This is a genomic window from Bradyrhizobium sp. 1(2017) (assembly GCF_011602485.2).
Lineage (GTDB): Bacteria > Pseudomonadota > Alphaproteobacteria > Rhizobiales > Xanthobacteraceae > Bradyrhizobium.
Genome location: NZ_CP050022.2, coordinates 5,782,331 through 5,834,636 on the forward strand (window position 1 = coordinate 5,782,331; position 52,306 = coordinate 5,834,636).

The window sequence follows — 52,306 nt, forward strand, 5'->3', positions numbered from 1 at the left end:
GGTCGAGCGCGAGGCTGCCGTCCTCGCGATGGACAGGAACGAGGCTCTTCTTGAAGTAACCGTTCGCCATCGCATGCGCGGCGCGCTTCTGGCTCTCCAGGCCGAGCGCGTCGACGTCCTGACGCGTGATGCCTTCCAGCGTCGCGATCGCGTCGGCACAAACGCCCTGATGCGACTGCGGATGCTTTGCCCGCAGACGCAGGTTTCCGCTGTCCATCATCATCGGACCGCCGCCGCGGCGTCCCTCCATCGACATCATCTCGCAGCCGCCGGCAATGACGAGATCTTCGGCCCCTGCCATGATCGAGCTTGCGGCCATGTTGACGCTGGTGATGCCCGAGCCGCAGAAGCGGTCGAGCGTCACGGCGCTGGCGCGCACGTCGTAACCGGCATCGAGTGCCGACATGCGCCCGAGATCGCCGCCTTGCGTCGCGACCTGCGCGCTGCAGCCCCAGACGATGTCGTCGACGTCGGCGGTGTTGATGCCGGTGCGGTCGGCGAGCGCGCGCAGCACGGTTGCACCGAGCTGCTGCGGATGAATGCCCGAGAGTGCCCCCTTGCCGGCCTTGCCGACGCCGCGCGGGGTCCGGCAGGCATCGATGATCAGCGCGTCAGCCATTGGCGTTGTCCTCTTGTTCGTGGTGTTGAGGAGCGTTTTGAATCAGGGGAAGGGCTGAGTCAACGTGCGGCATTTCACGCGCCGCACCGAATTTTCCGCTGCGCGTAAAATCAGGCCGCTTCATGCATCCGCCGTCGCTGGAGCTCAGCGGAACAAGGGGAAGAAGGGGAAGAAGGAGATGATCATACCCCCGCCGCGTTGTTTGCGATCACGTTGCGATAGAAACTGGCGCTGAGCTTCGGGGTGCGGACCTGGGTGTCGAAATTGACGTGATAGAGCCCGAAGCGCTTGTTCAGCCCGTACACCCACTCGAAATTGTCCATCAGGCTCCAGAGGAAATAGCCGCGCACCGGCACGCCTTCGGCGGTGGCGCGCTGGAGCTGGGCGAGATAGTTGCGCAGGTACATGATGCGGTCGGTGTCGTAGATCTTGCCGTCGGGCGTGACGACGTCGTCACCGGAGGCGCCGTTCTCGCTGATATAGATCGCATCCGTCTTCCAGATCTTGGCCGCAAGCTTCGGCACCCAGTAGATCGTCTCGGGGCCGACCCGCAGCCAGTCAGAGTTCATGTGCGGGAACGATTTCGGAATCGGCAGCGGCATGAAGCCCGCGCCCTGGTCCGAGGCCACCACGTAGTTCTGCGGCGCGTAGACGTTGAGCCCCAGGAAATCGACCGGCGAGGAGATGATCTTCAGCTCCGCGTCGGTGTATTTCGGCGCATTGGGCCCGGCGAATTTCAGGAAGGCGTCGGTGTACTGGCCCGTCATGATGACATTGAGATAGCCGGCGTTCATCTCGCGTAGCGCGATCTCCGCGGCGCGGACGTTCTCCGGCGTGTCGATCGCGGGCGCGCAGGCATCGATGTTCTCGGCCGGTCCTACCCTGGTGCCCTGGCGGCCACGGGCGCGCACCGCCTGCACCGCAATCCCGTGCGCGAGCGCGCTGTTGTGCCTGATCTGGTTGACCTCGGCTTGCGGCAGCGTCACGCCCGGCGCGTCGATGCCGATGCCGTAACCGAAATAGACGAAGCGGCCGCTCTCGTTCAGCGTGAACACGTTCTTGACGCGGTCGGTCATATGCTCCGCGATATAGGCCGCATAATCGCCAAAGATCTTGCAGGTCTCGGTCGAGCGCCAGCCGCCAAAACGGTCCTGCAGCGATTGCGGCAGGTCCCAGTGATAGAGTGTCAGCCACGGCTCGATGCCGTTCTTGAGAAGCTCGTCGACCAGGCGGTTGTAGAAGTCGAGCCCTTTCGGATTGGGCTTGCCGTCGCCATCCGGAAACACCCGCGGCCACGCCACCGAGAAGCGATAGGCCTTGCAGCCGAGCGCCTTGATCAGCGCGATATCCTCCTTGTAGCGGTGATAGTGCTCGTTGGCACGATCGCCTGTGGTTCCGTCCTCGATCTTGCCGGGGATGCGCACGAACTTGTCCCAGATCGAGGCCCCTCGCCCGTCTTCGTTGACCGCACCCTCGACCTGATAGGACGAGGTCGCCGTGCCCCAGACAAAGCCCGCCGGAAATCCGCTTCCGCCGCGCGGCGGCGCCGGCTTGACCTCAGCGGCCCCGAGCGGACTTGCAATCCCGGCTGCGGACACTCCCGCCAACGCGGCAAACTGGCGACGCGAGACTTTGTCCGACATTGATGCTGCTCCACTTCTCTTGGTTTCGAGGCACGACCGACAGTTCCAGGGTTCAGAAAGGGCGGTTTTAGGGCCGGCCTGCTCCGATTGAACCGACCACGACCTGCATCAGCCACGCGACGCCGGCGTCTCTCATCGCGGCCTTGGTTGCGATCGCCCGGATCGTATCCGGTTTGCGCTTGAAAGGCAGCTCGACGAACACCAGCCCGAAACGGTCGGCATGGTGCTCTGCCAATTTGCGCGGCAACGCTGCGATCAGATCAGACCCTGAAAGCTGGACAAGCGCCATCATGAAATTCGGCACGGTCAAGGCGATGCGGCGCGCGAGGCCGCGCTTGGCCAACATCTCATCGACGAAACCGCGCGCCTCACCGCTGAGCGACACCAGCAGATGTTGTGATTGCGAGAACAGGACGCGGGACGGCGCTTTTGCCAAGGGATGTCCCTTGCGCATGGCCAGCACGAAATCTTCGTCGTAGAGCCTGCGTGCCTCGAATCGCGGCGATGCCGCGGGCAGCGGCAGCATTGCGACGTCGAGCTCGCGCCGTTCGAGCATGTCGAGACTTTGGTGCCACGGCTCGCCGATCGCGCCGCCGCGCGGTGCAGGCATCAGGTGGATCAGGGCGATGTCGATATGCGGTGCGGCCGTCGCGATCGATCGTAACAGCTGAACGGATGACGAGACCAGGACGGCATCGGGGGCGCCAATCGTGAACCGGCGGCTGCTTGTCGCAGGGTCGAACGGTGCGGCCGAGCCGATCAGCTGTTCGATGCGCGCGATCACCTCGGCCACCGGCTCCCCAAGCTCCAGGGCCCGGGCGGTTGGAACGACGCCCTTCGGCGTCCGCAGAAACAGCGGGTCGTTCAGCAAGAGACGGAGCCGGCCCAGCGCATGGCTGACCGCCGACGGCGTCAGGCTCAGCCGCGCGGCGGCGCGCGCGACATGACGTTCTTCCAGAACCACGCGGAAGAGCACGAGGAGATTCAGATCGATCCTGGATAGATCAATTTGGTTCAGCATATTGCTGAAATCATATCGCTGGATTCATCAAGATCAAGGCCCCATGGATGGGCCCGTTCGTCATTCGATCAGGAGCCGTGAAATGACCGAGAAGCCGTCCGAGGTGAACAAGTGGTCGGACTCGCAGGGGAAGATGTCGCGGCGCTCGATGATGGCCGCTGCGGCTGCAATGTCCATTCAGCTTTCGGCAGAGGCGGCCGCCGGGCACGACGCGATAGCCGGCCTCATCGAACGCGCCCGCGACAAGAATGCCGCCTTCATGCGCGGCGACATGGATCGCTGGCTCCAGCTTGTCCGCATCGCGCCGGATTTCACGTTGATGCAGCCGTTCGGCGGGCCCGCCAGTCGCGGATTCGACGCCAGCCCGAAGCGCCTCGCCGACCTGTCGCGATACTTCAGGGAAGGCGAGACCGAGCTCGAGGTTTCGCAAACCTATGCGTCGGACGCGCTCATCGTGCTCGTCATGGTCGAACGCCAGCGGGCTGAAGTTGGCGGATTGGCGGCTCAGGACTGGTCGCTGCGCGTGACCGAGGTCTACCGCAAGGATGGCACGGATTGGCAGCTCGTGCACCGTCATGCGGATCCACTGGTGCGACGCATCACCTTGCAACAAGCGGCGATGCTCGCCGGGGGCTGGCTGGAGGAAAAATGATACCCCTCGCCTCGCTGGCGCAGCCGGCCGGCCCGGAGTGTCACCTGCGACGAGAAATTCTCAGCGCGAGCGCTTCGGCAACTTCGGAAGCTTGTCGGGATTGAAGGCCGGCATCTTCCCGGCTGTATCAGATGCCGGCGGGGGCTGCTCCGTCAGGATGAGCGTGCCCTGAAGAACCATTCCCGGCACTTGCACGGCCGTCGCGGTGTAGGTCGCGATCCTGCCGGGGCAGTTTCCTTCGATACTCAGCGTGAGTTCTTCGTCGTTGCCGAAGACCGTTGCGCGTCCGTCGGTATGGCGCTTCGTCGAGACAATGGCGGTGAAACGATCCCCATCGACCTGGCAGGCGCCGTGATACGTCATCAGGCTGTCGCGGCCCCAGATCTGTCCATCCGCGACATGGACGATGCCGGTCCCCTGGTCGAGCGGGGTCTTGTACCATGCCGCGTAGGTGCCGTCCTTCAGCATGGGTCATCTCCGTTGGTGATCCCAAGCGGGTAATCCGCATCATTAGCGCTAAGAAAGCGTTAATTGCGCGGCCCGTGCCATTCCGGTCTGTCTCTGCGCAGCTCGGCTTCGAGCTCCTCGATGATGCTGTGAAGCAGACACGCCGCGAGCGGGTCCGTCACTTCCCGCTCCAGCTGCCTGTAACGCGCGATCTGGAACTCCTGCTCTCTCAACTGGTGCTCTGTCATCGGACGGGCCCTCCGACACATCGACGCAGAAGCAGCCAAGTCGTTTCGTTAAAATTTTCGGATCATTTGCGATGGTTTCCGATCGGTTAAAGGCAATGCCAAGCAGCCATCGCAAACGCGGCCACCGCCCAGTCACACGATCGAAGCCGTTGAGATGTGCGGTGATGGCAGCGAGGCTACGCCCGTGCTCAGCCAATAGCGACCGTGGAATGCGCCGGCGACAGGCTTTGCCGCGACATCTTCGTTCGCTGCCGTGTGACGATAGTGCTGGCTATCGCCAAGCGAAGGGCGCATGGTCGCGGCAGCAGCATCGGTTGGGCTTCCAGTTGCGAAAGGCAGCGTGCATGACCATCCGCTCGCGGCGAGAAGCCGTCCACTCCAAGCATTCGTTCCGCATCCGCGGCATCGAGGCTGCCTGCGGCGCCACTGAGATGCTGTCGATCGACTCGATCGATCTTGCGAACGCGCAAGCCGCTGACGCGAGCATCGGCCATGACTGACCAGCCGGTCGACCTCGACAAGCATCGCGGTATGGCCGCGCAGAAGGCCACCGACCTGCGCCGCGCATTGGCTGACGTCGAAGCCAACCTCCGCGAACTGCGCGAGCGCGAAGCCGATCTCGAAAATCGCATGATGACGGTGCCTGCCGCGTCCTGGCCGGAGGCGGCAGTGAAAGCACGCCATCTCCTCAACCTCTATGCTGCGGGTCTGCCCGCCGAGGATACGCGCCATCGCGCGCTGGTGGCAGCCCTGTTCGACGATTTCGCCCGGCTGTCGGGGGAGAGCTGAGGCGAACGACGGCCGCCTGCATCGCGACACCTGCCATGCTCGGCGCGACCGGGAAGCGCGCGGCCCGTCGCGCGCGATGATTGAACGCACGACCGTGCCGGGTCGCAACCACGTAACGGAGCAAGCCATGACATTGACCAGCGGCCGCTTTATCAGCCACGAATACGACCGGATGATCGTCCGGTTCTCGATGCATGACGGTGCCAGGGAGGTTCCTTGCGCGATTTCCACCTCCGCGATGGACTATATCGAGCGCGGGCCTCAAGTCAGAGCCGACCAACGGGAAGCCCAGTTCACCCGCCTGCGGGATCGCATCGAAGCTCGAGCGGCCAGCAAATATCGGGCGGCGGAGTTCGAAGGCACGCCACCGGGCATCGTGCTGCGGGGCATCGATTTCCGACAATAGCTCGACGGCATCCTCGCCAAGGAGGACGCTCTCTATTCCGCCCGTGCCTTGATCTCCGGCAAGGGTGATTTGCGCTCGAGCGGCTTCTTCTTCGGCGGCGCGGGCAGCAATCCCTCACGGATTGCCTGCTTCCGGGCGAGCTTGCGGGCTCGGCGAATGGCCTCGGACTTCTCGCGGGTCTTTCTCTCGGACGGCTTTTCGTAGGAACGCCTCTGCTTCATCTCGCGGAAGACGCCCTCGCGTTGCATCTTCTTCTTGAGAACACGAAGTGCCTGATCAACGTTATTGTCTCTGACGAGTACGTGCAATTGAGTCTCCTTGCCGATGGCTGCGAATGCGGCACGTCCTGTGGCAGCCAATTCCGCAGGAGCTTCATTCCGACTTTTGAGGATAGTGGCGGCGACCTTGGCCGCGGCTGCGCACAAGCCGATCTGCTCGTCACGAGCGATGCAGCTTGGTGGCATGAACGTGATCCTCTCGTGCAGCGCTGTCAATCGATAACGTGTTTCCTACAAGGGCACGCGAAGCGATTTAATCGGAACACCGGGACTGGTCTTCGCGGAAGCAAATTGGCTTGCCTCCTTGCAAAATCGCGTATGTGGTGTATATTGAAGTCGTTCGATTAGCCGCTGTGCCTTGTTGAATGCGCCCGCGGGCTCCTTTTCCAAAGACATCGACGAAGTTGAAGATGACCGCGTGATTGTCGCGCGGGTAGCGATTGCGCGCTTTGGAGAAGCAGATGACGACAGGTACTGTGAAGTGGTTCAACGGCCAAAAGGGCTTCGGTTTCATTCAGCCGAGCGACGGTAGCAATGATGTTTTCGTTCACATCAGCGCCGTCGAACGTGCCGGTCTCGCCGGTCTCGCAGAAGGCCAAAAGGTCAACTTCGAGGTCAAGACCGACAAGATGCGAGGCAAGGTCAGCGCCGAGAACCTCTCGCTGGCTTGATATCGTGGTGCCGTTTCACGGATGTACTGAAACGGCCCCCTGCCCGCTCGATCTTCGGATTGAGCGGGTTTTGTCGGTTTCCAAGCCGGGTGAGCAATGAACGCCAAGAAATCGGCAGAGCTGTCACCCGAAGGCGTCGCGCGCTCCGATCGCAAGCGTCTGGCCGCTGAAGAGGGAGCGCGAGCGTTGGCGGATGTCGAAAGACAGGGCGTCGAGGTCCGCAAGAACATGGCGCGGCTCCGTGAGGTGCGCGAGGCCAAGGAAGCCGCCGATGAAGCGATGCGAATAGCTTTGCCACCGCCGACGCCCAAGAAGCGTTCCAAGAAGCCGGTGCGATAGTCAGCAATTCGAAGGGCCGATCACATGCCGGAGAGAGCAGATCGTGCCTAGAAGCAAGCCTGACCACGGAACCATCACTTTCTTTCTCGCGTCCGGCGCAAACCGGCAGATGTGCCGGCTCGCGACGACATTCAACACGCAGAAGCAGGCCTTCAGCTATTTCCAGAAACACCGGACGGAGTTCGAGCGCATCGCGCGGGCGCGCCTTGCTTCGGGAGAACTCGAAGACGGAATTGTGGTGCTTTCGATGCTCTAGCCGGAGCCGATCCGGAAGAGCGCCACGATTGGCTCTGCGTTAGGACGTGACACCGGTTTGAGTTGAGATGATGCTCACATCATAAACCGGCTGCGATGACGCTGTGCGCCTATCTCATCAATCGCCCGGCCGCGCTCTTTCACCCACGAAAGTTACGCTGAAGTCAGGGCCGACCGCATCCCGAACCTGAATGGTCAATCCGTCGCTACTCGTGAAGGGATCAAGCTCTCTGGTGATGTCGGCAAGAGACAGTGCCGCCTCGACCTCCGCGGCCCTTTGACCGGTCAAACTCAGACCCTCTTCGTCGACCACGAGCGACTCGCCGTCCCAGATATCAAAGTAGAAGTGCGGCACCTAAGGTGCTCTAGCGGGCTGGCCACGGCGCTTGGCTTCCCTGGCCAACCTTTCGGCTTTCAGACGCTCCCGATTTGCGTGAAAAGTCAGTTGCGCTTGCTCATAGTCGGTCGGTGGCTTTTTCGCGATCGGCTTGAACAAGTCGTGGGCCTCTTTGACGGCCCGCGCGTGTGATCGCTGTCTCATGGCTTGATCCCTCTTTTTTCTCTGGTGACGTGTCTGGTGTTCATCTTGCTCGCGCTGCCCACTTGTTCCCCGGATCCGCTCGTTGTGCTGGGTCTATCTTTGCGCAAGCGGTTGAACTCCGCGGGTCCGTTGAGCAGATCCTGCTTGCGCGAGACCCGGGCCTCTTCCGTCGTGGCCTTGTCGCCCATACCATCGATCGCATCGCCAGCCATCTTGCGCGCGCGCAGTTTCTGCTGATCACGACGGTCGTTCGACGTGAGGCCCAGCTCGACGAGGCGACCAACCGCCTCGGACAAGGAAGAGCCGTTGTTCTGATGAGCCATCCACGCCCTGATGGCCTTCAGCAGAGACGCTGAAGGCCGAAAGCTCACAGCTGGAGCGAGGGTAAAACGTTTCCTCATTGGGCTCACCCGGTTTGCTGCCACCGCAGCGCGCCCATCGGCAGTAGGTGAAGGACCAACGGGCAACCATCCGAACCGTTCCTACCGGTAAGGCTTGGAAGGCCATGGCCATTCTGGAAGCGGCGCACCCGGAGCCGCATCATCGAAAACACGCTCGAAGGGATGCGGAAAGCACTGCCTGTGCCTCCTGAGGAAAACAGGCGCCATTGGAAGCTTGCTCTTCGGGTCAGGGCTTCGAGGGCTTTTGATCCCAGGGACGCTTGCCGTCCGCGTCACGATCCCAAGGTCGCGTTGTAGGTGCGCTTTTTTCGGCTTCGACGGCTTTTGCGCGGTCAGCCTTAACCTGTTCACGATCAGTCAGAGGCGGCTTTTGCGGGGAACCGACTTGAGCCAGCGCTGGAACTGTGGTGACCAGCGCGACCATGAGGATTTTCTTCATCCCCGAGTCTAGCACTGACATCCGACCGCGTCCGAATTAGTTTGCCCGCTCTGGGCTTCTGGCGGTTTTAGCTTGCCTGTCCAATTGCCCAATCGGCCGGACAGTCCGTATAGGCGGGACGGCCTCCTCGCGGACGGTGCAAGCGTCATTGGGCCGATGCGCCAAGCTGCTGAGAGACAACAGCTTGGCCCCTTCCGCGCGAAGCGGTGTCCGCGCCGCCCTAGAACGTCACCCGCATGCCCGCATAGAACGCCCTTGGCCTCGCGGGGCTGAGCGAGCGCGGATCAATGAAATCTGCGCCGCCATTGGTGAAGTTGGGCAAGGCATCGCGGTCGAAGAACTGCCCGTAGGTCACGTAGCGTTTGTCGAACAGATTGTCGACGCGGCCGTAGAGCTGGATGTTTTTCGCAACCTGATAGGAGGTGTAGAGATTGAAGACCGTATAGGATGGCAGCTTCGCGAACTGGTTCGACTCGTCGCCGACTATAAATTGGTTGGAGACGAACAGCGCGTTGCCGCCGACCTTCCAGACGTCGGTCACGGCATAGTCGACGCCGACCTTGACGCGGTGGCGCGGGATCGCGGGGATCTGGTTGCCGGGCCTGACTTGGATGGTCTCGGTGGCCGGATCGGCAAACGGGCTTTCGGAACCGAGCTCGAGCGGGTCAAGGAAGCGCGCGTCGACGAAGGCGTAGCTCGCCTGGAACTGAAGCGTCGGAGACTTGATGTTGACTTCGGCCTCGAGCCCCTGCCGCCGTGTCCGGCCGACGTTCGAGAAATAGCCGAAGCCGGTCCGGCCAACGGCCGGCACCGCCATGATGTCGTCGTGATTGGTGGCGCGGAAGCCGCCGAGCTTCCATCCGAGCGTGCCGATGTTCAGCTCCTGGGTGCCGCGGAAACCGGCCTCCACGGTCTTGGAGACGACCTGCTTCAGCGGCGGATCCGCAACCAGGAAGGCTGCAATGAGGCAAGGCCTGGCGGGATCGGCGCAGCCGAGCTCGAGCGGCGTCGGCACGCGGTTGGCCTCGGAATAGCCGGCATAAGCGGTCAATCCCGGCGTGATCTTGTAGGTGCCGCCGATGATCGGATTGAAGCGCGTGAAGGTGTGATCGCCGTTCAGCGCAGTCCCGAGCTGGTCCTCGAGCGTGATCCGCGCCGCGTTGAAGCGGCCGCCGCCCGTGATGGCGAAGGCGTCCGTGACGTTGAACGTGTCCATCGCGTAGAGGCCATTATATTGATTGACGGTCCGTAGCGAGACGGGGCCGGCGATGGGGTCTGCCGCGGGAGTTGGCCCCAGGAAAACGCCGCTGCCGGTGACGACGTAGTTCTCTCCCATCGAACCGATTTCGGAGCTGGCATTGTAGCGCGTCACGCTGGCGTCATAGGTAGCGCCCACGACGAAGCGGTTGTCATGGCCGAACAATTGATCGGTGTTGGTGGCTTGGCCCGACACGCCGAATGTGGACGAACGGATCGAGCCCCGGTCAATCGCGCCGAGGATCGTTCCCGGTGCAAAGGGATTGGCGAGCTGCACGCCCCCCCCGCCGTTGGCGGGGGTGGTGTCGTCGCCAAAGCAGAGCAACGCCGGATCTGCAGCGCACTCCTCGGCGTCGGTCGGATTGCCGTCGACGATGTTCTGCTCGAACCTGCGCACATGGGCGGTACCTTCGAGCGTCCAGGTCGGCGTCGCGTCGACCTTTCCGGTGAAGTTGAGATAGCCGACGCGGTTGGCCGTGGTCTGCGGTGTGGTGTAGGTCGCCCCCCAATATTTTTCCAGCAGCTCGGCCGGAACGGTGGCACTGGCGCCGAAATTGTTCTTGGCGGCCCCCATGTTGACGTGGAATTCGCTGTCGCCGGCCCTGTAACCGACATCGCCGTAGAAGCGCCGAATCGTCGATTGGGAAAAATTGCGGAAACCGTTGTCGCGCAGCCCCTCGAGCGCGCCGTAGACGGCGTAATTCGGATCGACCTGCTTGCCCCATTGCGCCGACCCCTGGATGCGGCCGAACGAGCCGCCCATGACGTCGACCTCCGCGCCCTGATAGGTGAAGCCATCCTTCATTTGCAAGTTGAGCGCGCCGCCCAGCGCATTGAGGCCGAAGGCGGGATTGTTGGTCACGAGCGTCACCGACCTGATTGCGGCGGTGGGGATCAGGTCCCAGTTGACGGCGTCCGAGAACGCTTCGTTGATGCGGACGCCGTTCTGGTACACGGCAAGGCCTTGCGGCGTGCCGGTCACGGGAGACGCGACGAAGCCGCGGAACTCGATGTCAGGCGTGAACGGATTGCCTGTGACTTCGCTGATGTTGACGCCGGGAATGTAGTCGCGCAGCGCATCGGTGATGTTCAGCGAGTTGGTACGCCTGATCTGGCTGGCATCGACCGCGTTGATCGCCGAAGGGACCTTGTCGACATCGAGACCCCGGCCGATGCCCGGCGAGGTCGGGTAGACATAGAGCCGGGTCCTCGGAGCGGCGGACCCGGGCGCGCCCACCCGCGCGACCGGTCGCGACGGCGCCGCGCGCCGCGTTGCCGACGGTGGTGCGGTCACCTCGACCGGCGGCAGGTTCTGAACGTTGGTCTGCTCGTCCGGGGCGGCCTTGGCAGGGCTCGCAAGGACCAAACCCGACACCAGCCCCGTCGACACCGAGGCCATCAATAAACGACGCTTGAACGAAAGAACCTTGCCCATCCCCCACCTTCCCATCCGCAACTACCGGCTGTTTTGATTTTCGCCGATTGGTCGAGACGAGTGTATTCTGCCGCAATGGGTGCGCCAGCCACAAAAGGTCGGGCGATACCCACACCCGTTTTCCCGATCAGATCGGGAATTTTTCCCGACCGTTTCGGGTGCGATCAGGCCGCCGCCGTCGGGACCAGCGCCTCGACGGTCAAGCCGCCCTCGCCGGAGACGACGTTGAGCGTGCCGCCCAGCGCCAAAATCCGCTCGCGCATGCCGACGAGGCCGAAGCCGAGCTTCTGGCCCGGCTCCATGCCGCGGCCATTGTCACTGATCCGCACCCGGGCGCAGACGCGGCCGTCGCGCCCCTGCTGCCCCGCCGGCTCGATCACGACGTTGACCGAGGTCGCGCCGGCGTGGCGGAACACGTTGGTGAGCGCCTCCTGCACGATGCGGTAGATGGTGAGGTCGGCGGTCTCGCCGGTCGTGCCCAGCGCCGGTGAGATCGAGGTCTCGATGGCGACCTCGGGATGCGACTCCCGCCACAGCCGCCACAGCGATTCCAGCGCCTGGCGCAGGCCAAGCTCGGCAAGTCCCACGGGCCGCAGCCGCTCGAGCACGCGGCGGGTGAACTGCTGGAGCGCGTTGATCTGCTCCAGCAAGGCGCTGCCGTGCTTGCGGACAGCCTCGGCACTCGGCGCGCGTCCATCCGCCAGCTTTGCTAGGGCACTGGCATGGGCACGCAGCGAGAACAGATAGGGCCCGAACTCGTCATGCAGCTCGCGCGCGATCTCCTTGCGCTCGACGTCCTGGAGCGACACCGCGCGTTCCGCAAGGCGGCGCTTGTCCTCGACCGCCTCGCCGAGCGCTGCCGCCAGATGATTGAGCTTGCCGCAAATCGCCGCAAGCTCGGGTGCACCGCCCGGTGTGACCCGCGCGTCATAATGCCCGCCCTCGATCTTGCCCATCGTCTCGGCCAACGACTGCAGCGGGGCCAGCGCGCGGCCGACCACATTCGTCATCAGCAGGAACAACACCACCGCGACGACCGAGCCGACTTCGAGCTGGGTCACGATGCTGTCCCAGATTTCGGCAATCTCGTCGGTCGGATGCGAGGTGATGACGAGCGAGCCGGGCTTGCCCTGGATCGAGACCGGCACGCTGACTGCGGTCTGCTCGGGATGCACCAGGCCGACAAACCAGGCCGGCGGCCCGCGCGTCTCAGCGTCGGCCCCGGTTCGGGGCGGGGTCAGCGGACGGCCGCCGGCGTCATGGAGCGCGATGCTGACATGGCGCAGGCGGCTGAGATCGCGCGCGATCTGATTCAGCTTCGCATCCGGATCAGGCGCCTCGTTCAGGTCCGCCACGATCATCTCGATGAACTCGCGCGCGAGCCGGATCACGCTCTGGTCCTCGGCCTGCACCCGCGGACCCGCCTCCGCAACCTGGCGGCCGATATTGACGGCGAGCCCCAGGGCCAGCAGCAGCGCCAGCAACAGGTTGATGCGCCCGCGCAAGGATAGATTTTGCCACATTGGTATCGCTCGCACCCCGCGAAGGTTTTGCCCGCCTGCCCGATGACGTTGACAGAGACGAAGCGGCGGATATCTAATCGGAAGCGTACAGCAATCCCGGCCGGGTTGCATGAGGCGACATGAGACGCGCGCGTCTTGCCTGGTCGGCCTCATGCGGCAAAACAGGCAAGCTTTATCCCAGGGAACGCGCTGTCGCGGGGAACGCCTATGCGCATTCTGATCGTCGACGATCATCCCATTGTCGCCTCCGGCTGCCGGGCCGTGCTGGCCGACGAGGGCGAGATCGAGATCCTGGAAGCCGCCGACGCCGAAGACGGCGAGTGCGTGTTCATCGTCGAACGTCCCGATCTCTGCATCATCGACATCAACCTGCCGACCGTCTCTGGATTCGAGCTCGCGCGCCGCATCCTCGAGCGCGCGCCGGAGGCCCGCATCATCATGTTCAGCATGAACGACGATCCCGCATTCGCCGCGCGTGCGATCGAATGCGGCGCCAAGGGCTACGTCTCCAAGACCGGCGACCCCGACGACCTCGTCGAGGCGATCCGCGCCGTCGGCGGCGGCGGCACCTACCTGCCGAGCGCGATCGCGCGCAGCATCGCCTTCGCAGGACCTGCGCTGGCACAAAGTCCGCTGTCGAAGCTGAACGCCCGCGAGATGGAGATCCTGCGGCTGCTCAGCGCCGGCAAGAGCCTGTCCGAGATCGCCTGGCTGGTGCAATCGTCCTACAAGACGGTGGCCAACACCTCCTCGATCATGCGCCAGAAGCTTGGGGTGAAGACCTCGGTCGAGCTGGTGCGACTGGCGATCGACAGCGGCGTCGCCTGACGACGCCACAAATTTCGGTCACACAAGCATTGCAATGTCGATTGCGGTGAGATGCCACGGAGTTCTAAGGCATGACGATCCAGACTGTCTCGACGAACAAATCCCATGGCGGCGTGCAGGGCGTCTATCGCCATGCGAGCCAGGCGACCGGAACCGACATGGTGTTCTCGGTCTATGTTCCCCCGCATGCGGACGGCGCCAAGCTGCCCGTGGTCTGGTACCTTTCCGGGCTCACCTGCACGCATGCCAACGTCACCGAGAAGGGCGAATTCCGCAAAGCGTGCGCCGAGCTCGGCCTGATCTTCGTCGCGCCCGACACCTCACCGCGCGGGCCCGACGTGCCTGGCGATGCCAACAATGCCTATGATTTCGGCCTGGGCGCCGGCTTCTATGTCGATGCGACGCAAGAGCCGTTCGCGCGCAACTATCGCATGTGGAGCTATGTCACCGACGAGCTGCCGAAGCTGGTGGTCGAGAATTTCCCGGTCGATGCCAGGCGGCAATCGGTGATGGGCCATTCCATGGGCGGCCACGGCGCGCTGACGGTGGCGCTGCGCAATCCGCACCGTTTCCGCGCGGCGAGCGCCTTTGCGCCGATCGTGGCGCCTTCGCTCGTGCCCTGGGGCATCAAGGCGCTGACCGGCTATCTCGGACCGAACAAGGATGCCTGGCGCAGCCACGATACGGTGGCATTGATCGAGGATGGCGCGAAGTTCTCCGGCTTCCTGGTCGATGTCGGCGAGGCCGACAATTTCCTGAAAGAGCAGCTCAAGCCGGAGCTGCTCGAAGCCGCCTGCGCCAAGGCGAGCATCCCGCTGACGCTGCGGCGGCAGGCGGGTTACGACCACAGCTATTATTTCATCTCGACCTTCATGGGCGATCATCTGCACTGGCATGCGGAGAGATTGAAGGGGTGAGCCCCCTACTCCGGCCGCCCGTAGTTCGGCGCCAGCAGCCTGTTGCGGATGAGGTAGCTCATCGTGCGCGTCCAGGCTTCGTCGGTGTTGCCGCGCATGTCGGCGCTGGCGACCGTGATCATGTTGCCGGTCTTCACGTTGCGCAGATAGATGTTGAGGTTGATGATCAGGTTCGAGACCTTCTGCACCAAGCCGGTGATCTCCAGATCGGCGCCGAGCTGCCCGGCGAGCTCGATATCGCAGCCGCCACAGGCCTGCAGGTTCGCGCGACGGGCGGCATCCCTGACCGGCGCGATGTCGAGCACCTGGAACTTGCCTGAACCCGCCAATTCCTTGCGCAGTTGCTCGCTGATGCGCTCCAGCCGCGCCTGCTCGGGCTTCGAGCCGTAGAACTCGCCGGGCAGGCTGGTGTCGATCAGCTCGAAATCGAACACCGCGAGTTTCGGCGGATCGGCGAGCGCGATCGATCCCGTCAACAGCAAAGCGGCGAAACATATCAGCGCTCGCATGATCGTGATTCCGGTCCTCGTGCGCGCGGGGACGAAATGCGGGGTTGCATGCCCTGACAAATTGGTCATGCTTTAGCAGAGACAATTCTCCACCAGCGGTCAAGCCGGGGAGACGCTCGGAGGAAAATCGCTTGGAGGAAGCATGATCCGATGGCTGGTCGGCCTGATCGGCCTGGGTGTTGCCGCGACGAGTGCGCTCGCGGCCGACCCGGTAACGATCGGCGTCGGCTATCTCGGCGTCGCCGGCACCAAATCGACCCTGTCGCTGGCCGAGCAGCCCGCGGAGAACGACGGCTTCGCCGGCGCCCGCCTCGCCATCGAGGACAACAACACCACCGGGAAATTCCTCAATCAGCGTTTTACGCTGGAAGAGCGCCGCATCAAGGAAGGTGAGGATCCGGTCCAGGCCGCAACCGCCCTTGCCGACAAGAATGGCTTCATCATCGCCGACCTGCCGGCCGATGCCCTGCTGAAAGTCTCTGACGCCCTGCGCGAACGCGGCACGCTGCTGTTCAATGTCGGCGCAATCGACGAGCGGCTGCGCGAGGCCGATTGCCGCGCCAACGTCATCCATACCGCCCCCACGCGCGCGATGCTGGCGGATGCGCTCGGCCAGTATCTGGTGTGGAAGAAATGGTCGCGCTGGCTGCTCGTGGTCGGCTCGCATGACGAGGACAAGCTGTTTGCCGACGCGCTCCGGCGCACCGCGACGCGCTTCGGCGCCAAGATCGTGCAGGAGCGCACGTTCGAGGACAAGGGCGGCGCGCGCCGCACGGACTCCGGTGTCACGCTGATCCAGCGCCAGATGCCTGTCTTCACTCAACAGGCGCCGGCCTATGACGTGCTGGTCGCGGCCGACGAGAGCGAGGTGTTCGGCGCGTACCTGCCGTATCGCACCTGGGATCCGCGGCCCGTCGCGGGCTCGGCCGGCCTCGTTCCGCGCAGCTGGGACGCCGCGCAGGACCAGTGGGGCGCGATCCAGATACAGAACCGCTTCGTCAAACTGAACGCGCGCCGGATGACCGCGCTCGACATGCAGGCCTGGACGGCGGTGCGCATGATTGGCGAGGCCACCTCGCGCACCAATTCCGGCGATGTCAGGAAAGTCACCGACTTCATCAAGGGCCCGGATTTCTCCGTCGCCGCCTTCAAGGGCACGCGGCTGACGCTGCGCGACTGGAATCTCCAGCTGCGCCAGCCCATCCTGCTGGTCGACGGACGCATGGTGGTGTCGGTGTCGCCGCAGGAGGGCTTCCTGCACCAGGTCTCCGAGCTCGACACGCTCGGCTACGACCGTCCGGAGAGCAAATGCAAGCTGAAATGAGGACGCATATGTTGCGCATGTGGCGTGTGGGACTTCTCTTCGGACTGGCGATGGCGGCGGCGCCCGCGCATGCGTTCATCGCCTATGTCTCGAACGAGAAGAGCAACACGGTGTCGGTGATCGACACCGACAGCTGGACCGTGACCAAGACCATCAAGGTCGGCCAGCGCCCGCGCGGCATCGATTTCACGCGCGACGGCAAGTTCGTGATGGTCGCGGTCGGTGACGACGACACCATCCAGGTGATCGACGCCAAGACGCAAACCGTGGTGGACAGCCTGCCCTCCGGCCCCGACCCTGAATTGTTCGCCCAGGATGCCGCCGGCAAGATCCTCTATGTCGCCAACGAGAACGACAACACGGTGACCGTGATCGACCTCGAGAAGCGCGCACGCCTCGGCGACATCCAGGTCGGCGTCGAGCCTGAGGGCATGACCATCAGCCCCGACGGCAAGACCCTGATCAACACGTCCGAAACGACCAACATGGCGCATTTCATCGACACCGCCACGCGCCAGATCGTCGCCAACGTGCTGGTCGACGCGCGCCCGCGCTTTGCCGAGTTCAAGCACGACAGCTCCGAAGTGTGGGTGTCCTCGGAGATCGGCGGGACCATCTCGATCATCGACCCGAAAAAGCACGAGGTGATCGGCAAGGTCACGTTCGAGATCCCGGGCCTGAGGAAGGAGGCGATCCAGCCGGTCGGGATCGGGATGACAAAGGACGACAAGACCGCCTTCGTCGCGCTCGGCCCCGCCAACCGCATCGCCGTGGTCGACGTCGCCTCGCGCAAGGTGACGAAATATCTCCTGGTCGGCCAGCGGGTCTGGCACGTGGCGTTCACGCCCGACGAAAAATACCTGCTCACCACCAACGGCGTGTCGAACGACGTCTCCGTCATCGACGTCGCCGCGCAAAAGGTGATCAAGACCATCCAGGTGGGCGAACTGCCCTGGGGCGTCGCGATCGCGCCATGACCGGCCCTGCCCCGACCGCCGAACCGCGTCAAGCGCCAAGGCCGCAAGCGGCCGCGGTGCCGGCGCTGTCGATCGGCGGCGTCAGCCATTCCTACGGTCCACGGCGGGCGCTGACCGACGTCTCCTTCGACGTGCAGCCGGCGAGCTTCACGGCGCTGCTCGGCCTCAACGGCGCCGGCAAGAGCACGCTGTTCTCGCTCATCACGCGCCTGTTCGGCATCCAATCGGGACGCGTCGGCATTTTCGGACACGACATCAGCAAGACTCCTGGCGAGGCGCTGCGGCTGCTCGGTGTCGTGTTCCAGCCGCGCACGCTCGATCTCGACCTCTCGCTGACGCAGAATTTGCTCTATCACGCGGCTCTCCACGGCATCAGCCGGCGCGAGGCGGCTTCACGCAGCGCCGAGTTGCTCGGCCGCATCGGTCTCGCCGAGCGCGCCGGCAGCAAGGTGCGCGACCTCTCCGGCGGGCAGATGCGACGGCTGGAGATCGCCCGCGCGCTGCTGCACCGGCCTCGCCTGCTGTTGCTGGACGAGCCGACCGTCGGCCTGGACGTCAAGGCGCGCGCCGACATCATCAGCCATGTCCGCCAGCTCGTGACCGAGCAGGGCATCGGCGTGCTCTGGGCCACGCATCTGTTCGACGAGATCATGCCCAATGACGACCTCGTGGTGCTGCACCAGGGCAAGGTGCTGGCGCAGGGGCCGATGAGCCGCGTCGTCGCGGAGGCCGGCGCGCAGGACGTCAACACCGCCTTCATGCGCCTGACCGGCGCGCAAACCATGCCGGGAGGCGGCGCATGAGCAGCATCACCACGCGTGAGGCGCCGCGCGGCTTCTCGGCCGGCGAGTACATGACGTGCCTCACGGGCATCGTCTGGCGCGAGGGCCTGCGCTTCCTGCATCAACGTGAGCGCTTCGTCTCGGCGCTGGTGCGGCCGCTGGTGTGGCTGTTCATCTTCGCCGCCGGCTTCCGCCAGGTGCTCGGCATCTCCATCATCCCGCCTTACGAGACCTACATCCTCTACGAGGTCTATATCGCACCCGGCTTGATGGCGATGATCCAGCTCTTCAACGGCATGCAGTCCTCGCTCTCGATGGTCTATGACCGCGAGATGGGCAATATGCGCACGCTGCTGGTGAGCCCGCTGCCGCGCGGGTTCCTGCTGTTCTGCAAGCTGCTCGCGGGCACGGCCGTATCGCTGCTCCAGGTCTATGCGTTCCTCCTGATCGCATGGTTCTGGGACATCACCCCGCCGCCATCGGGCTATCTCACCGTGCTGCCGGCGCTGATCCTGTCCGGGCTGATGCTGGGCTCGCTCGGCATGCTGATCTCCTCCGGCATCAAGCAGCTGGAAAACTTCGCCGGCGTGATGAATTTCGTCATTTTCCCGATGTTTTTCGCCTCCTCCGCGCTCTACCCGCTCTGGCGGGTGCAGGAGGGCAGCCCTTACCTGTACTATCTCTGCGAGGCCAATCCGTTCACCCATGCGGTCGAGCTGATCCGCTTCGCGCTGTACGGACAGATCAACTGGGTCTCGCTGGCGGTGGTCGCGATCTGCACAATCGTCTTCATGGTCGGTGCGATTTTCGCCTATGATCCATCGCGCGGACTGGCCCGACGCGGACCAGCGGGAGGCGAAGGATGAAGGTTTGGATTTTGGCTGCCATGGCAATTGCGCTGTCGGGCGCGGCCGCGCGCGCGGCTGATCCGCGCTATCCGGACTGGCCCTGCACCCAGGCCAAGGTACCGGAGATTTCGCTCGCGGCCGTCTGGGCCGGGCCGGCGCTCGACGACGTCCAGAACAAATGGAAGGACGACGCCAAGATCAGCGCGCTGGTCGCGAAGCTGTCTGCGCGAAAGACGTCGCTGGACGAGGCCGAGAAGTCCGTCAAGGAGTTCCTGGCCGCCTCCGCCTCAGACAAGTCCGCCAACGCAAAGCTGCTGTTCGCCGGCCTGTTCGACACGCTCAACGCCCAGCGCTCCCAGGTGATGAACGGGCTCGAGCGCGTCAGCCGCAAGCAGCGCGAGGCCGCCGACAAGATCCGCGAGGAGGTGCTGGCGCTCCAGGCGCTCCAGGGCGCAACGCCGCGCGACGAGGCCAAGGTCGAGGCGCTCAGCAACGACCTGATCTGGAAGACCCGCATTTTCGAGGATCGTCACAAAGTGGTGCGATTCGTCTGCGAGGTTCCGACCACGATCGACCAGCGTCTGTTCGGGCTCGGGCGCGTGATCCAGCAGGAAATGGAATAGCGCCGCTGACCGCTCACGAAAGTTCCCGCGAACGCCCTTGGGGACAGTTAACCCATTGCCGCGCTATCTGCCGGGAACCAAATCGTTTTCGGACGGCTTGTCGAAGTGAACTCCAAGACGTCGGGAGGCCTCGATGGGAACCACAAGATTCATCTTCGCGGGCGCTGCGGCCCTCAGCATGCTCGCAACCAGCGCGCTTGCCGATGACATGACCGGAATGGTCACGCGGATCGATCGGCTCAACGGCACGATCTCGATCCAGCAGACGCAGACAGGCACTGTCGGGGCCGGCACAGGGAGCGCCGGCGCGCTCCAGGAATACAAGGCAAAGGACGCCGCAATGCTGGACGCCGTCCATGCCGGCGACAGGGTGAGCTATACGGCCACCGAGACGAACGGCACGGGCACGCTGACGAAGCTGCAGAAGCAGAAATAGTACTGCGTCCGCCTCTCCCCGTCACGGGGAGAGGCTCGGCACCTGCATCCAATCGCTTGCATCCAAACGCTATTGGTCCGGGCGCGGTTCCGGCTGCGCGTCCTCCGTCGGGAGTTTGGCGCCCTCCCAGCCGTCCGTACCGTCCGGGTACCACGCAATGTTGGAATAGCCGTACGCCAGCGCGCGCTTGGCCGCGTTCCAGGACATCCAGCAGTCGGCAAGGCAATAGATCACGAGCAACGCTGACTTGTCGCCGCGCGAGGCGCGTTGAAGGCCGCGCTGGAAATAATCGTCCATGGCCGGCGGCAGGGTGCCGTAGCCGGTGTCGGGCAGCCAGATGCTGCCCGGAATGTTCCTGCGCGGCGCATCGCGCCAGACGGTGCCTGCCGGCAGATTCTTCGGCTTCGGCGGGCGCGGCATCACGTCAATGAAGGCGCCGCCTTTTGCACGCCAAATCGCTTCGGCCTCTGTCGTTTCCAGCACGCGCGCACCGGCAAGCGTCGCCGGCACCGGCGCGCGGTAATTGTCGGAGCGATATCCATCGGGCTCGAACGGCTCCTGCTGCTGCGCCAAAACCTGCTTTGCCAGAACGGCCTGCCCTGCCAGAACGGCAGCGAGCAGCGCAACGGCAAGATGCCGCCTCATGGCGTCTTCTTGACCGTCTCCGCACCGAGTGGCCGGTTGCTTTCGTCCAGCAGCGGGACGCCGAAGTCGAGCAGGATCTTGTTGATCTCGCCCTGGTTCTCCTGGATCACCTTGTTCAGTTGCCGCTTCCAGTTCTGGTCGGCGGGACGCACGCCCATGCCGATGCGATAGACCAGTTTCGGCCCGGTGGTTTCCTTCACCAGAGGCGTGACATGAAGCGAGGCGCCAGCCTTCTTCGCGTAGTAGCCGGCCATCGGGCCCCACAGCACGCCGGCATCGATCTTGCCGGCGGTGAGATCGTCGATCATGGCCTGCGCCGAATTGTCGAAGCGCGTGTCGATCATCAGCGGATAGGGTTTTGCGTCACCCATCAGGCCCGCAAGCGCCAAGTTGGTCGCCGGCGGCGTGCCGGCGACGATGCCGACATGCTTGCCCTTCAACTTCGGATCCTCGAGCGTATCGACATTCTCAAGTCCGCTGCCGGCCTTGGCGACCAGCGCATAGGTCGTGCGGTAGTAGGGATTGGTGCCCTGCACGAGGTCATCGCCTTGCGGGAAGCCCATGATGACGTCGCAGCGATGCGCGCCCAGCGTCATGCGCACGAAGCCGGTCGCCTGCGGGAAGAAGACGTAGTCGAGCTTCTTCTGGAGCTTGTCCGCAAGAAACTCGGCGAGCTTGTTCTCGAACCCCTCGCCCTTCTCGTTGGAGAACGGCAGATTGCGTGGATCCGCGCAGACGCGCAGCACTGTTGGGTCGACCAGTTCGAAGGAGAGGTCGCCGGTCTCGTTCGTCTGCGCGATGGCAACATCGCCGAATGCGCAGGACGCAACCAGGATCCACAGTGAAAACAACCAGCGACGATGTCGTCCGGCCTCCGTCATCGCGCTTCCTCCTCGTTTTGTTTGAATGCTATCCATGCAACGCATGACGCGCCATGTTTGCCAACTTGGCGTTGGCTTTTCTTGTTGCAGTGCAATGCGGCGAACCCTTTAAACTGAGGCAGAAAAGTGTCTCGCATCGCTTCAATAGTCTCAGCCTTGTCCCTGCTGGGGATAGCGACGCTAGCACGCGCCGGGGCGGCCGAATTGCCTGTGAGCGAAGTCGCGCCGGGAATCTTCGTACACTCCGGGACCATCGCCCTGATGACCCACGACAACGAGGGCGGCATCGCCAATATCGGCTTCATCGTGGGCGACGACGCGGTGGCGGTGATCGATACCGGCGGGAGCCTGCGCGAAGGCGAGGCGCTGCTGGCCGCCGTGCGGGCGAAGACGCCCAAGCCGATCCGTTACGTCATCAACACCCACGGCCATCCCGATCATGTTTTCGGCAACGCGGCCTTCGCCGCCGGAAACGCCACTTTCGTCGGCCATCACAAGCTTCCGCAGGCGCTCGCGACACGCGGGCCTTTCTATCTCGACAATTTTCGCCGCATCATGGGCAGCGAGTTGATCGATCCCGTGAAGATCATTGCCCCGACCCTGCTGGTTTCGGAAACGATGATTCTGGATCTCGGGTCGCGGCGAGTGGCCCTGCGCGCCTGGCCGGCCGGGCACAGCGACAGCGATTTAACCGTGCTCGACGAGACGACCAAGACGCTGTTCGCCGGCGATCTCGTCTTTCTCCGCCACATTCCGGTCATGGACGGCAGCATCCGCGGCTGGCTCGACACGCTGAAGGGGTTGGAGGCCATCCCGGCGCTGCGCGTCGTTCCCGGTCACGGTCCCGTGAGCGACTGGCCCGCCGCACTGGCCGATGAACGGCGCTATTTGTCGACGCTGCTGTCCGACGTCCGCGCGCTCAACAAGAAGGGCGAGCCGATCCGAGCCGCTGCCGACAAAGCCGCCGCATCGGAACGGCCGCGGTGGGAGCTGTTCGAGGACTATAACGCCCGCAACGCAACCGCAGCATTCTCGGAAATTGAATGGGAGTAGCGGGCGCGCTAGGCTGCACCGAACGTATCGTCCGCAGGACCATGACCATGACGGGATGGACACGCCGCCTGACTCTCGCCGCCCTCCTGCTCGGCATCGCCTTCGCGATGCCGGCGCTGGCTGAAGAGGCCGACGATCCCTGGCCGGGCCTGGTGCAGGACATCTTCAGCAACCGTCCAATGAACGACGGCAGCGCCGTCATCGGCATTGAGATGCCGTATCGCGCCGAGGACGCCGCCATCGTGCCGGTAACCCTGCGCAGCAAGCTGTCGCCCGGCGATAGCCGGCGCATCCGTTCGATCACGCTGGTGATCGACCGCAATCCTGCGCCGATGGCGGCGAAGTTCGAGCTCGGACCGGATGCCAATGTCACGGAGATCTCGACGCGCGTGCGCGTCAACAATTACACCGACGTGCACGCAGTGGCCGAACTCAGTGACGGCCAGCTCTATGTCTCGAAAGTTTACGTGAAGGCCTCTGGCGGCTGCTCGGCACCGGCGGGCAAGAACATCGAGGAAGCCAGGAACCGGCTCGGCCAGATGCGCTACCGGCAATTCGCACGTGAGGAGGCGCCGGCGAGCCGCGTGCGCGAGGCGCAGATCATGATCGGCCATCCCAACAATTCCGGGCTGCAGATGGACCAGGTCACGCAGCTCTACATCCCAGCCTTCTTCATCAACGAGCTCAAGCTGTCGCAGGACGACAGCCCTGTGCTATCGATGGAAGGCGGCATCTCGATCTCGGAAGATCCCAATCTGCGCTTCACCTATGTCTCAAACGGCGCCAAGCGCTTTCGCGCGGAGGCAAAGGACACGGACGGTCACGTGTTCCGCAATGAGTGGGACGTGGAAAAGCCGGGGACGTAAAGGCCTTCGCTTACCCTCTCCCCCTGTGGGAGGGGGTGGCTCGCCGCTAAGCGGCGAGACGGGTGAGGGGTTTGTCTCCGCGAACGATACTCTCAAACGCCCGAGCATGAGGAGAGACACCCCTCATCCGGCGCTTCGCGCCACCTTCTCCCACAAGGGGAGAAGGAAGAATGCGCGGTTGCCTCGGAAGCTGCTAGAAACACCTCACCTCGGCTTCCGCCTGCGCACGCCTCAAATCATTCACGGCCGAATTGGCCTGCTCGGAGGTGCGGAACGGGACGCCGAGATCGCCGCGCACCTGTGACATGCTGAGCGCGGTCTCCGCGGTGACGTAACGCTCATAGGACACGATCGAGGCCACCACGTCGATCGAGCAGGAACATCGCTCGATCGCAGACCGCGTCTCGCCATTGGCCTTCATACAGCCATAGACATACTCTGCGCGCGCCGACGTCGGATAATCGTTGGCCTCCTCGGCCTGCGCCGCGCACGCGGTTGCCGTCAATACCGTCAATGCGGCGACAATCGGTCGTAGCTGTCCCGCCAGTTTCATGCGCATCCTCCCGCTGGTTGCGACCAAAGCTATGCTATGCGTATTGTCCTGAAAAGCACTCTGTCAGAGGAAACGGCTCACAAGGTGATGAGAGCTTCTGGTCGAACATTTGCGCTCGCGGTGACGCTGGCGTTGACGCTAGCCGCACCCGGCCGCGCCGCGGAGACCATCCGCCTTGCGGTGCAGAAGACCGGAACATTCTCCTGGGAGCTGGCCGCGATCCGCGCGGGCAGCCTGGACAAGGAGGCCGACCTGTCGCTCGAGGTCACCGAGCTCGCGAGCACCGAGGCCGGCAAGATCGCGATGCGCGCAGGCAGCGCCGACATCATCCTGTCGGACTGGCTGTGGGTGTCGCGCGAGCGCACACTCGGCGCCAAGCTCACCTTCTATCCCTACTCCAGCGCGCTCGGCGCGGTGATGGTGCCGCCCAATTCGCCGATCAAGACGCTCGCGGATCTCAAGGCGCGCAAGCTCGCCGTGGCCGGCGGCGCGATCGACAAGAGCTGGCTGCTGCTCCAGGCACGCATGAAGCAGGACGGCATCGACCTGAAGTCCGCGGCGACCATCGTCTATGGCGCCCCACCCCTGATCGCCGCCAAGGCGCTCGACGGCGAGATGGATGCGAGCCTCAACTTCTGGAATTTCTGTGCGCAGCTCGAGGCCAAGGGCTTTCGCCGCCTCGCCGGCATCGAGGACATTTTGCCGAAGCTCGGCGCCAAGGGCGCGGTCGCGGCGGTCGGTTATGTCTTCGACGAGAACTGGGCGGCAAGCCATCACGACGCCGTGGCGCGCTTCATCGCGATGACTCGCAAGGCGAAGGACTTGCTGGTCACCTCGGACGCGGCCTGGGACAAGATCGCGCCGCTCACCGGCACCAGCGATCCAGTCATGCTCAAGACCTACCGCGACCGCTATCGCGACGGCATCCCGCGCCGGAGCATTGCCGACGAGGAGGCGGATGCGCGCGTGCTCTACCGCGTGCTCGCCGAGATCGGCGGCCGCGATCTTGTGGGATCGGCGGCCGAGCTCGATCCCGGCACCTTCTATCACGCGGTCCCCGGAGACTGAGTTGCTGCGACTTCTCTCGTTCGCCCTACTCCTCGCAACCTGGTGGATCGCCGCGCTGTTCGTCGGCGGCGCAAAGCTGCCCTCCCCGCCGGCCGTGCTCCAGGTGATGATCGCGGAAGCTTCATCGGGCGCGCTCTTCCTGCATCTCGGAGCCACGCTGGCGCGCGTGGCGCTGGCCTTCACATTGGCGATGTCGCTCGGCAGCGCCATCGGCTATCTGATGGGACGGGTCAAGCTTGCCGACCGGCTCGGTGATCCCTGGCTGATCCTGCTACTCAATCTGCCCGCCCTGGTCGTGATCGTGCTGGCCTATATCTGGGCTGGCCTCACCGAGGCCGCCGCGATCGCGGCGATCGCCATCAACAAGCTGCCGACCGCCATCGTCACCTTGCGCGAGGGCACCCGCGCGCTCGACCGCTCGCTCGACGAGATGGCGAGCGTGTTCGCGATGCCGCGCTGGCGCGCCTTCCGCCATGTCGTGCTGCCGCAGCTCGCGCCGTATATTGCGGCCTCCGCCCGCTCCGGCCTGTCGCTGGTGTGGAAGATCGTACTGGTCGCCGAGCTCCTGGGACGCCCGAACGGCGTCGGCTTCGAGATCGGCGTCGCCTTCCAGCTGTTCGACACGCCGCGGCTGCTCGCCTATTCGCTGACATTTGCCGCCGTCGTGCTTGTCATAGAAACCTTGCTGGTGCAGCCGTTCGAAGCCCGCGCAACACGGTGGCGCCCCCGTGCGGCTTGAGGTCGAGATCACGGGCAAGACGTTCAGGAGCGCCGCGGGCGGAACGCACGAGGTGCTGGCTCCGGTCAAATTCGCGCTCCAATCTGGCGAGGTCGGCGTGCTGATCGGTCCCTCCGGCTGCGGCAAGAGCACCATGCTGCGCATCATCCTCGGGCTCGATCATGAATTCCAGGGACACGTCGCACGCCCGCCGCAGGCCCGGATCGGCATGGTGTTCCAGGAGCCGCGGCTGCTGCCGTGGCGCTCGGTCGAGCAGAACGTGCGGTTGGCTGCCCCTGACGTCACCGATGCCAAGCTTGCCGAGCTGTTCAGGATCCTGGAGCTGGAGGCGCATCGCGACCACTTCCCCGGCGAACTGTCGCTGGGCCTTGCCCGGCGCGTGGCACTGGCTCGCGCCTTCGCGGTCGAGCCCGATCTGCTGGTGCTCGACGAGCCTCTCGCCTCGCTCGACGACGCGCTCGCCGGCCGCCTGCGCGACGAGATCGCGACGTTGGTGGCGAGCCGTCCGGTGATGACGCTGCTCGTCACCCATAGCCTCGACGATGCGATCCGGCTCGGTGACCGCCTGATCTTCCTGTCGCCACGGCCGGCTCGCATCCTGCAGGAAGTGCCGATCGCCATTCCGCGCGACGCACGCGGCGAGGCTGAGATTGCGGCGATCAAGGCCGGGCTTGCGCGGCGCGTCCAGGCGGACCAAGGCGACGACGGCACCGGGCGGGATGCCTCATAGGCAATCGCGCAAGGCGCGTGCTAGATTGGGGCGCAGCGGAGTCTGCTGATGACGCGAACGATCGCCCTGACGGCGCTTGGCCTTGCTCTGCTCGCGACAACGGCGCGCGCGCAGGACATGATGCGCGATCTCGATCTGACGTCACCCGCCATGGTCTCTGCCGAGATGAGCCGGCAGGAGCTCGAGGCCGCGCTGGCCAAAGCGAGCGCCGGCGCACCCGCCGATTTGACCGGCAAGCGCTTATCGGGGCTCGATCTCGGTGGTCTCGACCTGACCAACGCAATTCTCCGTGCGGCACGGCTCAACAAGACGAAACTCGCCGGCGCCCGGCTTGATGGGGCGATCCTCGATCAGGCGTGGCTGCTGGATGCAGACCTCACGGGCGCGAGCCTGAAGGGCGCCAGTTTGTTCGCGTCACAGATGGCACGTGCACGCCTCGACGGCGCCGATCTGACCGGTGCGCGCATCACTGCAGATCTCACCGGCGCGAGCATGGTCGGCACGTCGATCGCGGATGCGCATCTCGGTGCCGACATGCGCAACCAGTCGATGGGACTGATGCGCGCGGTGCTGAGATCCGCCAATCTGGAAAGGCTGAACGCGCGCAACGCCGATTTGTCGCGCGTCGACCTCGAATTCGCGGTCCTCAGGGGCGCCGACCTGAGCGGTGCATCGCTGAAGAATGCCCAACTCGGTGGGGCCGATCTGACCGGCGCCATCGTCATCGACGCCGATTTCGATGGCGCTGATCTCGTCTCGGCGAAGCTGATCGCACCGAACGGCCTTGACCGCGCCAAGAATTTCGACAAGGCAAAGAACCGCGAACGCCTGATCAGGGAATGAAGGCGCGCCTTTGGGAGGACTGGCTGATGCGTGGGGTTCTGGCTTTGATCGCGTTGTTGACGCTTGCCGGCGAAGCCGCCGCGCAGACCAAGGGCAAGGGCATCCGGCTCTGGAATCTGACGGCGGAGACGATCTCGGGTTTCCAGCTCTCGCCGGCCGGCAAGACCGACTGGGGCCCGAACCAATGCCTGAACGACAAGGACAAGGAAGTCGACCACGACGAGCGGCTGCGCATCATCGGCGTCGAGCCTGGCCGCTACGATGCCAAGGTCAGCTATCCCAACGCGCGGCAGTGTATTGTCCGCGACATCGAGATCAGGGCGGATGCGGTGTTCTCGATCGCCGACAAGGATCTGAAGGACTGCACCAAGTAGCGCGGCGGCTGTCCGCCGGCGTTAAGCCTTGTCGTTCGGGTGCGGGTATTCGCAGCGCCAGCGCACCGCATGCCACTTCGGGTGTTCGCCGACCCATTGCGCGATATAGGGCGGCGCGGCCATCGCGCATTGCCGCGGCGACCCCGAATAGTTGAACATCAGATGCTGCTCCTCGCAGGTCGCAGGCGAGAGCACCGCACACACAGTCACCACCAGGTCAATCGGGTTCATGCCGGGATCCTCTCGCAGCGGCCGATGGAGATTAGCACGAAAGGTTACGTTGCAAGGAGGAAGAAGTTTCAATCATGCGGGCGCATGGGGCCCCTCTCGCCCGAGGAACAGGCGATCCAGAGCTAGAAATTGACCCCGAACACCAATCTGGCCTGATGGCGCTCGAAATTGACGAGGTCGAGATGGGCGGATGAACCGGCCGGCTGTCCCCAGGCCTGCATGCTCCAGCTCAAGGTCAGCCGCGAGCGCTCGGAAAGCTGGACATAGGCGGTGGGGCCGACGAACAGGGCCTGGCCGGAAAACTCGCCGAGGCCGATGCCTTCGTATTGGCGAAAATAACGCATCTCCCCGCCGAGCAGCACATTGGGCCGTACGCGTACCAGGCCGGCGAACGCTGCGCCGATCGTCGAGCTCTTCTCGGACAAGCCCGCCATCTCGAAGCGCGCCCATTCCGGCTGATAGATCAAATTGAGCGCCGCGATGGCGAAGTTCGGAACGAGCTCGCGGTCGAAGGCGAGCGTGAACTCGGTGCCGTACATCCGTCCCTTCGCCCCGCTGGTCTCGTCGATGCGGTTGCCGTGGAGCTCTGCGGCGACGGTCAGGCCGAATGGCGCCTGCTCGCGGTTGAGCAGGCGATAGCGCAGGTCGAGCGAGGCGCCCTGGAAGTTGACCTGGCGGCGGTCGTCGATGTCGGGGACGCCGGTGATGTCGTGCAGGCTGGCGGTCGCGCCGAGCTCGACGCGAAGATTCGGCAGCGGCACCACCTCGATCTCGACCTCGTGCTCGAGGGCGCGATACGTGCCGCCGCCCTTGCCGAAGCTCCCCGTCGTCTGGGTCTCAAACTCGCGCTCGCCGACATTGCCGATATCGGTACCGATCATGAAGCCGAAGATGTGCTCGGTATCGAAGCCCTCCTCGGCACTGACACACGCCGGTGCGAGCGCGGCCATGCACGCAATCGCCACCCCGAATCTGCGAGCCCCGCCGCGCATTCCCTGCCCCGAACGCGTGCGTCACCTGATGCGACGCTGACCAGGGATCAGCGTAACACACTGCCGCAGAACGCGATCCAGATTCTGATGAGAGAGGATTGAAGCCGCCCACATGTAGCTTGCGCTGGCAGGCGATGGTCCGACACTGCCACGGCTTCGGCGGCGTTTGCCGTCGAAGCCGCGGCAGGTCGTCAGTCTTACTTGCGCGCAGCGCAGGCGTACATGTTGATTTCCATGCCGACCGGCACTTCCACGATCTTCGGAGCTTTCCAAGCCATTCGGGGTCTCCCAAGGTATTGAGCGCGATATCGCGCGGGGCAAAACCTAGGGCTGTGCCCCCTGCAGTTCAAGCGCCGATTCGAATGCCGAACGCGTCTGTGTCGATTCTTCGCGGCCGCACTTCTCTCTCGGACAAGGCCAGTTCGCTCTTGGTCAAGCACGGAGCTGAACGACGCGACCTTGCCCGGCACACCACGTTCGAACCGGCACGACTTGCGCCGCGTCAGCAGTCCTTGCCTGCCGTTTGCGTGTTGGGCTTGGCACCTCCCGCGCTATCCGCCGCGGTTGGCTGGCTCTGCATCTGCCGCTGGGCATCCTCCGACGAGGCAGCCGCGCCGCTGCTGGCGCGATTCATCGTGCTGGTCGGCGGATGCTGACCGGTTTCGCTCGATGAGCTCTGTGGCTGCGCCGAGCCAACGGTGACCGGACCAGAGCCGGCATCCTTGTCGGTGCTGGCGCTACCGGTGTTGCACGGGCCGGCGACGGCGACGCCCGCGCTCAACGTTAGAATCGTGCAGGCAGCAAGAACGGAACGTTTCGTGTTCATCTGCTTCTCCTCTTCTCCCGCCGCGCTGCCCCGGCGCCGAGCAGGACTCGCGAGGAGAACAGGCCGAGCAGCCCGATGTTCCTGTCGGAACCAGGTTCCTGGCAGCTGACAGGTTCAGCGCAGCAGCCGGACCAGCGCACGGCCCGCCCGCGCGTTCAGCTCTTTTGCATCGAGCGTCCCGTCCTTGTCCGGATTGGCCGCATTGAAGCGCTGCTCCACCACGGCCAGGTATTCGTCGAGCGTGAGGGTCCCGTCGCGATCAGGATCGGCGGCGGCTAGCTCCTTCGCCGACAACCGCCCGCGCAACTCGCGCGCATCGAGGGTGCCGTCGCGATCGGGGTCGAGCTTGGCGAACATTGCGCTGGCCGCCTTCTTCACCTCGGCAAGATCGAGCGTGCCGTCATTGTCGGTATCGAACATCTTGACGGCATTGCCGGATGCCGCGACGGCCGGACCGGACAAGAATCCAATGGTGAACGCAAGTGCAATCGAGCGACGTAACATCATCGAAACCTCCTGAGAAACGCGATACGAACGGGATCGAACCAACATAAGTCCACAAACGAGCTCCGGTTCAAGCCGGAAATTACAACCTGCGCGCGCTACAACTCGCGGAACCCTGCCGGCGCCAAACGAGCGTGCCTCGCGTCGCGGAATTTTTCCAGCGTCTGCGCACAAGTGCGAGCGCGTTGTAAGGTTTCCGTCAGGTGAGCGGCACCTGGCGTTCAACATATAAGCATCGCACTTACGACTTTCGTATTGACGGGTTTTGCATTCGGGCGGAGTGTTGCTCCCGCAGCGTCAAAAGGCGCGCATATTGGGAGGAACGGATGAAACGCTTTGCGATGGCCGCGAGCCTCGTCATGCTTGCGTCGACTTGTGCAAGCGCGCAGACCACCGAGCAGCTGGTCAAGGGCGCGACCGATACATCGAACGTTCTCAACTACGGGATGGGCTACAATCTTCAGCGCTTCTCGACGCTGAACCAGATCAACAAGGACACCGTCAAGAACCTCGTCCCGGTCTGGAACTACTCCTTCAATGACGATCGCAGCGAGGAGTCCCAACCCATAGTTTATCAGGGCGTGCTCTACGTGACCACGCACAATGCGACCATGGCGGTGGACGTCAAAACCGGCAAGCAGATCTGGAAGAGCAAGATCGAATATCCCGCCGAGACGCCCCGAATCGTCTGCTGCGGCATCATCAATCGCGGTGTCGCGATCCACGAAGGCAAATTATTCCGTACGACGCTCGATGCCAACGTGATTGCGATCGACGCGAAAACCGGCAAGGAGCTATGGCGGCAGAAGGCGGCCGACATCAAGGAAGGCTATTCCATGACGGTGGCCCCGCTGGTCGCCGAGGGCGTGGTCATCACCGGCATCTCCGGCGCCGAGTTCGGCACCCGCGGCTTCATCGACGGCTGGGATCCGGCGACCGGCAAGCATCTGTGGCGCACCCATTCGATCCCCTCGCCGGACGAGCCCGGCGGCGACACCTGGAAGGGCGACACCTGGAAGCTCGGCGGCGGCTCGACCTGGATCACCGGCTCGTATGACCCCGAGCTGAACACGGTCTATTGGGGCATCGGTAACCCCGGCCCGTTCAACTCGGCGGTGCGTCCGGGCGACAATCTCTACACCTGCTCTGTGCTGGCGATGGATCCCAAGACCGGCAAGATCAAGTGGCACTACCAGTTCTCGCCGAACAATCCGTTCGACTACGACGCGGTGGCCGAGATGGTGCTCGCCGATGTGAACGTCGAGGGTAAGCCGACCAAGGCGCTGATGAATGCCAACCGCAACGGCTTCTTCTACGTGCTCGACCGCACCAACGGCAAGCTGCTCGCGGCCAACCCCTACGTGAAGGTCAACTGGGCGACCGGTATCGACATGAAGACGGGACGTCCGATCGAAACCGACGTGTCGAAGGATGCGCGCGAGGGCAAGAAGGTCGTCGTCTATCCGTCGATCCTCGGCGGCAAGAACTGGGAGCCGATGTCGTTCAACCCGCAAACCGGCCTTGCCTATGCCAACACGCTCGCCTTCGGCGGCAGGTACAAGACCGAGCCCGTCACCTACAAGCAGGGTGAATGGTATCTCGGCATGGACCTGACCGACCTCTGGGAGTACGGCGACGGGCCGCGCGGTCATCTCAAGGCCATCGACCCCATGACCGGCAAATCGAAGTGGGAAGCGCCGAGCGACATTCCGCGCTTCTCGGGCGTGCTGTCGACGGCCGGAGGCGTCGTGTTCTCGGGCGCGCTAACCGGCGAGTTCGAGGCCTTCGACGCCGACACCGGCAAGAAGCTCTGGCAGTTCCAGACCGGCTCCGGCATCGAGGGACAGCCGGTCACCTGGCAGCAGGACGGCGTGCAGTACGTCGCCGTGACGAGCGGCTATGGCGGCGTCTACTCGCTGTTCTCCGGCGACGAGCGGTTGGCTCAGGTGCCACCCGGCGGTTCGCTGTGGGTCTTTGCGGTCAAGAAGTAACCACAGGCACGATGCTGAAAGAAACATCTCACAAGACGGCGGCGATGCTCGCCGCCGTCGCGGTACTGACGGTCGCGCTTGCGGCGACCGTTCGTGCCGCGGACGACGCCACCGGCAATTCCATGCAGGCGCAGATCGACCACGGAAAATCGACCTACGCCTCGAAATGCTCGCACTGCCACGGCCCCAATCTGATGAACTCCGGCACCATCACGCCGGACCTGCGCGCCATCCCCGACGACAAGACGCGCTTCGTCACCACGGTGAAGAACGGCAAGAACAACAAGATGCCGCCCTGGGCGGACATCCTCAGCGACGACGAGATCGGGAATCTCTGGGCCTTCGTCTCCAGCCGGAGAAAGCCATGAGACGCTCGCTCGCCGCCTGGAGCGCTGCCGCGATCCTCATGGCAGCGCCTCTTGTCGCGCGCGCGGCCGAGGAACCGCTGAGGATCTGTCTCGACGAGGACCGGCCGCCGCTGTCAGTGCATCAAAAGGGCAAGGCGGCTGCAGGCTTCGACGTGCTGCTGGCGCAGGCGGTTGCCGAGCGCCTGCGGCGGCCGCTGACGATCCAGTGGTTCGAGAGCAAGCTCGATGAAGATTCCAGCCCACAGCTCGAGGCCAATGCGCTGCTCTCGGACGGCCGCTGCGCGCTGGTCGGCGGTTATGCGCTGACGACGGATTCTCTCGTCAAGCCCGGCATGAAGACGGCGCGGCTGCCCGATTTCGCCGGGGCCAAGCGCGAGGACCGGCGTCGCCGCGTCGAACTCGGCGTACTCGCGCCGAGCCAGCCCTATGTTTACTCGCCGATGACGGTGGTGCTCGGGCCGAAGGCGAAGGGCCGCAAGATCGGCGACATCGGCGATCTCGCCGGACTGCGCCTCGTCATCGAAAGCGGCTCACTCGGCGATGCCATCCTGATGACCTTCGACAAAGGGCGCCTGATCGACAACATCACCCATCTCGTGCCCGGCCGCGACGACCTCTTCGGCGCGCTCCAGCGCGGCGACTATGACGCGACGCTGATCGACCTTGCGCGCCTCGATGCCCATCGCGCCGCCCAGCCTGATACGGCAATCACCGCGTCCGGCTATTACTATCCGATCGGCGCCAATCGCGGCTATGTCGGGCTTGCCAGCGATCCAGCACTGATCGAGGCCGTGAACATGGCGCTGGGCCAGCTTGCCGCCGAAGGCAAGATCGCCGAACTCGGCAAGCAGGCCGGCCTCACCTATCTGCCGCCACGCGAGCCCGCCATCCTCGGCGATGTCTGGATGAAGATCATTCAGCGGTGAGATTTCGTCATTCCGGGGCGTCGGCAGGGCGACCCCGGAATGACGATGCGGTTGGCGGCGGAACACAACGGCCTCGACTGGCCTAGCGGCGCCACGAACCGTATGATGCCGGCGTTTCATTCGACCTTCGGTGCCATCTTGAACGCCCCGTTCGCCGCCGGCTTGCGCGACGTCCTCTCTCGCGAAATCAAGACCGGCGAGCTCCTGCGGGCGCTGATCGTCGTTGGCCCGCTTGTCGCCGCCTATTTCGCTTCACGCGAGACGGCGCTGCTCAATCTCGGACTGATCGCGGTCTCGCTGCTGATTCCCGCGCTCAGGCTGCAGCTGGCCCCGAAAGTGATCGCCTGGCATTACCTGGCCATTCTCGTCACCTTTGCCGTTCTCTTCCTCGCAACCCCCGTCAAGCCGCTATTCGTGGTGCTGACGGCATTTGCCGGCTTTCTTGCCGTGGCAGTGACGCGCTATGGCGAACATTTCCGCACGCTCGGCAATTGGGTGTTCATCCCCGCCGTTTATCTGGCCTGCGAGGTGCGCGAGGGCGTGAGCGCCGCGGAAGCATGGCGTCACGCCGGAATGATGCTCCTGTCGTCGCCGATCGCGCTGGCGCTGGTCTGCGCCATCCGGATTTCCGACCAGCGGCGATGCGGCGGTGGCGCTGCGGCATCGTTCGGCCTGTCCGCGGCCGAGTGGTTTGTGCCGGCAAGCGCGACCGCCATGGCGGTGTTCGCCGCGGCGGCGCTGGTCGAGATCTTCGATCTCGCTCAGGGGCAATGGGTGATGTGGTCGGCGGCAAGCGTGATCGTCGGTGACCTTTCCGCGTCGACCGGCAAGCTGAAGCAGCGCGCGATCGGCGCGCTCGTCGGCGTGCCGCTCGGCTTCCTCGCCGGCATCGCGCTGCCGCAAAGCCGGGTCGGTTACGCGCTCGCAGTGCTCGCGGCCACGCTCACCCTGATCTCGTTCTCCCGCTACGTCGTCGGCTTTGGCTTGCGCTGCTTCTTCATTGCGCTCGCCGCCTCCTGTGCCGGCGGCGCCAGCGGCATCGCGGAGGAGCGTGTCGCCAACGTGCTGATCGGCGGCACCTTCGGCCTCGTTGCGGTGGCCCTGACCGAGATCGTCTGGCTGCGAATCATGCGGAAGGCGCGACCGCCCGGATGAGGCGAACACGACGCCGTCCGTCCAATGCGCCAATCTGTCTCGCCTGTCGACCATGGCAGAGACGGCTCGATGCAGTACCCTCGGCACGAACCGGGGAGGAAACCATGTCTGCAAAGCTCGATCGCCGCCGCTTCGTCGCCGCCGGGACCAGCGCGCTCGCGATGCCTTTCGTCGCGCGCGGCGCCTCAGCGCAGGCTGCGTGGCCGTCGCGGCAGATCCGCATGATTTGCAGCTATCCCGCCGGCGGACAGACCGACCTCTTGGCACGCGCCTATGGCGAATTCATCGCCAAGCAGGTCGGCAAGACCGTTGTTGTCGAGAACAAGCCCGGCGCCTCCGGCGCGATCGGCACGGCAGAAGTCGCCCGCGCCGAGCCCGACGGACACACCATGTTGTGCTCGATCTCGACCACCTACATCATGAACCGCGTGGTCGTTAAGAATCCCGGCTACGACATGGACCGGGATCTGACCCTCGTCAGCGTCATTCCCGGCGCCGGCCTGTTGCTGGTGGCGAACCCGAAAACCGGCGTCAAGACGCTGGAGGATTTCGTCGCCTTCGCGCGCAAGAGCGGCAAGGTGAACTTCGGCACCTACAGCGCGGGCTCGGCTCCCCACATGACGATCAGCGAGCTCAACAAGCAATACGGCCTTTCGATCGAGCCGGTCCATTACCGCGGCGAAGCCCCGATGTGGACAGGGATGCTGGAGGGCACCCTCGATGCCGCGATGGGCAGCTTTACTGCCGCACAATCCGTCCTGCAAAGCGATCGCGGCACCGTGTTCGCCGTGCATTCCAAGAAGGTCGGCGCGATTCCCAATGTCAAGACGCTCCCCGAGCAGGGCGCGACGTCGAAATTCTTCACCGTGAGCGGCTTCTCCGGCTGGGCGGTGCCGAAGGCGACGCCGCAGCCGATCGTCGACCGTCTTGCCGAGCTCTGCGTCGCAGCCAACAACGATGCGAAGGTCAAGGAAGTCCTCGCCACTTTCGTGCTCGAGCCTGCGATCGGTTTCAAGGAAACCAACGAGCTGTATCAGCGCGAGCTGCCGATCTGGATCGAGAGCGCAAAGTCGCTCGGTCTCGAGCCAGCCTGACCTCGAGGCACGGCGCAACGCGCCGGTCTGCTTCGCGGCCCGGTGTCCGACCAAAGCCTAGTGTCGAACACGCATTTTCCCGCTATGATTGTGCGATCCCTGCCGGAGCTCCGGCCGGCGCGGACGGGAAAGGCCGAGCGCATGACACCAGATGCCGTCGCCGTCGCCGTGATGATCATCCTGCTCTTTCCGATGAGCTATTTCACGCTTGCCTCGCCCGCCTTTCTGCTGGTGCGGCTCGATATCCAACCCGTCGCCCAGCTGTTGCGCGGAATGTTCAACGCCCATTTTCTGGTGATGCGCGTCGCCGGCGTCATCGGGACGGTGGCTTTGCTGCTCGAAGGTCGCCTGATGGCCGCGATGGGTGTCGGCTTGATCGCAGCCATGGCGATCTGGGGGCGCGCCTGGTTCATGCGGCGGATGGATGACCAGCTCAGCGCGAGGGACGCCGGCGATGCTGAAGCCCCGCGGCGACTGCGCCGGCTGCACTGGAGCGGAATGCTGGGAAACGCGGTGCTGCTCGTCGTTCTCGTGGCCAGCATTCCCTACATGGCCGCGTCGGCTTGAGAGACATCGCGGCCGCCGGCACGTGACAAGGCCCCCCTGCCGGCGCCTCGGCCGCAGCGCGGCCGCCTAATGCTCGTCCGCGCTCGCCGCGCTCTGTTGCGCCTTGTGGATCGAAGACGGCACCACGCCGAAATATTTCCGGAACACGCGGCTGAAATGCGATGAGCTAGAGAAGCCCCAGGAAAACGCGACGTCGGTGATGGTCTTGCCGGCGTGAGCCTCGAGCTCCTGACGACAGTTCTGCAGACGCGCCTGCCAGATGTAGTCGCTCACCGTGGTGCCGCGCTCCGAGAACAGCATGTGCAGATAGCGCTTGGAGCAGCCGAGCTCGGCCGATATCTGGTCGATGCACAGGTCCGGATCGCGAAGGTGCTCGCGGATGAAGAACTGCGCGCGCACATACATCGCCTCGGGCCCGACACGATCGAACATCGTATCGGCCTCGCGCAGCGGCAGCAGCAGCAGGTCGATCAGCGAATCGGCAACGCCGACCGCGCTGTTCGCCGACAGCTTTGCCGCCTCGTCGAAGGTCGCGTGGACGAAATCATGGGCGATCCGCCCCGTCCCGGTCTTCGCCGACAATTTGCACGCAGGCATCCGCTGCGACGGAAATCCGCGGTCGCGCAGCAGCGCCTTGGGCACGATCACGACGTCATGGCGCGTGAAGGCGGGGCTGATGATCGAATGCGGGCACGAGACGTCATAGGCGATGATGTCGCCAGGATTGATTTCGATGTGGCGGCCTTCCTGCTCGAAATACGACACGCCATAGGTCTGGAAGTGGATCTTGATGTAGGGGTGTTCATTGCTCTTCGCCCGCGCCAGCGTGTGAGCGATGCGATGCTGGCTCACCTCGATCTGGCAGAGCTTCAGGCGCGAGACCGTGGTGTAGTCGATACGGCCCTCGAGCGAGGACGCCTCCAGCGGATCGACGTCGAAATACCCGCACAGGCTCGTCAGCCCGTCGATCCAACTCTGGATCTGCCGCTTCGGCGTCATTCCGGTGGTCGAGAGCGTGTGAATTGTGTCGGACATTAATCCAGCCGCTGGTTTGATCCGGAAATTCGACGCGAATCGCGACCAGCGCTGCCGGAGCCCTCAGCCGTGATTGCGTGACGTTTACCTCGAATTTGAGCGGTCTGTTGCAACGCGCACCATCGTTCCGTTGCCGCCCTTAAGGGTTAATCCTCCGCCTTAGTTGCACCGCCGTCAAGGGGAACCTGACCGTTGAAGACGGTCCAGAGGCAGCGCGGAAGCCGCTGAATTCGCTACCGCAAAATCAAAATCTTCGTATCCGTGCGCTGTCAAGCAAACCGGCTTCTCTCTTGGGCAAGTTTCCCGGTGACGAAGCGGTTAGGGATTGCGGGAGGAACAACAAGAACGGGCCGCTCCTGCACCGCGGACCCGTGGCTCTCATCAGGAGGAGGAAACAGGACAGCATCGTTTCTGGTCCCAAACGTGACCGCCCTGCACGAGCAGACGCCGGACGAGAAGCCCGGTGATTGAACAATGCTTCGGAAATAATAAACGAGACCAACGGAGGAATAACTATGCGCAAGGTGCTACTGGCGACCTATCTTGGCTCCGCGGCGGCTCTCGCCGTCGGCAGCGCTTCAGCCAATGACGAGCTGATCAAGATGTCGCAGAACCCGAAAGACTGGGTGATGCCGGCGGGCGACTACGCCAATACCCGCTATTCCAAGCTGAACCAGATCACCGCTCAGAACGTAGGGAAGCTTCAAGTTGCCTGGACCTTCTCGACCGGCGTGCTGCGTGGCCACGAAGGCGGCCCGCTGATCATCGGCAACATGATGTACGTCCACACCCCGTTCCCGAACAAGGTCTACGCTCTTGACCTTTCCAACGAGAACAAGATCGTCTGGAAGTACGAGCCGAAGCAGGACCCGAATGTCATCCCGGTGATGTGCTGCGATACCGTCAACCGCGGCCTGTCCTACGGAGACGGCAAGATCATCCTGCATCAGGCCGATACCAACCTCGTCGCACTCGACGCCAAGACGGGCAAGGTGGCCTGGTCGGCGACCAACGGCAATCCCGCGAAGGGCGAGACCGGTACGTCCGCCGCGCTGGTCGTCAAGGACAAGGTCCTGGTCGGCATCTCCGGCGGTGAATTCGGCGTGCAGTGTCACGTCACCGCTTACGACCTCAAGAGCGGCAAGCAGGTCTGGCGCGCCTTTTCCGAGGGTCCGGATGACCAGATCAAGTTGGACCCGGTCAAGACGACGGCGCTCGGCAAGCCGGTCGGACCCGACTCCAGCTTGAAAACCTGGCAGGGCGATCAGTGGAAGATCGGCGGCGGCTGCACCTGGGGCTGGATCTCCTACGATCCCGCTCTGAACCTGGTCTATTACGGCTCGGGCAACCCCTCGACCTGGAATCCCAAGCAGCGTCCGGGTGACAACAAATGGTCGATGACCATTTTCGCACGCGACGCAGACTCGGGCATGGCCAAGTGGGTCTACCAGATGACGCCCCACGACGAATGGGATTATGACGGCGTCAACGAGATGATCCTCACGGATCAGCCGATCAATGGCCAGCCTCGCAAGCTGCTGACCCATTTCGACCGCAACGGTCTCGCCTACACCATGGATCGTGAGAGCGGCGAACTGCTGGTCGCCGAGAAGTACGATCCGAAGGTGAACTGGACCTCCGGCGTCGACATGGACAAGAACTCGCCGACCTATGGCCGTCCGAAGGTGCTCGACGCAGCTTCGACCGACAAGGCGGGCGAGGACGTCAACGTGAAGGGCATCTGCCCGGCCGCGCTCGGCACCAAGGACGAGCAGCCGGCAGCCTACTCGCCGGACACGCAGCTGTTCTACGTTCCGACCAACCACGTCTGCATGGACTACGAGCCGTTCAAGGTGAGCTACACCGCGGGCCAGCCCTATGTGGGTGCGACGCTCTCGATGTATCCGCCCCAGGGTGAAAGCCATATGGGCAACTTCATCGCCTGGGACAACAAGACCGGCAAGATCGTCTGGTCGAACAAGGAGCAGTTCTCGGTCTGGTCGGGTGCGCTCGCAACCGCAGGCGGGGTGGTGTTCTACGGCACGCTCGAAGGCTACCTGAAGGCGGTCGATGCCAAGTCCGGCAAGGAGCTCTACAAGTTCAAGACTCCTTCGGGCATCATCGGCAACGTCACCACCTATGAGAACAATGGCAAGCAGTACGTTGCCGTGCTCTCCGGCGTGGGTGGCTGGGCCGGCATCGGTCTGGCGGCAGGTCTGACCGATCCGACCGCCGGTCTCGGCGCCGTCGGTGGCTACGCGGCCCTCAGCAACTACACGGCGCTCGGCGGTACGCTGACCGTGTTCGCGCTGCCGAACTAGGCCTCGCTCAGCATCGCTCCGGCGCGTGGATCAACTCCACGCGCCGGCTCGTCTCCCCCGGGCTCCTTCGAGGAAAACTCTCTTGCGTAAAATCTGCTCTGTCATAGCCACGATGATCTTTCTTGCGTCCGGAGGAAATGCGATCGCGGACGGTCCAGGCGACCCGACCGCCGTGAAGAAGGAAGACGACGGCAAGTGGCTCGATAAGGAAGGAAACCCCACCTACAAGATTTCGGCTGACGGCACCGTGGACTGGTTCACTTATTCCGGATACCGCCGCTATCACTCGGACTGCCACGTGTGCCACGGCCCCGATGGCATGGGATCGACCTACGCACCGGCGTTGAAGGATTCCATCAAGTCGATGAGCTATGGCGACTTCATCGGCGTGATCGCCTCCGGTCGCAAGAACGTTTCGACCGCGCAGGAGAACGTCATGCCGGCCTTCGGCGACAACCCGAACGTTGCCTGCTACATGGACGATCTCTACGTCTATCTGCGCGCCCGTTCCGACGAAGCCTGGGGCCGGCAGCGTCCCGCGAAAAAGGAAGAGAAGACACCTGCCTACACCAAGGCCGAAGACGCCTGCATGGGCAATAAATGAACGTTGCCAGGATTGCCGCGACGACATCCTGGCATCCTACGAGGATTTGAGGAGTTACCGATGAAGACACGTGCCGCCGTCGCTTTCGAAGCCAAGAAGCCGCTCGAGATTGTCGAGGTCGATCTGGAAGGACCGAAGGCTGGCGAAGTCCTGGTCGAGATCAAGGCCACGGGCATCTGCCATACCGACGCATATACGCTCGACGGCTTCGACAGCGAAGGAATCTTCCCATCGATCCTGGGCCATGAAGGCGCCGGCATCATCCGCGAGATCGGCCCCGGCGTGACGTCGGTGAAGCCGGGCGACCACGTCATCCCGCTCTACACGCCGGAATGCCGGCAATGCAAAAGCTGCCTCAGCCAGAAGACCAATCTCTGCACCGCGATCCGCGCGACGCAGGGCAAGGGCGTGATGCCTGATGGCACAAGCCGCTTCTCCTACAAGGGCAAGCCGATCTACCACTATATGGGCTGCTCGACCTTCTCGAACTTCACTGTTCTCCCTGAGATCGCCGTCGCCAAGATCCGCGAGGACGCGCCGTTCGACAAGAGCTGCTACATCGGCTGCGGCGTGACCACCGGCGTCGGCGCCGTCGTCAACACGGCGAAGGTCGAGCCGGGCTCCAACGTGGTCGTGTTCGGCCTCGGCGGCATCGGCCTCAACGTGATCCAGGGCGCCAAGATGGCGGGCGCCGACAAGATCATCGGCGTCGACATCAACGATTCCAAGGAAGACTGGGGCAAGCGGTTCGGCATGACCCACTTCGTCAACCCGAAGAAGGTCACCGGCGACATCGTCCAGCACCTCGTCGGCCTCACCGACGGCGGCGCCGACTACACTTTCGACTGCACCGGCAACACCACGGTGATGCGCCAGGCGCTGGAAGCCTGCCATCGCGGCTGGGGTACCTCGATCATCATCGGCGTCGCCGAGGCCGGCAAGGAGATCGCCACACGCCCGTTCCAGCTCGTCACCGGGCGCAACTGGCGCGGCACCGCTTTCGGCGGTGCGCGCGGCCGTACCGACGTGCCGAAGATCGTCGACTGGTACATGAACGGAAAGATCGAGATCGATCCGATGATCACCCACGTGCTCAAGCTCGATGAGATCAACAAGGGGTTTGACCTCATGCATGAGGGCAAATCCATCCGTTCCGTCGTCGTGTTCTAGGTCTCAGACATCACACCAAGGAGGATCGACCCATGACTGTTGCACTCCATCCATCGATCGACAACGGCCTCAAACAGGGCAGCGGCAGCTTTGCCGGCGGAACGCTGGTCTGCAAATGCAAGGATCATCCGGTCAAGGTCGGCATCAAGGGCGACGTCGCGCACAACCACGCCTGCGGCTGCACCAAGTGCTGGAAGCCGCAAGGAGCGACCTTCTCGGTCGTCGCCGTGGTACCCCGCCAGAACGTCAGCGTGCTTGAGAACGGCGACAAGCTTGAGATCGTCGATTCGTCGGCGGTGATCCAACGCTATGCCTGCAAGGCCTGCGGCACCCACATGTACGGCCGCATCGAGAACAAGGGCCATCCGTTCTACGGCCTCGACTTCATCCATCCCGAGCTGTTCCAGGAGCAAGGCTCGCAGGCGCCGCAATTCGCCGCCTTCGTTTCCTCGGTGATCGAATCGGGCGTGAAGCCGGAGCAGATGGCGGGCATCCGTTCGCGGCTGAAGGAGATCGGGCTGGAGCCCTATGACTGCTTGTCGCCGGCGCTGATGGACGCGATTGCGACCCACGTCGCGAAAGCCAAAGCCGCCTAAGGCCGCCTGGGCGGGGCCGTCGCGCCCTCGCCAAACCCGATCGGCTCGCTGGCGCCCACCACCGCCAGCGAGCCGGACCGGTCCCCCTGTCCCGGGACCATTGCGGCGATGCCGCCACGTCTGCACCACGCGTACATGAGGGCCATCAGCTCCTCAGTCCTGGTCTCTGAATGACTGCGCAGGACCGCCCGCCTCCTGCTTGAAGCTCGCGGTGCTTGCGTTTCTCCCTCCCTCGACTGAGGCATCCTGCTTCGTCCGTGCAGTGATCCTGGCGGACGAAGCCTTTTTGTTGGTTGGACCGCTTCGCAAGCTCGCGGCAGGAAGCTGCGCCCTGCTTTTGACAAACCATCGATGCAATCTTTTCCCGGTGAACACTCGGCTGTGAATGCCGGGCCGGAGCGATCTCTGCTACGATCGCGCCGTCACGATGCCGCGCGAAGTTCAATCAATTAAGAACAAGAACGGGGGAGGTATCGAGCACATCCAGACATCGCCATTGGCTTCCTGCCCCCTTTCGGGATTTGCCCGCGTGGGACGACGGCGGAATGCGGCGAGACGACGCACGAACCGTCGCCGACCGGCGTCGGCGCAATTTCAATTTGGCATGCTTATGAAGAGCGAGGGACGATCATGATCAAGGTGAAGATCAACGGCCAGGAACAGAGCTGGGACGGCGACCCGGACCTCCCGCTACTTTGGTTTCTGCGTGACGAGGCCGGGCTGACCGGCACTAAATATGGCTGCGGCCAGGCCCTGTGCGGCGCATGCACCGTTATCGTCGACAAGCAGGCCGTGCGCGCCTGCATCACGTCGATCAACGATGTCGCCGGCCGCGAGGTCACCACGATCGAAGGACTGCATCCGACCGGCGATCATCCGGTGCAGAAGGCCTGGCGGCAGGTCAACGTGCCGCAATGCGGCTTCTGCCAGGCCGGCCAGATCATGCAGGCTGCAGCCCTCCTGATGGACAACCCGAAACCGTCGCACGACCAGATTCGCGAAGGGATGGCCGGCAACATCTGCCGCTGCGGCTGCTACCAGCGCATCGAGAACGCCGTCCATCTCGCATCGACGGGAGTGTGACATGAATTTCATCGACAATCCCAGCAAGCTTCGCGGCTTCGAAAAGAACATCAGGGTGGAGAAGGTCTCGCGCCGCAGCATCCTGAAAGGCCTCGGCGTCACCGGCGGCTTCGTGCTCGCCGCGCCGGTGATGTCACGCCAGGCATTCGCCTATGAAACCGGTGCGGGAAAGATGCCGCATGGCGTCGTGGTCGATCCGCGCGTGTTCGTCTCGGTCGCCCTGGACGGCATCGTCACTATCGTCGGGCACCGTTCGGAAATGGGCACCGGCGTGCGCACCAGCCTGCCGTTGATCGTGGCCGAGGAGATGGAAGCCGACTGGTCCAGGGTCAAGGTTCAGCAGGCCCATGGCGACGAGGTCAAGTTCGGCAACCAGGACACTGACGGCTCGCGCAGCACGCGGCACTATCTGATCCCGATGCGGCAGATCGGCGCCTCCGCACGGACCATGCTGGAACAGGCCGCGGCAAAGCGCTGGGGCGTACCGGCCACCGAGGTCAAGGCGGTCAACCATGAGGTCGTCCACAGCGCCAGCGGGCGGAAGCTCGGCTTTGGCGAACTCGCTGCCGACGCCGCCAAGGAATCGGTGCCCAGCATCGAAGGCCTCAAGCTGAAGGACCCCAAGAACTTCCGCTATCTCGGCAAGGGCCAGGTCGGCATCGTCGATCTCCACGACATCACCACCGGCAAGGCGCATTACGGCGCCGACGTGCGGCTGCCCGGCATGAAATATGCCGTGATCGCCCGCCCGCCGGTGACCGGCGGCAAATTGGTCAAGTTCGAGCCCGAGGCAGCGCTGAAAGTGCCCGGCGTCGAGAAGGTGATGCAGGTGCGCGGCTGGCCGTGGCCGTCCAAGTTCCAGCCGCTCGGCGGCGTTGCTGTGATCGCGCGCAACACCGGCGCGGCGATCAAGGGCCGTGACGCGCTGAAGCTGACCTGGGACGACGGTCCCAACGGCAAATACGACTCCGTCGCCTATCGCAAGGAGCTCGAAGAGGCCTCGCGCAAGCCCGGCCTCGTCCTGCGCAAGGAGGGCGATGCGGACGCCGCCTTGAAGAGCGCCGACAAGGTCATTGTCGGCGAGTACTACGTTCCCCATCTCGCCCATGTTGCCATGGAGACGCCGGTGGCGGTCGCCGACGTCAAGGGCGACAAGGCGGAGATCTGGGCGCCGGTGCAAAGCCCCGGCGGCACCCGCGAGGACGTCGCCAAGACGCTCGGCATTCCCGAGGCCAACGTCACGGTCAACGTCACGCTGCTCGGCGGCGGATTCGGGCGCAAGTCGAAATGCGACTTTGCGCTCGAGGCCGCGCTGCTCTCGAAAGAGCTCGGCGCACCGGTGAAGGTGCAGTGGACGCGCGAGGACGACATCCATAACGGCTTCCTGCACACCGTCTCGGTCGAGCGGATCGAGGCCGGCCTCGACAAGAGCGGCAAGGTGGTCGCCTGGCGCCATCGCAGCGTGGCCCCCAGCATCGCCTCGACGTTCGCCGCCGGGACCGTACACCAGGCTCCGTTCGAGATCGGCATGGGCCTCGTCGACATGCCGTTCGAGATCGCCAACATCTCGTGTGAGAACCCGGAAGCCGCGGCGTTCACCCGCATCGGCTGGTTCCGCTCGGTCTCGAACATCCCGCGCGCCTTCGCGGTGCAATCGATGGTCGGCGAGATCGCGCAAGCGACCGGCCGCGACCAGAAGGAGACGCTGCTCGCGCTGATCGGAAGCCCGCGCATCGTCAAGCCGGAGGTGAAAGACCTCTGGAACTACGGCGAGCCCCAGGACAGCTACCCGATCGACACCGCGCGCTTGCGCAAGGTGGTCGAACTGGTCGCCGAGAAGGGTGAGTGGGGACGCAAGGTGCCAAAGGGCCACGGCCTTGGCATCGCAGTACACCGCAGCTTCGTCAGCTACATCGCGACCATCGTCGAAGTCGCAATCGACGACAAGGGCAAGCTGATGGTGCCGAGAGTCGATACGGCGATCGATTGCGGCACCTATGTCAACCCCGAGCGCATCGCCTCGCAGATCGAGGGCGCCGCGATCATGGGGCTCAGTCTCGCCAAATACGGCGAGATCACCTTCAAGGACGGCAAGGTCGAGCAGAAGAACTTCGACGACTTCCAGGTTGTCAGGATGGATGAATCTCCTGTTGTGACCAACGTCTACATCGTGCCGCCCGCATCAGATACCCCGCCGAGCGGCGTCGGCGAGCCCGGCGTTCCGCCGTTCGCGCCGGCGCTGATCAATGCGATCTTCGCGGCGACGGGAAAACGTATCCGCTCGCTTCCGATCGGAAAGCAATTGGAGGCCTAGACGGAACCCAAGCGGCCTCGCGCCGTTTCCATCGATCTGACAGGAGCAGATCGATGATCAACATCTCAAAGGCGCTCGCAGTCTCGCTGTCGGGCGCCTTTCTATTGACGGCCTCGGGCGCCTTCGCCCAAGGCAATACCGCCCCGCCGACCACGGCCACGCGCCCCACCGCGCCCGACCAGAACTCGCTGCCCAACGCCAATGCCGCGCCTCCTTCGACCAATCAGACGACGGGGCAGCACAATCCGGATCCGAAGATCCGCGAGATGAACCAGAAGGAAAAGGACAAGGTCGACAGGCACGGCAAGTAGGCGCGACGGCCAGCATAGCAAGGCATACGCAAGAATGCGGCGGACGTAACCGTCCGCCGCATCCGCCACCCCCCTGCTGCTCCGCCTCTTTCGATCCGCCCGCGGAGCTATTTCTTCAGCGCGAACACCCAGACGACGCCGCCCTGCGGCACATTGGCTTCGATGCCGATGTTGTTGGTCGCGAGTGCATCCTGAATACGCTGTGCGTCCACGCCCCAGCCCGACTGGATCGCGATGTACTGCGTGCCGTCGATCTCATAGGACACCGGCATGCCAACGATGCCGGAATTGGTCTTCTGTTCCCACAGAAGTTCGCCGGTCTTGGCGTGGAAGGCGCGGAAGTTGCGGTCGTTGGTTCCGCCGACGAAGACGAGATCGCCCGCCGTCGCCGTGACCGATCCGAACAGCTGCGACTTCGGGAAGTTGTGCTGCCAGACCTTCTTGCCTGTGGCGGGATCCCAGGCCTGGAGCTCGCCGAAATGATCCGCGCCCGGCTTTACCTTCAGACCGATATCCTCCGGCTTGGTGCCGAGCCAGAGCTCACCCGGTTTGAGAGGGACCTTCTCGCCGGTAAAGCCACCGCAGAAATTCTCGTTGGCAGGCACGTAGACGAGGCCGGTCCTCTGGCTGTAAGCCGCCGACGGCCAGTCCTTGCCGCCCCACAGCGACGGACAGAACTCGACGCGCTTGCCGATCACCGGCTTGTGCGCGGGATCCACGATCGGCTTGCCGGTCTCGTCGATGCCTTTCCAGACGTCGGTGAAGACGAACGGCCAACCCGCGACATAGTTGATCTTGGTGGGCGTCCGCTCGAGCACCCAGAAGATCGCGTCGCGTCCCGGATGGACCAGGCTCTTGATGGTGCGACCGTTGCGCTGCAGATCGATCAGCATCGGTGCCTCGACCTCATCCCAATCCCAGGAATCGTTCTGGTGGTACTGGTGATAGGCCTTGATCTTGCCGGTCTCGGGATCGAGCGCGAGCACCGACGCTGTGTAGAGATTGTCGCCGGGATGAGTCTCGCCAGGCCATGGCGCCGCGTTGCCGACGCCCCAATAGATCGTCTTGGTCTCCTTGTCGTAATTGCCGGTCATCCAGGCCGACCCACCGCCGTTCTTCCAGTCGTCGCCCTGCCAGGTGTCGTGACCGGGTTCGCCTTCGCCGGGGATGGTGTAGGTCCGCCACAGCTCCTTGCCGTCCTTGGCATCATAAGCAACGATGTATCCGCGCACGCCGAACTCGCCGCCGGAGCCGCCGACGATGACCTTGCCGTCGACGATCAACGGCATCAGGGTCAGGTACTGGCCCTTCCTGTAGTCCTGCACCTTGGTGTCCCACAGCACCTTGCCGGTCTTGGCATCGAGCGCGACCACGTGGTCGTCCGTGGTGGCGAGGTAGAGCTTGTCCTCCCACAGCCCGACGCCCCGGTTGGTCGGATGCAGCTGGAACAGATCGTCTGGCAATTGCCGCTTGTAGCGCCAATATTCGTCGCCGGTCTTCGCATTCAGCGCGATCACCTGCCCCATCGGGGTCGTCACGAACATCGCGCCATTGTTGACGATCGGTGGCGCCTGATGGCCTTCGACTACCCCGGTGGCAAAGGTCCAGACCGGTGTGAGGTTCTTCACGTTGGAGGTGTTGATCTGGTCGAGCGGGCTATAGCCCTGCCCGTCATAGGTGCGTCGGTAGAGCATCCAGTTGTTTGGCTCGGGATTCTCCAATCGCTGCGCGGTGACCGGAGAATAATTCTCGATCGGACCCGATACGGCGGCACTCGAGGCAAGACACGTGAAGGCGACGAAGCCGGACAGTAACCATTGCTTCCTGGTCATGGACGTTCCCCTTTTTCATCCGTTTGAATTCTTGTTGTGAATTCTTGTCGTTCGTCCCGTCGTCCGCCCCTCGGCGGATACGGCCTCTCGTGACGCGGGCAAGGCCCGCACCGTCCGTCATCCTGGCTGCGTGCCACCTACCTTTCCCATGAAATTGCCGGCGACGGTGAGCGAACCGTCAGCGAGCGCCAGCGGCAGCGCTGCGAGCCGTCGCGGCGCCGGCCCGAACACGACCTGCGCGCCCGCGCGGGGATCGAATTCGGAGTTGTGGCACATGCACTTGAACACCTCCTTGTCGCCGACATCGCTCTTCACCCAGGCGGTGACGGGGCATCCGGCATGCGAACAGATCGCGGAATAGGCGATGATGCCGTCAACCGCCCGCGCACGGGTTTTCTCGTCGAGGTCGGCGGGATCGAGCTTGATGATCAGGATCTCATTGAGCCGCGAGGCACTGCGCACGACCGATGTGTTGGGATCCTTCGGCCAGGCATGGAGCGGTGGTCCGCCGGCCTTGACGTCCGCCGCGGAGATGAGCTTCCCCTCCTGGTCGCCTTCCGAGAAGACGAGCACATCGCCCTTCTGGGGCCGTTCGTCGGAGCCGGGCGGATCCTCGCCCGCACGCGCCGGCGGCGAGCAGCCGAGGCAAGCGGTTGTCGCGAGTGCGCCGAGCAGCAGCGTTCGCCGCGTTTGCTCGATGCCCGCGTCGGCCTCAGGTTCCGCAATGTTATCGGATGGCGAAGGATGAACGTTGAACGGTGCGCTCGACATGCACATTAGCAGGCGCTGGAACTCTGCCGAAAACAAGGCGAAGAATTGGCGCCGCAGTGCATCAATATGGCTTTGCTCGCTTTGATTGCGCGAACATCAACGTGTTCAAAGGCATTTTTGCAATTTCAACGTCACACCGCGCGACCTGCATGATGATTTTGCAGATCAGACCGATGCTGTTGGAATTGGTGCACCGCGCTCTCCGTCGCGCAGCACAAACGCAGAGCAGAACGCTTCAGGACCGAAGCACGTGCCGCGGCGATGCGATACGGCCGGCGACACTCGCCGACGCCATTTCAAAGCTGTCGGCGATGCGCCGCGCCTTGTCGATGAACAGCGCGGCTGCCGCCGGCGGGCAGACCTCGCGTGCCGTCTGCTCGAACAGATCGAGCCAGCGGTCGAAATGATCGCCGACCAGGCTCAGCGGCAGATGCGCGCGCATCGGCGAACCATGATAGCGGCCGCTCATCAGGACGACCGACGACCAGAAATCCCTGAGCTTGGCGAGATGCTCGTCCCAGTTCTGGACGATCGCAAAGACCGGACCGAGCAGCGCATCCTCGCGGACCCGTCCGTAGAAGCGCGTGACGAGTTCTCCGATCATGTCCTCCGTGATCCCGGTGCGCTCGATCGCGTCCTGGGTCAGCAGGTTCCGCCGTGCGGCCGCCGCCTCACGCTCGGCCTTCAATCGATCCGACATGTCCTCTGTGATCCGTTCCGTTGTTCCCGCGAGCCACCCGCTTCGACATCATCGGGCCAATTGCGCGCGGCGTCTTTGACGCAGCGCAAATTGCGGGGAATTGGGCGGCGGACGCTCAGTGCCCGCCGCCGAAGCCTTGATCAGGCGCTATAGGTGTAGAATCCCTGCCCGGTCTTGCGGCCGAGATGACCGGCATCGACCATCTCTTTCAGCAGCGGGGCTGGCCGATATTTAGGGTCGTTGAAGCCCTTGTAAAAGACCTCCATCACAGAAAGCATGGTGTCGAGCCCGACGAGGTCGGCGAGCGCCAGCGGCCCGATCGGATGGTTGCAGCCGAGCTTCATGCCGGCATCGATCTCTTCCGCGGTCGCGATCCCCTCCTGCAGCGCGAAGATCGCCTCGTTGATCATCGGGCACAGAATTCGGTTGACGGCAAAGCCCGGGCTGTTCTTGGCCGTGATCGCCACCTTGCCGACGCGCTTGGCGAAATCGAGCGCCTTGGCGTGGGTGTCGTCGGAGGTCTGCAAGCCGCGGATCAGCTCCAGCAGCGCCATCACAGGCACCGGGTTGAAGAAGTGCATGCCGATGAAGCGGTCGGGGCGGTCGGTCGCGGCGGCGAGCTTCGTGATCGAGATCGACGAGGTGTTGGTTGCAAGCAGCGTGCGCGGCGACAGCGTCGCGCAGAGATCCTTCAGGATCTTGACCTTGAGCTCTTCGTTCTCGGTCGCGGCCTCGATGACGAGATCGCAGTCCGACAGCTTCGCCCGATCGGTGGTACCGGTGATGCGCTTGAGCGTCGCCTCGCGGTCGGCCGCCGACAGCTTCTCCTTCTTGACTAGGCGCTCGAGGCTGCCGCCTACGGTCGAAAGGCCGCGGTTCACTGCGGCGTCGGAAATGTCGACCATCACGACCGAGAGGCCGGCCGCTGCGCAGACCTGCGCGATGCCGTTCCCCATGGTCCCTGCCCCGATGATGCCAACGGTTTGGATCATTGCGTCATATCCTTCATCCTTGAGGGCGCGCCAGGATGGCCCCGCCCCGTTGTTTCTGCCTCAGGGTCTAGCACCCCCATGGGGCGGCCGCGACCCGATCGTCGCTCCTTCCATAGAGCATTCCCAGGCGGAATAAAGCTGCCCTTCCGCCGCGGGGAAGCGTTGATTTGCATTCCGGAGGCAGCCCGACGCGTTCTGTGCCGAAACGCCCGTCTGGGCGCAGCCGCTGCGACGCCAGGTTTCTGCCACCATGCGCTTTCCGGCGACTTTGGCACCTCAAGACACATCGCTTGCCATGCGCGGACAACGCGGTCGCGCAGGAACGTCGTCAGCTCGGTCAGGTTGTCTCCGAGGTGAAAGTCAAGGAGACGACGATGAAGATGATCATTCTGGCATCCGCATGCATCATGGCCCTGGCAACCGGTGGCGCCCTCGCGCAGACGCAACCCACCCCGGGTGCGTCCGGCCAGGGCGAGGTCGGCCCCTCTTCGCGAGGCCCCGCGACCAAGGGAATGACGACGGGACGTTCATCGAACATGCAGAACGAGGCCGCCGACAGCAAGGGCGCTCGAACGCCGTCAGCCGGTGGCAGCAACACCAACAACATGGGAAGCCAGGCCGGCGGCGGCGCGGGCGCAGGCAAATAGAGCAGTCTTTTAGAGATATGGAGAGGGGCCGATGCCCCTCTCCCGCCAAGCCCGATCAGCGATCGAGGCGATACGACATGACGCTGCGGAGGCCCTGCAGCGCCGGCGCCCTCGATCGTCAAGGCCAGCCAGGCTCGTTGCCGTCGACCACATATCAACGGTGTCGAATGAGTCTTAGTCGGGCATGGAGACCCCATGCTCGCTACTTCCCGGCAGAAGCGTAGGCCGTGACGACGTAGCCGGATCGTGGAATGATCACACCAGCATCGCGCGTGCCTCGTCGCGATGCGCGATGTTCTGCAATTGGTCCCGCCTACATTGACATTAGTGTGACGGCCGGGGCAGTTTTTCACATTGCTGACGAATCAGCGATTGCCTCACGCCGAGTATCTCTTGGACAACTCCCAGTGCTTTCGAGACTGATATCGTTGCTGAGCCGCATCCCTGCGGTGAAATGGGCGTTCACCCGGCTTCGGCCCGCGCCGCACGGCGCCAACGTTGACGTCGCATCGATTGAAACGGATGGCACAGCTGCCATTGTCGACGTCGTGGAAACCGCACCGGCTTGCGTCACCGAGATCGGCGCGGAGCCTTTGCTTGAGAACGCCGGTCTCGCGCTCGCGGCTCCAATCGCGGAGGCGGCTCCGGTCACGGAAAATGACATCGCAGTTCCCGTCGTCGCGGAGAGCCCGTCGACCGGCATCGGCATCGACGACGCTTCAGTTGCGGAGATGCCGGCAGACGCCGAGACGCCGTTGCCGGTGGTCGAGCAGTCTGGAGCTTCATCGCTCGATCTCGAACACAAGACGCCTGTCGCCTCTGATGTCGTGACCGCCAGCGTTACGTCCTCTGATGTCCCGGCGGAGGTTGAACCTGTCGTCGCGGAGGAGATTCCTCTTCCAACTGCCGGGATCGAGGCCGCTCCGGTTGATGGCCCTGATGACATCAGCAAGCACGATGCTTCGCCCATCGTTTCCGCAGCCGTCGGCCCGGTCGTTGCCGATCAAATCCACGTCGTTCTCGCCGATGGCGTTGCGGCGGACGCACCCGAAGCCAGCGTCGACGGCGACACATCGCCCGGCACCGAGATCACGCCGGCGCCCGCAGACGATCGTCCGCTCGCCGCAGCCATCGAGGTTCCTTCTACCGACTTGCCCGGCGCCTTCACGACCATCGCGCCGGGTCCCGCTGTTGTCACTCCCGCTGCGGACATCCGCAGCGCACGGAAAGCTCGGGCCCGCCCCGTGGAACCCGCCGATCGCGCCGCGCTGATCCGGCAGCGCTGGGGGGAGACGGGCATCAGGATGTGGAATCCG

At 63.9% G+C, this 52,306-nt stretch carries 62 protein-coding genes (2 of these 62 cut by a window edge); 37 read left to right on the forward strand and 25 right to left on the reverse strand.

Annotation, left to right across the window (positions count from 1 at the left end; genetic code table 11):
• From HAP40_RS27490 to HAP40_RS27500, 3 genes are all read right to left on the reverse strand, one after another.
• On the reverse strand, nucleotides 1–619 hold the 5' portion of the coding sequence (locus HAP40_RS27490; RefSeq protein ID WP_166814804.1) for an acetyl-CoA C-acetyltransferase. 614 nt of this gene lie to the left of the window's left edge; 619 of the gene's 1,233 nt are visible here — the first part of the coding sequence; the start codon lies at nucleotides 617–619; its stop codon lies off the left edge, out of view.
• A gap of 182 nt (nucleotides 620–801) precedes the next feature.
• Complete coding sequence (locus HAP40_RS27495; protein WP_166814803.1) at nucleotides 802–2,262, reverse strand: GH1 family beta-glucosidase; 1,461 nt, start codon at nucleotides 2,260–2,262, stop codon at nucleotides 802–804.
• Nucleotides 2,263–2,329: 67 nt separating this feature from the next.
• Nucleotides 2,330–3,283 (reverse strand): LysR family transcriptional regulator, encoded by a 954-nt coding sequence (locus tag HAP40_RS27500; protein WP_166814802.1) that lies wholly within the window; start codon nucleotides 3,281–3,283, stop codon nucleotides 2,330–2,332.
• 82 nt (nucleotides 3,284–3,365) lie between these two features.
• Between HAP40_RS27500 and HAP40_RS27505 the strand changes: the two genes are divergently transcribed.
• The gene (locus HAP40_RS27505; RefSeq protein WP_166814801.1) at nucleotides 3,366–3,935 is read left to right on the forward strand and encodes a YybH family protein; all 570 of its coding nucleotides are present in this window, start codon (nucleotides 3,366–3,368) and stop codon (nucleotides 3,933–3,935) included.
• 60 nt (nucleotides 3,936–3,995) lie between these two features.
• Here HAP40_RS27505 and HAP40_RS27510 read toward each other — a convergent pair whose 3' ends face one another.
• Nucleotides 3,996–4,403: a hypothetical protein gene (locus HAP40_RS27510; RefSeq protein ID WP_166814800.1), complete on the reverse strand. Its 408-nt coding sequence runs from the start codon at nucleotides 4,401–4,403 to the stop codon at nucleotides 3,996–3,998.
• A 59-nt stretch (nucleotides 4,404–4,462) separates the two neighbouring features.
• Nucleotides 4,463–4,630 (reverse strand): hypothetical protein, encoded by a 168-nt coding sequence (locus HAP40_RS27515; protein WP_166814799.1) that lies wholly within the window; start codon nucleotides 4,628–4,630, stop codon nucleotides 4,463–4,465.
• A gap of 344 nt (nucleotides 4,631–4,974) precedes the next feature.
• Between HAP40_RS27515 and HAP40_RS27520 the strand changes: the two genes are divergently transcribed.
• The 3 genes from HAP40_RS27520 (at nucleotide 4,975) to HAP40_RS27530 (ending at nucleotide 5,825) form a co-directional block, all read left to right on the forward strand.
• Nucleotides 4,975–5,130 carry a hypothetical protein gene (locus HAP40_RS27520; RefSeq protein WP_166814798.1) on the forward strand — a complete coding sequence of 52 codons (156 nt, stop codon included), beginning with the start codon at nucleotides 4,975–4,977 and terminating at the stop codon, nucleotides 5,128–5,130.
• On the forward strand, nucleotides 5,123–5,419 hold the full coding sequence (locus HAP40_RS27525) for a hypothetical protein (RefSeq protein ID WP_166814797.1): 297 nt from the start codon (nucleotides 5,123–5,125) through the stop codon (nucleotides 5,417–5,419). Before HAP40_RS27520 ends, HAP40_RS27525 begins: the two co-directional genes overlap by 8 nt.
• 127 nt (nucleotides 5,420–5,546) lie before the next feature.
• Nucleotides 5,547–5,825: a DUF1488 domain-containing protein gene (locus HAP40_RS27530; RefSeq protein WP_166814796.1), complete on the forward strand. Its 279-nt coding sequence runs from the start codon at nucleotides 5,547–5,549 to the stop codon at nucleotides 5,823–5,825.
• A gap of 32 nt (nucleotides 5,826–5,857) precedes the next feature.
• Here HAP40_RS27530 and rpsU read toward each other — a convergent pair whose 3' ends face one another.
• Nucleotides 5,858–6,133 carry a 30S ribosomal protein S21 gene (rpsU, locus tag HAP40_RS27535; RefSeq protein WP_166819339.1) on the reverse strand — a complete coding sequence of 92 codons (276 nt, stop codon included), beginning with the start codon at nucleotides 6,131–6,133 and terminating at the stop codon, nucleotides 5,858–5,860.
• A 431-nt stretch (nucleotides 6,134–6,564) separates the two neighbouring features.
• Between rpsU and HAP40_RS27540 the strand changes: the two genes are divergently transcribed.
• The 3 genes from HAP40_RS27540 to HAP40_RS27550 all read left to right on the forward strand — a co-directional run bounded on the left by HAP40_RS27540 (nucleotide 6,565) and on the right by HAP40_RS27550 (nucleotide 7,369).
• Nucleotides 6,565–6,774 (forward strand): cold-shock protein, encoded by a 210-nt coding sequence (locus HAP40_RS27540; protein WP_166814795.1) that lies wholly within the window; start codon nucleotides 6,565–6,567, stop codon nucleotides 6,772–6,774.
• Nucleotides 6,775–6,870: 96 nt separating this feature from the next.
• On the forward strand, nucleotides 6,871–7,113 hold the full coding sequence (locus tag HAP40_RS27545; RefSeq protein ID WP_166814794.1) for a transcriptional regulator: 243 nt from the start codon (nucleotides 6,871–6,873) through the stop codon (nucleotides 7,111–7,113).
• Nucleotides 7,114–7,156: 43 nt separating this feature from the next.
• On the forward strand, nucleotides 7,157–7,369 hold the full coding sequence (locus HAP40_RS27550) for a hypothetical protein (RefSeq protein WP_166814793.1): 213 nt from the start codon (nucleotides 7,157–7,159) through the stop codon (nucleotides 7,367–7,369).
• Nucleotides 7,370–7,486: 117 nt separating this feature from the next.
• On the opposite strand, the gene HAP40_RS27555 is transcribed toward HAP40_RS27550, so the two are convergent.
• From HAP40_RS27555 to HAP40_RS27575, 5 genes are all read right to left on the reverse strand, one after another.
• Nucleotides 7,487–7,723, reverse strand: coding sequence for a DUF6894 family protein (locus tag HAP40_RS27555; protein ID WP_166814792.1), 237 nt, complete (start codon nucleotides 7,721–7,723; stop codon nucleotides 7,487–7,489).
• A 182-nt stretch (nucleotides 7,724–7,905) separates the two neighbouring features.
• A complete protein-coding gene (locus HAP40_RS27560; RefSeq protein ID WP_166814791.1) occupies nucleotides 7,906–8,232 on the reverse strand; it encodes a hypothetical protein in 327 nt (108 codons plus the stop codon).
• Nucleotides 8,233–8,536: 304 nt separating this feature from the next.
• Nucleotides 8,537–8,749, reverse strand: a complete 213-nt coding sequence (locus HAP40_RS27565) for a hypothetical protein (RefSeq protein WP_166814790.1) — start codon at nucleotides 8,747–8,749, stop codon at nucleotides 8,537–8,539.
• Nucleotides 8,750–8,969: 220 nt separating this feature from the next.
• Nucleotides 8,970–11,441 (reverse strand): TonB-dependent receptor, encoded by a 2,472-nt coding sequence (locus HAP40_RS27570; protein ID WP_334270715.1) that lies wholly within the window; start codon nucleotides 11,439–11,441, stop codon nucleotides 8,970–8,972.
• 164 nt (nucleotides 11,442–11,605) lie between these two features.
• Nucleotides 11,606–12,964 carry a histidine kinase gene (locus tag HAP40_RS27575; RefSeq protein WP_166814789.1) on the reverse strand — a complete coding sequence of 453 codons (1,359 nt, stop codon included), beginning with the start codon at nucleotides 12,962–12,964 and terminating at the stop codon, nucleotides 11,606–11,608.
• Between the two features lie 207 nt (nucleotides 12,965–13,171).
• Between HAP40_RS27575 and HAP40_RS27580 the strand changes: the two genes are divergently transcribed.
• Nucleotides 13,172–13,792: a response regulator gene (locus HAP40_RS27580; RefSeq protein ID WP_157326983.1), complete on the forward strand. Its 621-nt coding sequence runs from the start codon at nucleotides 13,172–13,174 to the stop codon at nucleotides 13,790–13,792.
• A 71-nt stretch (nucleotides 13,793–13,863) separates the two neighbouring features.
• Nucleotides 13,864–14,709 carry an S-formylglutathione hydrolase gene (fghA, locus tag HAP40_RS27585; RefSeq protein WP_166814788.1) on the forward strand — a complete coding sequence of 282 codons (846 nt, stop codon included), beginning with the start codon at nucleotides 13,864–13,866 and terminating at the stop codon, nucleotides 14,707–14,709.
• Nucleotides 14,710–14,714: 5 nt separating this feature from the next.
• Here the strand turns inward: fghA and HAP40_RS27590 are convergent, their stop codons facing one another.
• Complete coding sequence (locus tag HAP40_RS27590; RefSeq protein ID WP_208024880.1) at nucleotides 14,715–15,287, reverse strand: DUF3280 domain-containing protein; 573 nt, start codon at nucleotides 15,285–15,287, stop codon at nucleotides 14,715–14,717.
• Between the two features lie 73 nt (nucleotides 15,288–15,360).
• On the opposite strand from HAP40_RS27590, the gene HAP40_RS27595 reads away from it, so the two are divergent.
• From HAP40_RS27595 to HAP40_RS27620, 6 genes are all read left to right on the forward strand, one after another.
• Nucleotides 15,361–16,542, forward strand: coding sequence for an ABC transporter substrate-binding protein (locus HAP40_RS27595; RefSeq protein ID WP_166814786.1), 1,182 nt, complete (start codon nucleotides 15,361–15,363; stop codon nucleotides 16,540–16,542).
• Complete coding sequence (locus HAP40_RS27600) at nucleotides 16,527–17,519, forward strand: YVTN family beta-propeller repeat protein (RefSeq protein WP_414645345.1); 993 nt, start codon at nucleotides 16,527–16,529, stop codon at nucleotides 17,517–17,519. The genes HAP40_RS27595 and HAP40_RS27600 overlap by 16 nt, the downstream gene beginning before the upstream one ends.
• A complete protein-coding gene (locus tag HAP40_RS27605; RefSeq protein ID WP_166814785.1) occupies nucleotides 17,516–18,322 on the forward strand; it encodes an ABC transporter ATP-binding protein in 807 nt (268 codons plus the stop codon). The genes HAP40_RS27600 and HAP40_RS27605 overlap by 4 nt, the downstream gene beginning before the upstream one ends.
• Nucleotides 18,319–19,167, forward strand: coding sequence for an ABC transporter permease (locus tag HAP40_RS27610; protein ID WP_166814784.1), 849 nt, complete (start codon nucleotides 18,319–18,321; stop codon nucleotides 19,165–19,167). Before HAP40_RS27605 ends, HAP40_RS27610 begins: the two co-directional genes overlap by 4 nt.
• Nucleotides 19,164–19,772 (forward strand): hypothetical protein, encoded by a 609-nt coding sequence (locus tag HAP40_RS27615; RefSeq protein WP_166814783.1) that lies wholly within the window; start codon nucleotides 19,164–19,166, stop codon nucleotides 19,770–19,772. Before HAP40_RS27610 ends, HAP40_RS27615 begins: the two co-directional genes overlap by 4 nt.
• Nucleotides 19,773–19,905: 133 nt before the next feature.
• Nucleotides 19,906–20,208 carry a copper-binding protein gene (locus HAP40_RS27620; protein WP_166814782.1) on the forward strand — a complete coding sequence of 101 codons (303 nt, stop codon included), beginning with the start codon at nucleotides 19,906–19,908 and terminating at the stop codon, nucleotides 20,206–20,208.
• A gap of 69 nt (nucleotides 20,209–20,277) precedes the next feature.
• On the opposite strand, the gene HAP40_RS27625 is transcribed toward HAP40_RS27620, so the two are convergent.
• Both HAP40_RS27625 and HAP40_RS27630 read right to left on the reverse strand, forming a co-directional pair.
• Nucleotides 20,278–20,853, reverse strand: coding sequence for a PQQ-dependent catabolism-associated CXXCW motif protein (locus HAP40_RS27625; protein ID WP_166814781.1), 576 nt, complete (start codon nucleotides 20,851–20,853; stop codon nucleotides 20,278–20,280).
• The gene (locus HAP40_RS27630; protein WP_166814780.1) at nucleotides 20,850–21,734 is read right to left on the reverse strand and encodes a substrate-binding domain-containing protein; all 885 of its coding nucleotides are present in this window, start codon (nucleotides 21,732–21,734) and stop codon (nucleotides 20,850–20,852) included. The genes HAP40_RS27625 and HAP40_RS27630 overlap by 4 nt, the downstream gene beginning before the upstream one ends.
• 126 nt (nucleotides 21,735–21,860) lie before the next feature.
• Here HAP40_RS27630 and HAP40_RS27635 point away from each other — a divergent pair, with 126 nt between their 5' ends.
• Nucleotides 21,861–22,787: a quinoprotein relay system zinc metallohydrolase 2 gene (locus HAP40_RS27635; protein WP_166814779.1), complete on the forward strand. Its 927-nt coding sequence runs from the start codon at nucleotides 21,861–21,863 to the stop codon at nucleotides 22,785–22,787.
• Between the two features lie 47 nt (nucleotides 22,788–22,834).
• Nucleotides 22,835–23,653 carry a quinoprotein dehydrogenase-associated SoxYZ-like carrier gene (locus HAP40_RS27640; protein ID WP_166814778.1) on the forward strand — a complete coding sequence of 273 codons (819 nt, stop codon included), beginning with the start codon at nucleotides 22,835–22,837 and terminating at the stop codon, nucleotides 23,651–23,653.
• A gap of 193 nt (nucleotides 23,654–23,846) precedes the next feature.
• Here the strand turns inward: HAP40_RS27640 and HAP40_RS27645 are convergent, their stop codons facing one another.
• Nucleotides 23,847–24,206 (reverse strand): hypothetical protein, encoded by a 360-nt coding sequence (locus HAP40_RS27645; RefSeq protein ID WP_166814777.1) that lies wholly within the window; start codon nucleotides 24,204–24,206, stop codon nucleotides 23,847–23,849.
• 87 nt (nucleotides 24,207–24,293) lie between these two features.
• Between HAP40_RS27645 and HAP40_RS27650 the strand changes: the two genes are divergently transcribed.
• From HAP40_RS27650 to HAP40_RS27670, 5 genes are read left to right on the forward strand one after another with little or no spacing between them, the layout of a single operon-like run.
• Nucleotides 24,294–25,274: an ABC transporter substrate-binding protein gene (locus HAP40_RS27650; protein ID WP_166814776.1), complete on the forward strand. Its 981-nt coding sequence runs from the start codon at nucleotides 24,294–24,296 to the stop codon at nucleotides 25,272–25,274.
• 1 nt (nucleotide 25,275) lies between these two features.
• On the forward strand, nucleotides 25,276–26,013 hold the full coding sequence (locus HAP40_RS27655) for an ABC transporter permease (protein WP_166814775.1): 738 nt from the start codon (nucleotides 25,276–25,278) through the stop codon (nucleotides 26,011–26,013).
• Nucleotides 26,003–26,743, forward strand: coding sequence for an ABC transporter ATP-binding protein (locus HAP40_RS27660; protein WP_166814774.1), 741 nt, complete (start codon nucleotides 26,003–26,005; stop codon nucleotides 26,741–26,743). The genes HAP40_RS27655 and HAP40_RS27660 overlap by 11 nt, the downstream gene beginning before the upstream one ends.
• A gap of 48 nt (nucleotides 26,744–26,791) precedes the next feature.
• A complete protein-coding gene (locus HAP40_RS27665) occupies nucleotides 26,792–27,586 on the forward strand; it encodes a pentapeptide repeat-containing protein (RefSeq protein ID WP_166814773.1) in 795 nt (264 codons plus the stop codon).
• 26 nt (nucleotides 27,587–27,612) lie between these two features.
• On the forward strand, nucleotides 27,613–27,960 hold the full coding sequence (locus tag HAP40_RS27670) for a hypothetical protein (protein WP_166819337.1): 348 nt from the start codon (nucleotides 27,613–27,615) through the stop codon (nucleotides 27,958–27,960).
• Between the two features lie 21 nt (nucleotides 27,961–27,981).
• Here HAP40_RS27670 and HAP40_RS27675 read toward each other — a convergent pair whose 3' ends face one another.
• The 5 genes from HAP40_RS27675 to HAP40_RS27695 all read right to left on the reverse strand — a co-directional run bounded on the left by HAP40_RS27675 (nucleotide 27,982) and on the right by HAP40_RS27695 (nucleotide 30,516).
• On the reverse strand, nucleotides 27,982–28,191 hold the full coding sequence (locus HAP40_RS27675) for a hypothetical protein (RefSeq protein WP_166814772.1): 210 nt from the start codon (nucleotides 28,189–28,191) through the stop codon (nucleotides 27,982–27,984).
• 122 nt (nucleotides 28,192–28,313) lie between these two features.
• Complete coding sequence (locus tag HAP40_RS27680) at nucleotides 28,314–29,183, reverse strand: hypothetical protein (RefSeq protein ID WP_166814771.1); 870 nt, start codon at nucleotides 29,181–29,183, stop codon at nucleotides 28,314–28,316.
• Nucleotides 29,184–29,380: 197 nt separating this feature from the next.
• Complete coding sequence (gene pqqA / locus HAP40_RS27685) at nucleotides 29,381–29,461, reverse strand: pyrroloquinoline quinone precursor peptide PqqA (RefSeq protein ID WP_012029362.1); 81 nt, start codon at nucleotides 29,459–29,461, stop codon at nucleotides 29,381–29,383.
• 224 nt (nucleotides 29,462–29,685) lie between these two features.
• Complete coding sequence (locus HAP40_RS27690; RefSeq protein WP_166814770.1) at nucleotides 29,686–30,009, reverse strand: hypothetical protein; 324 nt, start codon at nucleotides 30,007–30,009, stop codon at nucleotides 29,686–29,688.
• A gap of 114 nt (nucleotides 30,010–30,123) precedes the next feature.
• The gene (locus HAP40_RS27695) at nucleotides 30,124–30,516 is read right to left on the reverse strand and encodes an EF-hand domain-containing protein (protein WP_166814769.1); all 393 of its coding nucleotides are present in this window, start codon (nucleotides 30,514–30,516) and stop codon (nucleotides 30,124–30,126) included.
• A 323-nt stretch (nucleotides 30,517–30,839) separates the two neighbouring features.
• On the opposite strand from HAP40_RS27695, the gene HAP40_RS27700 reads away from it, so the two are divergent.
• From HAP40_RS27700 to HAP40_RS27725, 6 genes are all read left to right on the forward strand, one after another.
• Entirely contained in the window at nucleotides 30,840–32,504 is a 1,665-nt protein-coding gene (locus tag HAP40_RS27700; RefSeq protein WP_166814768.1) for a methanol/ethanol family PQQ-dependent dehydrogenase, read from the forward strand.
• An 11-nt stretch (nucleotides 32,505–32,515) separates the two neighbouring features.
• Nucleotides 32,516–32,872, forward strand: a complete 357-nt coding sequence (locus tag HAP40_RS27705; RefSeq protein WP_166814767.1) for a c-type cytochrome — start codon at nucleotides 32,516–32,518, stop codon at nucleotides 32,870–32,872.
• Complete coding sequence (locus HAP40_RS27710; RefSeq protein ID WP_166814766.1) at nucleotides 32,869–33,798, forward strand: substrate-binding periplasmic protein; 930 nt, start codon at nucleotides 32,869–32,871, stop codon at nucleotides 33,796–33,798. The genes HAP40_RS27705 and HAP40_RS27710 overlap by 4 nt, the downstream gene beginning before the upstream one ends.
• Before the next feature lie 39 nt (nucleotides 33,799–33,837).
• Nucleotides 33,838–34,953, forward strand: a complete 1,116-nt coding sequence (locus tag HAP40_RS27715; protein WP_246741301.1) for an FUSC family protein — start codon at nucleotides 33,838–33,840, stop codon at nucleotides 34,951–34,953.
• A gap of 104 nt (nucleotides 34,954–35,057) precedes the next feature.
• Nucleotides 35,058–36,047, forward strand: a complete 990-nt coding sequence (locus HAP40_RS27720; protein WP_166814765.1) for a Bug family tripartite tricarboxylate transporter substrate binding protein — start codon at nucleotides 35,058–35,060, stop codon at nucleotides 36,045–36,047.
• Nucleotides 36,048–36,188: 141 nt separating this feature from the next.
• The gene (locus tag HAP40_RS27725; protein ID WP_166814764.1) at nucleotides 36,189–36,614 is read left to right on the forward strand and encodes a hypothetical protein; all 426 of its coding nucleotides are present in this window, start codon (nucleotides 36,189–36,191) and stop codon (nucleotides 36,612–36,614) included.
• A gap of 66 nt (nucleotides 36,615–36,680) precedes the next feature.
• Here the strand turns inward: HAP40_RS27725 and HAP40_RS27730 are convergent, their stop codons facing one another.
• Nucleotides 36,681–37,649 carry a helix-turn-helix domain-containing protein gene (locus tag HAP40_RS27730; RefSeq protein ID WP_166814763.1) on the reverse strand — a complete coding sequence of 323 codons (969 nt, stop codon included), beginning with the start codon at nucleotides 37,647–37,649 and terminating at the stop codon, nucleotides 36,681–36,683.
• A gap of 515 nt (nucleotides 37,650–38,164) precedes the next feature.
• Between HAP40_RS27730 and xoxF5 the strand changes: the two genes are divergently transcribed.
• From xoxF5 to HAP40_RS27765, 7 genes are all read left to right on the forward strand, one after another.
• Nucleotides 38,165–39,970 (forward strand): lanthanide-dependent methanol dehydrogenase XoxF5, encoded by a 1,806-nt coding sequence (xoxF5, locus tag HAP40_RS27735; protein ID WP_166814762.1) that lies wholly within the window; start codon nucleotides 38,165–38,167, stop codon nucleotides 39,968–39,970.
• 112 nt (nucleotides 39,971–40,082) lie between these two features.
• The gene (locus tag HAP40_RS27740) at nucleotides 40,083–40,574 is read left to right on the forward strand and encodes a c-type cytochrome, methanol metabolism-related (RefSeq protein ID WP_166819335.1); all 492 of its coding nucleotides are present in this window, start codon (nucleotides 40,083–40,085) and stop codon (nucleotides 40,572–40,574) included.
• 60 nt (nucleotides 40,575–40,634) lie between these two features.
• Entirely contained in the window at nucleotides 40,635–41,744 is a 1,110-nt protein-coding gene (locus HAP40_RS27745; protein WP_166814761.1) for an S-(hydroxymethyl)glutathione dehydrogenase/class III alcohol dehydrogenase, read from the forward strand.
• Nucleotides 41,745–41,776: 32 nt separating this feature from the next.
• A complete protein-coding gene (gene gfa / locus HAP40_RS27750; protein WP_166814760.1) occupies nucleotides 41,777–42,340 on the forward strand; it encodes an S-(hydroxymethyl)glutathione synthase in 564 nt (187 codons plus the stop codon).
• 630 nt (nucleotides 42,341–42,970) lie between these two features.
• Complete coding sequence (locus tag HAP40_RS27755; RefSeq protein WP_166814759.1) at nucleotides 42,971–43,423, forward strand: (2Fe-2S)-binding protein; 453 nt, start codon at nucleotides 42,971–42,973, stop codon at nucleotides 43,421–43,423.
• 1 nt (nucleotide 43,424) lies between these two features.
• Entirely contained in the window at nucleotides 43,425–45,737 is a 2,313-nt protein-coding gene (locus HAP40_RS27760; protein ID WP_166814758.1) for a xanthine dehydrogenase family protein molybdopterin-binding subunit, read from the forward strand.
• A 53-nt stretch (nucleotides 45,738–45,790) separates the two neighbouring features.
• Nucleotides 45,791–46,048 (forward strand): hypothetical protein, encoded by a 258-nt coding sequence (locus tag HAP40_RS27765; RefSeq protein WP_166814757.1) that lies wholly within the window; start codon nucleotides 45,791–45,793, stop codon nucleotides 46,046–46,048.
• 107 nt (nucleotides 46,049–46,155) lie between these two features.
• Here HAP40_RS27765 and HAP40_RS27770 read toward each other — a convergent pair whose 3' ends face one another.
• The 4 genes from HAP40_RS27770 to HAP40_RS27785 all read right to left on the reverse strand — a co-directional run bounded on the left by HAP40_RS27770 (nucleotide 46,156) and on the right by HAP40_RS27785 (nucleotide 50,343).
• Entirely contained in the window at nucleotides 46,156–47,880 is a 1,725-nt protein-coding gene (locus HAP40_RS27770) for a methanol/ethanol family PQQ-dependent dehydrogenase (protein ID WP_166814756.1), read from the reverse strand.
• 117 nt (nucleotides 47,881–47,997) lie between these two features.
• Nucleotides 47,998–48,651, reverse strand: coding sequence for a ubiquinol-cytochrome c reductase iron-sulfur subunit (locus tag HAP40_RS27775; protein WP_166814755.1), 654 nt, complete (start codon nucleotides 48,649–48,651; stop codon nucleotides 47,998–48,000).
• Nucleotides 48,652–48,886: 235 nt separating this feature from the next.
• Entirely contained in the window at nucleotides 48,887–49,351 is a 465-nt protein-coding gene (locus tag HAP40_RS27780; protein WP_166814754.1) for a group III truncated hemoglobin, read from the reverse strand.
• 140 nt (nucleotides 49,352–49,491) lie between these two features.
• A complete protein-coding gene (locus HAP40_RS27785) occupies nucleotides 49,492–50,343 on the reverse strand; it encodes a 3-hydroxybutyryl-CoA dehydrogenase (protein ID WP_166814753.1) in 852 nt (283 codons plus the stop codon).
• A 374-nt stretch (nucleotides 50,344–50,717) separates the two neighbouring features.
• Between HAP40_RS27785 and HAP40_RS27790 the strand changes: the two genes are divergently transcribed.
• Both HAP40_RS27790 and HAP40_RS27795 read left to right on the forward strand, forming a co-directional pair.
• Nucleotides 50,718–50,990, forward strand: coding sequence for a hypothetical protein (locus HAP40_RS27790; protein WP_166814752.1), 273 nt, complete (start codon nucleotides 50,718–50,720; stop codon nucleotides 50,988–50,990).
• A 251-nt stretch (nucleotides 50,991–51,241) separates the two neighbouring features.
• Nucleotides 51,242–52,306, forward strand: partial view of a hypothetical protein gene (locus HAP40_RS27795; protein WP_334270716.1) — the 5' portion only. 255 nt of this gene lie beyond the right edge of the window; the window shows 1,065 of its 1,320 coding nt (coding positions 1–1,065); its start codon is at nucleotides 51,242–51,244; the stop codon falls past the right edge of the window.

What these genes read in the sequence shown, in the direction of transcription:
- HAP40_RS27495 (WP_166814803.1), bottom strand. Translation starts at nt 2,262, where the DNA reads ATGTCGGACAAAGTCTCGCGTCGCCAGTTTGCCGCGTTGGCGGGAGTG.
- HAP40_RS27500 (WP_166814802.1), bottom strand. Translation starts at nt 3,283, where the DNA reads ATGCTGAACCAAATTGATCTATCCAGGATCGATCTGAATCTCCTCGTG.
- HAP40_RS27505 (WP_166814801.1), top strand. Translation starts at nt 3,366, where the DNA reads ATGACCGAGAAGCCGTCCGAGGTGAACAAGTGGTCGGACTCGCAGGGG.
- HAP40_RS27510 (WP_166814800.1), bottom strand. Translation starts at nt 4,403, where the DNA reads ATGCTGAAGGACGGCACCTACGCGGCATGGTACAAGACCCCGCTCGAC.
- HAP40_RS27515 (WP_166814799.1), bottom strand. Translation starts at nt 4,630, where the DNA reads ATGACAGAGCACCAGTTGAGAGAGCAGGAGTTCCAGATCGCGCGTTAC.
- HAP40_RS27520 (WP_166814798.1), top strand. Translation starts at nt 4,975, where the DNA reads ATGACCATCCGCTCGCGGCGAGAAGCCGTCCACTCCAAGCATTCGTTC.
- HAP40_RS27525 (WP_166814797.1), top strand. Translation starts at nt 5,123, where the DNA reads ATGACTGACCAGCCGGTCGACCTCGACAAGCATCGCGGTATGGCCGCG.
- HAP40_RS27530 (WP_166814796.1), top strand. Translation starts at nt 5,547, where the DNA reads ATGACATTGACCAGCGGCCGCTTTATCAGCCACGAATACGACCGGATG.
- HAP40_RS27540 (WP_166814795.1), top strand. Translation starts at nt 6,565, where the DNA reads ATGACGACAGGTACTGTGAAGTGGTTCAACGGCCAAAAGGGCTTCGGT.
- HAP40_RS27545 (WP_166814794.1), top strand. Translation starts at nt 6,871, where the DNA reads ATGAACGCCAAGAAATCGGCAGAGCTGTCACCCGAAGGCGTCGCGCGC.
- HAP40_RS27560 (WP_166814791.1), bottom strand. Translation starts at nt 8,232, where the DNA reads ATGGCTCATCAGAACAACGGCTCTTCCTTGTCCGAGGCGGTTGGTCGC.
- HAP40_RS27565 (WP_166814790.1), bottom strand. Translation starts at nt 8,749, where the DNA reads ATGAAGAAAATCCTCATGGTCGCGCTGGTCACCACAGTTCCAGCGCTG.
- HAP40_RS27570 (WP_334270715.1), bottom strand. Translation starts at nt 11,441, where the DNA reads ATGGGCAAGGTTCTTTCGTTCAAGCGTCGTTTATTGATGGCCTCGGTG.
- HAP40_RS27575 (WP_166814789.1), bottom strand. Translation starts at nt 12,964, where the DNA reads ATGTGGCAAAATCTATCCTTGCGCGGGCGCATCAACCTGTTGCTGGCG.
- HAP40_RS27580 (WP_157326983.1), top strand. Translation starts at nt 13,172, where the DNA reads ATGCGCATTCTGATCGTCGACGATCATCCCATTGTCGCCTCCGGCTGC.
- fghA (WP_166814788.1), top strand. Translation starts at nt 13,864, where the DNA reads ATGACGATCCAGACTGTCTCGACGAACAAATCCCATGGCGGCGTGCAG.
- HAP40_RS27590 (WP_208024880.1), bottom strand. Translation starts at nt 15,287, where the DNA reads ATGACCAATTTGTCAGGGCATGCAACCCCGCATTTCGTCCCCGCGCGC.
- HAP40_RS27595 (WP_166814786.1), top strand. Translation starts at nt 15,361, where the DNA reads ATGATCCGATGGCTGGTCGGCCTGATCGGCCTGGGTGTTGCCGCGACG.
- HAP40_RS27600 (WP_414645345.1), top strand. Translation starts at nt 16,527, where the DNA reads ATGCAAGCTGAAATGAGGACGCATATGTTGCGCATGTGGCGTGTGGGA.
- HAP40_RS27605 (WP_166814785.1), top strand. Translation starts at nt 17,516, where the DNA reads ATGACCGGCCCTGCCCCGACCGCCGAACCGCGTCAAGCGCCAAGGCCG.
- HAP40_RS27610 (WP_166814784.1), top strand. Translation starts at nt 18,319, where the DNA reads ATGAGCAGCATCACCACGCGTGAGGCGCCGCGCGGCTTCTCGGCCGGC.
- HAP40_RS27615 (WP_166814783.1), top strand. Translation starts at nt 19,164, where the DNA reads ATGAAGGTTTGGATTTTGGCTGCCATGGCAATTGCGCTGTCGGGCGCG.
- HAP40_RS27620 (WP_166814782.1), top strand. Translation starts at nt 19,906, where the DNA reads ATGGGAACCACAAGATTCATCTTCGCGGGCGCTGCGGCCCTCAGCATG.
- HAP40_RS27625 (WP_166814781.1), bottom strand. Translation starts at nt 20,853, where the DNA reads ATGAGGCGGCATCTTGCCGTTGCGCTGCTCGCTGCCGTTCTGGCAGGG.
- HAP40_RS27630 (WP_166814780.1), bottom strand. Translation starts at nt 21,734, where the DNA reads ATGACGGAGGCCGGACGACATCGTCGCTGGTTGTTTTCACTGTGGATC.
- HAP40_RS27640 (WP_166814778.1), top strand. Translation starts at nt 22,835, where the DNA reads ATGACGGGATGGACACGCCGCCTGACTCTCGCCGCCCTCCTGCTCGGC.
- HAP40_RS27645 (WP_166814777.1), bottom strand. Translation starts at nt 24,206, where the DNA reads ATGAAACTGGCGGGACAGCTACGACCGATTGTCGCCGCATTGACGGTA.
- HAP40_RS27650 (WP_166814776.1), top strand. Translation starts at nt 24,294, where the DNA reads ATGAGAGCTTCTGGTCGAACATTTGCGCTCGCGGTGACGCTGGCGTTG.
- HAP40_RS27665 (WP_166814773.1), top strand. Translation starts at nt 26,792, where the DNA reads ATGACGCGAACGATCGCCCTGACGGCGCTTGGCCTTGCTCTGCTCGCG.
- HAP40_RS27670 (WP_166819337.1), top strand. Translation starts at nt 27,613, where the DNA reads ATGCGTGGGGTTCTGGCTTTGATCGCGTTGTTGACGCTTGCCGGCGAA.
- HAP40_RS27675 (WP_166814772.1), bottom strand. Translation starts at nt 28,191, where the DNA reads ATGAACCCGATTGACCTGGTGGTGACTGTGTGTGCGGTGCTCTCGCCT.
- HAP40_RS27680 (WP_166814771.1), bottom strand. Translation starts at nt 29,183, where the DNA reads ATGCGCGGCGGGGCTCGCAGATTCGGGGTGGCGATTGCGTGCATGGCC.
- pqqA (WP_012029362.1), bottom strand. Translation starts at nt 29,461, where the DNA reads ATGGCTTGGAAAGCTCCGAAGATCGTGGAAGTGCCGGTCGGCATGGAA.
- HAP40_RS27690 (WP_166814770.1), bottom strand. Translation starts at nt 30,009, where the DNA reads ATGAACACGAAACGTTCCGTTCTTGCTGCCTGCACGATTCTAACGTTG.
- HAP40_RS27695 (WP_166814769.1), bottom strand. Translation starts at nt 30,516, where the DNA reads ATGATGTTACGTCGCTCGATTGCACTTGCGTTCACCATTGGATTCTTG.
- HAP40_RS27700 (WP_166814768.1), top strand. Translation starts at nt 30,840, where the DNA reads ATGAAACGCTTTGCGATGGCCGCGAGCCTCGTCATGCTTGCGTCGACT.
- HAP40_RS27705 (WP_166814767.1), top strand. Translation starts at nt 32,516, where the DNA reads ATGCTGAAAGAAACATCTCACAAGACGGCGGCGATGCTCGCCGCCGTC.
- HAP40_RS27710 (WP_166814766.1), top strand. Translation starts at nt 32,869, where the DNA reads ATGAGACGCTCGCTCGCCGCCTGGAGCGCTGCCGCGATCCTCATGGCA.
- HAP40_RS27715 (WP_246741301.1), top strand. Translation starts at nt 33,838, where the DNA reads ATGACGATGCGGTTGGCGGCGGAACACAACGGCCTCGACTGGCCTAGC.
- HAP40_RS27720 (WP_166814765.1), top strand. Translation starts at nt 35,058, where the DNA reads ATGTCTGCAAAGCTCGATCGCCGCCGCTTCGTCGCCGCCGGGACCAGC.
- HAP40_RS27725 (WP_166814764.1), top strand. Translation starts at nt 36,189, where the DNA reads ATGACACCAGATGCCGTCGCCGTCGCCGTGATGATCATCCTGCTCTTT.
- HAP40_RS27730 (WP_166814763.1), bottom strand. Translation starts at nt 37,649, where the DNA reads ATGTCCGACACAATTCACACGCTCTCGACCACCGGAATGACGCCGAAG.
- xoxF5 (WP_166814762.1), top strand. Translation starts at nt 38,165, where the DNA reads ATGCGCAAGGTGCTACTGGCGACCTATCTTGGCTCCGCGGCGGCTCTC.
- HAP40_RS27740 (WP_166819335.1), top strand. Translation starts at nt 40,083, where the DNA reads ATGATCTTTCTTGCGTCCGGAGGAAATGCGATCGCGGACGGTCCAGGC.
- HAP40_RS27745 (WP_166814761.1), top strand. Translation starts at nt 40,635, where the DNA reads ATGAAGACACGTGCCGCCGTCGCTTTCGAAGCCAAGAAGCCGCTCGAG.
- gfa (WP_166814760.1), top strand. Translation starts at nt 41,777, where the DNA reads ATGACTGTTGCACTCCATCCATCGATCGACAACGGCCTCAAACAGGGC.
- HAP40_RS27755 (WP_166814759.1), top strand. Translation starts at nt 42,971, where the DNA reads ATGATCAAGGTGAAGATCAACGGCCAGGAACAGAGCTGGGACGGCGAC.
- HAP40_RS27760 (WP_166814758.1), top strand. Translation starts at nt 43,425, where the DNA reads ATGAATTTCATCGACAATCCCAGCAAGCTTCGCGGCTTCGAAAAGAAC.
- HAP40_RS27765 (WP_166814757.1), top strand. Translation starts at nt 45,791, where the DNA reads ATGATCAACATCTCAAAGGCGCTCGCAGTCTCGCTGTCGGGCGCCTTT.
- HAP40_RS27770 (WP_166814756.1), bottom strand. Translation starts at nt 47,880, where the DNA reads ATGACCAGGAAGCAATGGTTACTGTCCGGCTTCGTCGCCTTCACGTGT.
- HAP40_RS27775 (WP_166814755.1), bottom strand. Translation starts at nt 48,651, where the DNA reads ATGTCGAGCGCACCGTTCAACGTTCATCCTTCGCCATCCGATAACATT.
- HAP40_RS27780 (WP_166814754.1), bottom strand. Translation starts at nt 49,351, where the DNA reads ATGTCGGATCGATTGAAGGCCGAGCGTGAGGCGGCGGCCGCACGGCGG.
- HAP40_RS27785 (WP_166814753.1), bottom strand. Translation starts at nt 50,343, where the DNA reads ATGATCCAAACCGTTGGCATCATCGGGGCAGGGACCATGGGGAACGGC.
- HAP40_RS27790 (WP_166814752.1), top strand. Translation starts at nt 50,718, where the DNA reads ATGAAGATGATCATTCTGGCATCCGCATGCATCATGGCCCTGGCAACC.